Source organism: Variovorax boronicumulans, from assembly GCF_029892485.1.
Lineage (GTDB): Bacteria > Pseudomonadota > Gammaproteobacteria > Burkholderiales > Burkholderiaceae_C > Variovorax > Variovorax boronicumulans_B.
This window is the reverse complement of the sequence record NZ_JARXVG010000011.1, coordinates 113077-167839: the sequence shown is the minus strand read 5'-3', so window position 1 is coordinate 167839 and position 54763 is coordinate 113077. Positions and strand designations below refer to the sequence as shown.

At 67.4% G+C, this 54763-nt stretch carries 58 protein-coding genes and 1 riboswitch (2 of these 59 running past the window's edge); of the genes, 26 read left to right on the top strand and 32 right to left on the bottom strand.

Going from position 1 to position 54763, the window contains the following annotated elements; all coding sequences use genetic code 11:
• Positions 1-1623: the end of an excinuclease ABC subunit UvrA gene (gene uvrA / locus M2282_RS23715; RefSeq protein ID WP_280811292.1), read on the top strand. The gene continues 4191 nt to the left of window position 1, outside the view; 1623 of the gene's 5814 nt are visible here — the last part of the coding sequence; its start codon lies off the left edge, out of view; the stop codon is at positions 1621-1623.
• A 43-nt stretch (positions 1624-1666) separates the two neighbouring features.
• On the opposite strand, the gene M2282_RS23710 is transcribed toward uvrA, so the two are convergent.
• The 7 genes from M2282_RS23710 to gabT form a co-directional block, all read right to left on the bottom strand.
• Positions 1667-3145, bottom strand: a complete 1479-nt coding sequence (locus M2282_RS23710; RefSeq protein WP_280811217.1) for an NAD-dependent succinate-semialdehyde dehydrogenase — start codon at positions 3143-3145, stop codon at positions 1667-1669.
• Between the two features lie 36 nt (positions 3146-3181).
• On the bottom strand, positions 3182-4141 hold the full coding sequence (gene speB / locus M2282_RS23705; protein WP_280811216.1) for an agmatinase: 960 nt from the start codon (positions 4139-4141) through the stop codon (positions 3182-3184).
• A gap of 11 nt (positions 4142-4152) precedes the next feature.
• Complete coding sequence (locus M2282_RS23700; protein WP_280811215.1) at positions 4153-4971, bottom strand: ABC transporter permease; 819 nt, start codon at positions 4969-4971, stop codon at positions 4153-4155.
• A gap of 20 nt (positions 4972-4991) precedes the next feature.
• The gene (locus tag M2282_RS23695; RefSeq protein WP_280811214.1) at positions 4992-6248 is read right to left on the bottom strand and encodes an ABC transporter permease; all 1257 of its coding nucleotides are present in this window, start codon (positions 6246-6248) and stop codon (positions 4992-4994) included.
• A 21-nt stretch (positions 6249-6269) separates the two neighbouring features.
• Positions 6270-7298: an ABC transporter substrate-binding protein gene (locus tag M2282_RS23690; protein ID WP_280811213.1), complete on the bottom strand. Its 1029-nt coding sequence runs from the start codon at positions 7296-7298 to the stop codon at positions 6270-6272.
• 61 nt (positions 7299-7359) lie between these two features.
• Positions 7360-8463: an ABC transporter ATP-binding protein gene (locus M2282_RS23685; RefSeq protein ID WP_280811212.1), complete on the bottom strand. Its 1104-nt coding sequence runs from the start codon at positions 8461-8463 to the stop codon at positions 7360-7362.
• A gap of 27 nt (positions 8464-8490) precedes the next feature.
• Entirely contained in the window at positions 8491-9783 is a 1293-nt protein-coding gene (gene gabT / locus M2282_RS23680; RefSeq protein WP_280811211.1) for a 4-aminobutyrate--2-oxoglutarate transaminase, read from the bottom strand.
• Positions 9784-9947: 164 nt separating this feature from the next.
• Here gabT and M2282_RS23675 point away from each other — a divergent pair, with 164 nt between their 5' ends.
• The 5 genes from M2282_RS23675 to M2282_RS23655 all read left to right on the top strand — a co-directional run bounded on the left by M2282_RS23675 (position 9948) and on the right by M2282_RS23655 (position 15876).
• On the top strand, positions 9948-11360 hold the full coding sequence (locus M2282_RS23675) for a PLP-dependent aminotransferase family protein (protein WP_280811210.1): 1413 nt from the start codon (positions 9948-9950) through the stop codon (positions 11358-11360).
• Between the two features lie 124 nt (positions 11361-11484).
• Positions 11485-12534 carry an ornithine cyclodeaminase gene (locus M2282_RS23670; RefSeq protein ID WP_280811209.1) on the top strand — a complete coding sequence of 350 codons (1050 nt, stop codon included), beginning with the start codon at positions 11485-11487 and terminating at the stop codon, positions 12532-12534.
• Positions 12535-12576: 42 nt separating this feature from the next.
• A complete protein-coding gene (locus tag M2282_RS23665; protein ID WP_280811208.1) occupies positions 12577-13623 on the top strand; it encodes a histone deacetylase family protein in 1047 nt (348 codons plus the stop codon).
• Between the two features lie 95 nt (positions 13624-13718).
• Positions 13719-14687 carry a Bug family tripartite tricarboxylate transporter substrate binding protein gene (locus tag M2282_RS23660; protein WP_280811207.1) on the top strand — a complete coding sequence of 323 codons (969 nt, stop codon included), beginning with the start codon at positions 13719-13721 and terminating at the stop codon, positions 14685-14687.
• A 112-nt stretch (positions 14688-14799) separates the two neighbouring features.
• The gene (locus tag M2282_RS23655) at positions 14800-15876 is read left to right on the top strand and encodes a Fic family protein (RefSeq protein WP_280811206.1); all 1077 of its coding nucleotides are present in this window, start codon (positions 14800-14802) and stop codon (positions 15874-15876) included.
• Positions 15877-16003: 127 nt separating this feature from the next.
• Here M2282_RS23655 and M2282_RS23650 read toward each other — a convergent pair whose 3' ends face one another.
• A complete protein-coding gene (locus tag M2282_RS23650; protein WP_280811205.1) occupies positions 16004-16579 on the bottom strand; it encodes a TetR/AcrR family transcriptional regulator in 576 nt (191 codons plus the stop codon).
• Between the two features lie 88 nt (positions 16580-16667).
• On the opposite strand from M2282_RS23650, the gene M2282_RS23645 reads away from it, so the two are divergent.
• Entirely contained in the window at positions 16668-17921 is a 1254-nt protein-coding gene (locus M2282_RS23645; protein ID WP_280811204.1) for an MFS transporter, read from the top strand.
• On the opposite strand, the gene M2282_RS23640 is transcribed toward M2282_RS23645, so the two are convergent.
• Positions 17911-18750, bottom strand: a complete 840-nt coding sequence (locus M2282_RS23640; RefSeq protein WP_280811203.1) for an HAD-IIB family hydrolase — start codon at positions 18748-18750, stop codon at positions 17911-17913. The two genes, M2282_RS23645 and M2282_RS23640, sit on opposite strands and share 11 nt — an antisense overlap.
• 93 nt (positions 18751-18843) lie before the next feature.
• Between M2282_RS23640 and M2282_RS23635 the strand changes: the two genes are divergently transcribed.
• From M2282_RS23635 to M2282_RS23625, 3 genes are read left to right on the top strand one after another with little or no spacing between them, the layout of a single operon-like run.
• The gene (locus M2282_RS23635) at positions 18844-19839 is read left to right on the top strand and encodes an ABC transporter ATP-binding protein (protein ID WP_280811202.1); all 996 of its coding nucleotides are present in this window, start codon (positions 18844-18846) and stop codon (positions 19837-19839) included.
• Positions 19839-20681 (top strand): ABC transporter permease, encoded by an 843-nt coding sequence (locus M2282_RS23630; protein WP_280811201.1) that lies wholly within the window; start codon positions 19839-19841, stop codon positions 20679-20681. Before M2282_RS23635 ends, M2282_RS23630 begins: the two co-directional genes overlap by 1 nt.
• Positions 20682-20686: 5 nt before the next feature.
• Positions 20687-21490, top strand: coding sequence for an ABC transporter permease (locus M2282_RS23625; protein ID WP_280811200.1), 804 nt, complete (start codon positions 20687-20689; stop codon positions 21488-21490).
• A 10-nt stretch (positions 21491-21500) separates the two neighbouring features.
• Here M2282_RS23625 and M2282_RS23620 read toward each other — a convergent pair whose 3' ends face one another.
• From M2282_RS23620 to M2282_RS23585, 8 genes are all read right to left on the bottom strand, one after another.
• Positions 21501-23129, bottom strand: a complete 1629-nt coding sequence (locus M2282_RS23620; RefSeq protein WP_280811199.1) for a peptide chain release factor 3 — start codon at positions 23127-23129, stop codon at positions 21501-21503.
• A gap of 66 nt (positions 23130-23195) precedes the next feature.
• Complete coding sequence (locus M2282_RS23615; RefSeq protein WP_280811198.1) at positions 23196-23798, bottom strand: GNAT family N-acetyltransferase; 603 nt, start codon at positions 23796-23798, stop codon at positions 23196-23198.
• Complete coding sequence (locus M2282_RS23610) at positions 23795-24472, bottom strand: alpha/beta fold hydrolase (protein WP_280811197.1); 678 nt, start codon at positions 24470-24472, stop codon at positions 23795-23797. Before M2282_RS23610 ends, M2282_RS23615 begins: the two co-directional genes overlap by 4 nt.
• Complete coding sequence (locus M2282_RS23605) at positions 24370-24867, bottom strand: hypothetical protein (protein ID WP_280811196.1); 498 nt, start codon at positions 24865-24867, stop codon at positions 24370-24372. Before M2282_RS23605 ends, M2282_RS23610 begins: the two co-directional genes overlap by 103 nt.
• Positions 24864-25289, bottom strand: a complete 426-nt coding sequence (locus tag M2282_RS23600; protein WP_280811195.1) for a hypothetical protein — start codon at positions 25287-25289, stop codon at positions 24864-24866. Before M2282_RS23600 ends, M2282_RS23605 begins: the two co-directional genes overlap by 4 nt.
• Before the next feature lie 28 nt (positions 25290-25317).
• Entirely contained in the window at positions 25318-26235 is a 918-nt protein-coding gene (locus M2282_RS23595; RefSeq protein ID WP_280811194.1) for an alpha/beta fold hydrolase, read from the bottom strand.
• Between the two features lie 19 nt (positions 26236-26254).
• Entirely contained in the window at positions 26255-26755 is a 501-nt protein-coding gene (gene phaP / locus M2282_RS23590) for a TIGR01841 family phasin (RefSeq protein ID WP_280811193.1), read from the bottom strand.
• Positions 26756-26916: 161 nt separating this feature from the next.
• Entirely contained in the window at positions 26917-27552 is a 636-nt protein-coding gene (locus M2282_RS23585; RefSeq protein ID WP_280811192.1) for a hypothetical protein, read from the bottom strand.
• Between the two features lie 117 nt (positions 27553-27669).
• A riboswitch (S-adenosyl-L-homocysteine riboswitch) is annotated at positions 27670-27738 on the top strand.
• Between the two features lie 63 nt (positions 27739-27801).
• Here M2282_RS23585 and ahcY point away from each other — a divergent pair.
• The 4 genes from ahcY (at position 27802) to M2282_RS23565 (ending at position 31588) form a co-directional block, all read left to right on the top strand.
• The gene (ahcY, locus tag M2282_RS23580; RefSeq protein WP_280811191.1) at positions 27802-29241 is read left to right on the top strand and encodes an adenosylhomocysteinase; all 1440 of its coding nucleotides are present in this window, start codon (positions 27802-27804) and stop codon (positions 29239-29241) included.
• 7 nt (positions 29242-29248) lie between these two features.
• Complete coding sequence (locus M2282_RS23575; protein ID WP_280811190.1) at positions 29249-30040, top strand: TlyA family RNA methyltransferase; 792 nt, start codon at positions 29249-29251, stop codon at positions 30038-30040.
• A 10-nt stretch (positions 30041-30050) separates the two neighbouring features.
• Positions 30051-30875 (top strand): methylenetetrahydrofolate reductase [NAD(P)H], encoded by an 825-nt coding sequence (gene metF / locus M2282_RS23570; protein WP_280811189.1) that lies wholly within the window; start codon positions 30051-30053, stop codon positions 30873-30875.
• Between the two features lie 83 nt (positions 30876-30958).
• Positions 30959-31588 carry a septal ring lytic transglycosylase RlpA family protein gene (locus M2282_RS23565; RefSeq protein ID WP_280811291.1) on the top strand — a complete coding sequence of 210 codons (630 nt, stop codon included), beginning with the start codon at positions 30959-30961 and terminating at the stop codon, positions 31586-31588.
• A 9-nt stretch (positions 31589-31597) separates the two neighbouring features.
• Here M2282_RS23565 and M2282_RS23560 read toward each other — a convergent pair whose 3' ends face one another.
• Positions 31598-32548, bottom strand: coding sequence for a 23S rRNA (adenine(2030)-N(6))-methyltransferase RlmJ (locus tag M2282_RS23560; protein WP_280811188.1), 951 nt, complete (start codon positions 32546-32548; stop codon positions 31598-31600).
• 97 nt (positions 32549-32645) lie between these two features.
• Here M2282_RS23560 and M2282_RS23555 point away from each other — a divergent pair, with 97 nt between their 5' ends.
• The 5 genes from M2282_RS23555 (at position 32646) to mdtD (ending at position 36301) form a co-directional block, all read left to right on the top strand.
• On the top strand, positions 32646-33164 hold the full coding sequence (locus tag M2282_RS23555; RefSeq protein WP_280811187.1) for a hypothetical protein: 519 nt from the start codon (positions 32646-32648) through the stop codon (positions 33162-33164).
• A gap of 221 nt (positions 33165-33385) precedes the next feature.
• On the top strand, positions 33386-33817 hold the full coding sequence (rplM, locus tag M2282_RS23550) for a 50S ribosomal protein L13 (RefSeq protein ID WP_013543664.1): 432 nt from the start codon (positions 33386-33388) through the stop codon (positions 33815-33817).
• 12 nt (positions 33818-33829) lie between these two features.
• Positions 33830-34222: a 30S ribosomal protein S9 gene (rpsI, locus tag M2282_RS23545; protein ID WP_007827948.1), complete on the top strand. Its 393-nt coding sequence runs from the start codon at positions 33830-33832 to the stop codon at positions 34220-34222.
• A gap of 186 nt (positions 34223-34408) precedes the next feature.
• Positions 34409-34774: an iron-sulfur cluster insertion protein ErpA gene (gene erpA / locus M2282_RS23540; protein WP_013543663.1), complete on the top strand. Its 366-nt coding sequence runs from the start codon at positions 34409-34411 to the stop codon at positions 34772-34774.
• A 93-nt stretch (positions 34775-34867) separates the two neighbouring features.
• On the top strand, positions 34868-36301 hold the full coding sequence (gene mdtD / locus M2282_RS23535) for a multidrug transporter subunit MdtD (RefSeq protein ID WP_280811186.1): 1434 nt from the start codon (positions 34868-34870) through the stop codon (positions 36299-36301).
• Positions 36302-36316: 15 nt separating this feature from the next.
• Here mdtD and M2282_RS23530 read toward each other — a convergent pair whose 3' ends face one another.
• Together M2282_RS23530 and M2282_RS23525 are read right to left on the bottom strand one after the other, a co-directional pair.
• Positions 36317-37441, bottom strand: coding sequence for an anhydro-N-acetylmuramic acid kinase (locus tag M2282_RS23530; protein ID WP_280811184.1), 1125 nt, complete (start codon positions 37439-37441; stop codon positions 36317-36319).
• Between the two features lie 39 nt (positions 37442-37480).
• Positions 37481-38827 carry a M23 family metallopeptidase gene (locus M2282_RS23525; RefSeq protein WP_280811183.1) on the bottom strand — a complete coding sequence of 449 codons (1347 nt, stop codon included), beginning with the start codon at positions 38825-38827 and terminating at the stop codon, positions 37481-37483.
• 159 nt (positions 38828-38986) lie between these two features.
• On the opposite strand from M2282_RS23525, the gene tyrS reads away from it, so the two are divergent.
• Entirely contained in the window at positions 38987-40219 is a 1233-nt protein-coding gene (gene tyrS, locus M2282_RS23520) for a tyrosine--tRNA ligase (RefSeq protein WP_280811182.1), read from the top strand.
• 10 nt (positions 40220-40229) lie between these two features.
• Here the strand turns inward: tyrS and M2282_RS23515 are convergent, their stop codons facing one another.
• Entirely contained in the window at positions 40230-40850 is a 621-nt protein-coding gene (locus M2282_RS23515) for an OmpA family protein (protein ID WP_432422935.1), read from the bottom strand.
• The gene (locus tag M2282_RS23510; protein ID WP_432422934.1) at positions 40847-41344 is read right to left on the bottom strand and encodes a FecR family protein; all 498 of its coding nucleotides are present in this window, start codon (positions 41342-41344) and stop codon (positions 40847-40849) included. The genes M2282_RS23515 and M2282_RS23510 overlap by 4 nt, the downstream gene beginning before the upstream one ends.
• A 154-nt stretch (positions 41345-41498) precedes the next feature.
• On the opposite strand from M2282_RS23510, the gene M2282_RS23505 reads away from it, so the two are divergent.
• Complete coding sequence (locus tag M2282_RS23505; RefSeq protein ID WP_280811180.1) at positions 41499-42407, top strand: cation diffusion facilitator family transporter; 909 nt, start codon at positions 41499-41501, stop codon at positions 42405-42407.
• Positions 42404-42847 carry a D-aminoacyl-tRNA deacylase gene (gene dtd, locus M2282_RS23500; protein WP_280811179.1) on the top strand — a complete coding sequence of 148 codons (444 nt, stop codon included), beginning with the start codon at positions 42404-42406 and terminating at the stop codon, positions 42845-42847. The genes M2282_RS23505 and dtd overlap by 4 nt, the downstream gene beginning before the upstream one ends.
• 6 nt (positions 42848-42853) lie before the next feature.
• Here dtd and ybeY read toward each other — a convergent pair whose 3' ends face one another.
• Both ybeY and M2282_RS23490 read right to left on the bottom strand, forming a co-directional pair.
• The gene (gene ybeY, locus M2282_RS23495) at positions 42854-43312 is read right to left on the bottom strand and encodes an rRNA maturation RNase YbeY (RefSeq protein ID WP_280811178.1); all 459 of its coding nucleotides are present in this window, start codon (positions 43310-43312) and stop codon (positions 42854-42856) included.
• 1 nt (position 43313) lies between these two features.
• Positions 43314-44255: a PhoH family protein gene (locus M2282_RS23490; protein WP_280811177.1), complete on the bottom strand. Its 942-nt coding sequence runs from the start codon at positions 44253-44255 to the stop codon at positions 43314-43316.
• 169 nt (positions 44256-44424) lie between these two features.
• Here M2282_RS23490 and ruvA point away from each other — a divergent pair, with 169 nt between their 5' ends.
• Together ruvA and M2282_RS23480 are read left to right on the top strand one after the other, a co-directional pair.
• A complete protein-coding gene (gene ruvA / locus M2282_RS23485) occupies positions 44425-44997 on the top strand; it encodes a Holliday junction branch migration protein RuvA (RefSeq protein ID WP_206175708.1) in 573 nt (190 codons plus the stop codon).
• A complete protein-coding gene (locus tag M2282_RS23480; RefSeq protein ID WP_280811176.1) occupies positions 44994-45881 on the top strand; it encodes a hypothetical protein in 888 nt (295 codons plus the stop codon). Before ruvA ends, M2282_RS23480 begins: the two co-directional genes overlap by 4 nt.
• Before the next feature lie 13 nt (positions 45882-45894).
• On the opposite strand, the gene M2282_RS23475 is transcribed toward M2282_RS23480, so the two are convergent.
• Genes M2282_RS23475 through M2282_RS23445 form a run of 7 tightly spaced genes read right to left on the bottom strand, consistent with a single transcriptional unit; the run spans position 45895 to position 52383 of the window.
• A complete protein-coding gene (locus tag M2282_RS23475; protein WP_280811175.1) occupies positions 45895-46530 on the bottom strand; it encodes a YdeI/OmpD-associated family protein in 636 nt (211 codons plus the stop codon).
• Positions 46527-47483, bottom strand: coding sequence for a phosphatidate cytidylyltransferase (locus tag M2282_RS23470; RefSeq protein WP_280811174.1), 957 nt, complete (start codon positions 47481-47483; stop codon positions 46527-46529). Before M2282_RS23470 ends, M2282_RS23475 begins: the two co-directional genes overlap by 4 nt.
• Positions 47480-48145, bottom strand: coding sequence for a lysophospholipid acyltransferase family protein (locus tag M2282_RS23465; RefSeq protein ID WP_280811289.1), 666 nt, complete (start codon positions 48143-48145; stop codon positions 47480-47482). Before M2282_RS23465 ends, M2282_RS23470 begins: the two co-directional genes overlap by 4 nt.
• A 44-nt stretch (positions 48146-48189) precedes the next feature.
• Positions 48190-48630 (bottom strand): hypothetical protein, encoded by a 441-nt coding sequence (locus M2282_RS23460; protein WP_280811173.1) that lies wholly within the window; start codon positions 48628-48630, stop codon positions 48190-48192.
• Positions 48623-49978 carry a phosphatase PAP2/dual specificity phosphatase family protein gene (locus M2282_RS23455; protein ID WP_280811172.1) on the bottom strand — a complete coding sequence of 452 codons (1356 nt, stop codon included), beginning with the start codon at positions 49976-49978 and terminating at the stop codon, positions 48623-48625. The genes M2282_RS23460 and M2282_RS23455 overlap by 8 nt, the downstream gene beginning before the upstream one ends.
• A complete protein-coding gene (locus tag M2282_RS23450; protein WP_280811171.1) occupies positions 49975-51741 on the bottom strand; it encodes a bifunctional alpha/beta hydrolase/class I SAM-dependent methyltransferase in 1767 nt (588 codons plus the stop codon). Before M2282_RS23450 ends, M2282_RS23455 begins: the two co-directional genes overlap by 4 nt.
• Positions 51742-51768: 27 nt before the next feature.
• Positions 51769-52383 (bottom strand): CDP-alcohol phosphatidyltransferase family protein, encoded by a 615-nt coding sequence (locus M2282_RS23445; protein WP_280811170.1) that lies wholly within the window; start codon positions 52381-52383, stop codon positions 51769-51771.
• A gap of 82 nt (positions 52384-52465) precedes the next feature.
• On the opposite strand from M2282_RS23445, the gene ruvB reads away from it, so the two are divergent.
• Entirely contained in the window at positions 52466-53530 is a 1065-nt protein-coding gene (gene ruvB, locus M2282_RS23440) for a Holliday junction branch migration DNA helicase RuvB (RefSeq protein WP_257863962.1), read from the top strand.
• 6 nt (positions 53531-53536) lie between these two features.
• On the top strand, positions 53537-54487 hold the full coding sequence (gene dmeF, locus M2282_RS23435) for a CDF family Co(II)/Ni(II) efflux transporter DmeF (RefSeq protein ID WP_280811169.1): 951 nt from the start codon (positions 53537-53539) through the stop codon (positions 54485-54487).
• Positions 54488-54536: 49 nt separating this feature from the next.
• Here dmeF and M2282_RS23430 read toward each other — a convergent pair whose 3' ends face one another.
• Positions 54537-54763, bottom strand: partial view of a M35 family metallo-endopeptidase gene (locus M2282_RS23430; protein ID WP_280811168.1) — the 3' end only. 1198 nt of this gene lie beyond the right edge of the window; 227 of the gene's 1425 nt are visible here — the last part of the coding sequence; its start codon lies beyond the right edge, outside the window; its stop codon occupies positions 54537-54539.

Genomic DNA, 54763 nt, shown 5'->3' with positions numbered 1-54763 from the left:
GCGCTGGCGCGCATGAGCGTGACCGAGGTGCGCCAGTGGTTCGAAGGGCTGGTGCTCACCGGCCGCGAAGCCGAGATCGCGCGCGACCTGGTGCCCGAGATCAAGAGCCGCCTCGAATTCCTCGAAGAGGTGGGCCTGGGGTATCTCACGCTCGACCGCGGCGCACCCACGCTCTCCGGCGGCGAAGCGCAGCGCATCCGCCTGGCCGCGCAGCTGGGCAGCAACCTGCAGGGCGTGTGCTACGTGCTCGACGAGCCGACCATCGGCCTGCATGCGCGCGACAACCAGATCCTGCTGAACGCGCTGCACAAGCTCGGCGACAAGGGCAACACGCTGGTGGTGGTGGAGCACGACGAAGACACCATCCGCCGCGCCGACCACATCATCGACATCGGTCCGAGTGCGGGCAAGCGCGGCGGGCGGCTGGTGGCTGAAGGCTCGGTGGCGGACATCGAGAAGGCGAGCGATTCGCAGACGGGCCGGTACCTGCGCGATGCCATCCGGCATCCGCTGCAGGCGCGGCGGCTGATTCCCTCGCCCGATCCGAAGGCCGAAGACAGCGGCAACTGGCTCACGGTGCATGGCGCCGACCTGCACAATCTGCAGGACCTGACCGCCACGCTGCCGCTGCACCGCCTCGTGGTGGTCACCGGCGTCAGCGGCTCGGGCAAGTCGACGCTGGCGCGCGACGTGCTGCTGGCCAGCGTGCAGGGCATCGTGATCCAGCGCATGACCAAGGCGGGCCGTGATGCCGATGCCGCGGGCAAACGCGCGGCCTGGTCCGGCTGCAGCAAGGTCGAGGGCTACGAGACCATCGACCGCGTGCTCGAAGTCGACCAGACCCCCATCGGCAAGACGCCGCGCAGCTGCCCGGCCACCTACATCGGCTTCTGGGACACCATCCGCAAGCTCTTTGCCGACACGCTCGAAGCCAAGGCGCGCGGCTACGGCCCGGCGCGCTTCAGCTTCAACACCGGCGAAGGCCGCTGCCCGGGCTGCGAGGGCGCGGGCGTGCGCACCATCGAGATGAGCTTCCTGCCCGATGTGAAGGTGCCTTGCGAGGTCTGCCACGGCGCGCGCTTCAATCCCGAGACGCTGGCCGTGAGCTGGCGCGGCAAGAGCATTGGCGACGTGCTGAAGATGGAGGTGGACGAGGCCGTCGAGTTCTTCGCGAGCATGCCCAACATCGCGCATCCGCTGCAGCTGCTGAAGGACGTGGGGCTGGGCTACCTCACGCTGGGCCAGCCCTCGCCCACGCTCTCTGGCGGCGAGGCGCAGCGCATCAAGCTGGTGACCGAGCTGAGCAAGGTGCGCGACGACATCACCCGCCGCGGCCAGAAGGCGCCGCACACGCTGTACGTGCTCGACGAGCCGACCGTGGGCCTGCACATGGCCGACGTAGAGAAGCTGATCCACGTGCTGCACCGGCTGGTGAACGGCGGCCACAGCGTGGTGGTGATCGAGCACGACCTGGACGTGATCGCCGAAGCCGACTGGATCATCGACCTCGGGCCCGAAGGCGGCAACGCCGGTGGGCGCATCGTGGCCGCGGCGCCGCCGGAAGAGGTGGTGCGGCTGGGCACGCACACCGGCGTGGCGCTCAGGCCGGTGCTGGCGAGATAGCGGGCGGGGCGGGGACCTGTCCCCGCCCTTTTTCCTTCGCTGCCTACTTCTGGATGTCGCCCAGGCAGAGGTACTTGATCTCCACGTAGTCGTCCATGCCGTGGTGCGAGCCTTCGCGCCCCAGGCCTGACTGCTTCACGCCGCCGAAGGGCACGTGCTCGGTGGCGATCACGCCCGCGTTGATGCCGACCATGCCGTATTCCAGCGCTTCCGCCACGCGGAAGATCCGGCCCACGTCGCGCGTGTAGAAGTAGCTCGCCAGGCCGAACTCGGTGTTGTTCGCCGCGTCGATGCCGTCCTGTTCGGTCTTGAAGCGGAACACCGGCGCGAACGGTCCGAAGGTTTCTTCGCGTGCGCACAGCATGTCGGCGGTGGCTTCGGCGACCACGGTTGGCTCGAAGAACTGGCCCTGCATCTTGTGGCCGCCCGCCAGCACCCTGCCGCCCTTGGCGATGGCGTCGGCGACATGGCGCTGCACCTTGTCGATGGCCGCTTCCTCGATCAGCGGGCCCTGCACCACGCCCTCGTCGAAGCCGTTGCCGACCTTGAGCGCCTTGACCTTGGCCGCGAATTTCTCGACGAAGGCGTCGTAGATGCCATCCTGCACATACAGCCGGTTCGCGCACACGCAGGTCTGGCCGGCGTTGCGGTACTTGCTCGCCATGGCGCCTTCGACGGCCGAGTCCACGTCGGCATCGTCGAACACCAGGAAAGGCGCGTTGCCGCCCAGTTCCAGCGACAGCTTCTTGACCGTCGGCGCGCACTGGCTCATGAGGATGCGGCCCACTTCGGTGGAGCCGGTGAAGCTCAGGTGGCGAACGACGTCGCTCTCGCACAGTTCCTTGCCGATCGCGATGCTGTTCTGGCTGTCGGCCGTGAGCACGTTCAGCACGCCCGCCGGAATGCCGGCGCGCACCGCCAGTTCCGCCGCGGCCAGCGCGGTCAGCGGCGTGAGCTCGGCCGGCTTGATGATCACCGTGCAGCCCGCGGCCAGCGCCGGCGCCACCTTGCGGGTGATCATCGCGAGCGGAAAATTCCACGGCGTGATCGCCGCGCAGACGCCGATGGCCTGTTTCATCACCAGCAGGCGGCGGTTGTTGTCGAACTGCGGCAGCACCTCGCCGTTCACGCGCTTGGCCTCTTCGGCAAACCATTCGACGAAGCTCGCGCCGTAGACGACCTCGCCCTTGGCCTCCGCAAAGGGCTTGCCCTGCTCGGCGGTCATCAGGCGGCCCAGGTCCTCGGTGTTGGCGATCAGCAGGTCGAACCACTTGCGCAGCACGATGCTGCGCTCCTTGCCGGTCTTGCCGCGCCAGGCGGCCAGCGCCTTGTTGGCGGCGGCAATGGCCTCGGCGGCATCGGCGCGCGCAAGGTTGGCCACGTCGGCCAGCTTCTTGCCGGTGGCCGGGTCGTTCACGTCGAAGCGGCTGGCGCCCGCGATCCATTCGCCGGCAATCAGCGCATCGGTCTTGAGCAGGCTGGGGTCGTTCAGGAGGGCGAGGGGAGAAGTCTTGGTGTCCATGGTGTCGTGTTGTCTCTGAAGGAACGGATGGCAGGGTCAGCGAAAAGGTACACCGGGAAGCACGCACAGCATCTCGTAGAGCAGATTGGCCCCGAGCAGCGCAGTGTTTCCGCTCGTGTCGTACGGCGGACTGACCTCCACCAGGTCGGCGCCCACCACGTTCAGGCCGCGGCAGCCGCGCACGATCTCCAGCGCCTGCGGCACGGTGAGCCCGCCGATCTCGGGCGTGCCGGTGCCGCCGGCGAACGAGGGATCGATGCCGTCGATGTCGAAGCTGATGTAGACCGGATGCGTGGGCCCGATGCGCTCGCGCACCTGTGCCATCAGCGGCGCGAGCGACTGGTACCAGACCTCGTGCGCCTGCACCACGGTAAAGCCCTGTGCGCGCGGCCAGTCGAAATCGTCCGCCGCATAGCCGGTGCCGCGCAGGCCGATCTGCCAGACCTTGTCGCAGGCCAGCAAGCCTTCCTCGACCGCGCGCCGGAACGGCGTGCCGTGCGCGATGCGCTCGCCGAACATGTCGTCGTTCACGTCCGCATGCGCATCGACATGCACCAGCGCGACCGGGCCGTGCTTTCGCGCCACCGCGCGCAGGATCGGCAGCGCGATGGTGTGGTCGCCGCCCAGCGTCAGCGGTGCGCAGCCGGCGGCCAGCACCGTGTCGTAGAAGGCCGAGACGATGGCCATCGATTTCTCGAGCGAATAGGTGTTGATGGGCACGTCGCCCAGGTCGGCCACGTTCAGCTTGTCGAAGGGCGCCGCGCCGGTGGCCATGTTGTAGGGGCGCAGCAATGCCGATTCGGCGCGGATCTGGCGCGGTCCGAAGCGCGCGCCCGGCCGGTTGGAGGTGCCGATGTCCAGCGGCACGCCGATGAATGCCGCATCCAGCCCCTCGGGGGAGGTGGCTGTGGGCAGCCGCATCATCGTGCCGGGGCCGGCGAAGCGCGGCATCGTGTTGCCGCCGAGCGGCTGGTTCGGGGTGGTGTTGGTCGGCATCGCAGAGAGCTTCAGCGCCGCCGGCCGCGCAGCCATTCGAGCGCCAGCAGCAGCGTGGTGGTGAAGATGATCAGCAGCGTCGCCACGGCGGCGATGGTGGGTGAGATGTTCTCGCGGATGCCGGTGAACATCTGGCGCGGCAGCGTGACCTGGTCGGGCCCCGCGAGGAACAGCGTGACCACCACCTCGTCGAACGAAGTGGCAAAGGCGAACAGCGCCCCCGAGATCACGCCCGGCGCGATCACCGGCAGCGTGATGCGCATGAAGGTCCTGAACGGTGTTTCGCCCAGGCTCAGCGATGCGCGCACCAGGTTCTGGTTGAAGCCCGCCAGCGTGGCGAGCACCGTGGTCAGCACGAAGGGCGCGCCCAGCGCCGCATGCACCACGATCAGCCCGAAGTAGGTGTCGGCGAGGCCAATGGGCGCGAAGTAGAGGTACGTGGCAACGCCCACCACCACGATGGGCACCACCATCGGCGAGATCAGCACGCTCATCAAGAGGCCCTTGAAGGCGAAGCTGGTGCGCGACAGGCCCACCGCCGCCAGCGTGCCCAGCACGGTGGCCAGCACCGTGGCGGCCGGCGCAACGATGAAGCTGTTGCGCGCCGCCCGCGCCCACTCGGGCGACTCGAAGAGGTTGCGATACCAGCGCAGCGACCAGCCGGGGATCGGGTAGGCCAGGAACGAGCTGTCGGAGAACGACAGCGGAATCACCACCAGGATGGGCGCCAGCAGAAAGGCCAGCACCGCGATGCAGCCCGCGCGCACCGCCCACCAGCCGAGCTTGTCGGCGAAGGTGGCGTAGGCCGGAAAGTGAGGGAGCTTGAACATGCGTGTGTCTTTCGTGCGGTTCAGCCGAGGCTCAGCTCGGCCTTGCCGATGCGGCGGTACACGGCATACAGCAGCAGCGTGGCGACCAGCAGCACGGTGCCCAGCGCGCAGGCCATGCCCCAGTTGATTTCCACGTTGGTGTAGCGCGCGATGTAGTAGCTCAGCATCTGGTCGTCCGCGCCGCCCAGGAGCGCCGGCGTCACGTAGTAGCCGATGGCCAGGATGAACACCAGCAGCGCACCCGCGCCGATGCCCGGATAGGTCTGCGGCACATACACGCGGAAGAACGCCGCCAGCGGCGAACTGCCCAGCGAGACGGCTGCGCGCAGGTAGGTGGGCGGCACGCTCTTCATCACGCTGTAGAGCGGCAGGATCATGAAGGGCAGCAGGATGTGCACCATCGCGATGATCACGCCGGTGCGGTTGAACAGCAGCGCCAGCGGATGGTCGACGAGGCCGATGCCCATGAGGCCGCGGTTGACCAGCCCCTCGGATTGCAGCAGCACGATCCACGCCGCCACGCGCACCAGGATGGAGGTCCAGAACGGCACCAGCACCAGGATCATCAGCACGTTGGCCTTGCGCGCCGGCAGCGTCGACAGCCACCAGGCCAGCGGATAGGCCAGCAGCAGGCAGAAGAAGGTGACCACGGCGCTGATCTGGAAGGTGCGCAGCAGGATGCCGGAGAACGCGCGCTGGTCGGGGGGCATGCGCTCCACCTCGCCGGCCACGTCGCGCCGCAGGTCGACGGAGGCGAGCAGGTAGTCGGGCGTCCAGCGCGAGCCGTTCTTGGCAATCGCCTGCCAGAACGGCGCTTCGCCCCAGCGTGGATCGATCTCCAGCATGCGCGCCTTGACCTCTTCGGGCGTGCCGGCGATCGGCAGCGCGCGGAAGGTGCCCATCACCAGCGAACGGGCGCCCGCGATCTCGGTGTTGAGGCGGCGCGCCAGGGCGCCCGCGTCGGAGCTGTCCGGCAGCTGGCCGAGGTCGGCCGCGATGGCGGCATAGGCCGCCGGCGCGGGCGCCTCCTTGCGGTTCCAGCCGTCGAGCGCGCGCACGGTGCGCGGCAGCGCGTTGGCCACCTCGGGGTTCTCGACCGCGCGCTGCAGCAGCGCCACGATGGGCACCAGCAGCGTGAGCAGCAAAAACACCAGCAGCGGCACCGTGAGCGCGAAGGCGCGCCACTTGCGACGGGCGTCGGCGCGCGCCAGCGCACGGCGCAGCTCGCCGGGCGGTGCCTCCGCCGAACCGAGGGAAACAGACGTTGCCGCGTGCATGGCCTCTTTCGCGCCCGCTCGTTACTGCGTGGCCCAGGATGCGAAGCGCTTCTCCAGCGCCTCGCCCTGGTCGGCCCAGAAGCCGACGTTGAACTGCAGGGCCTCCTTGGCATTGGCCGCCGAGGTCGGCAGGTCGGCCAGCACCTTGGGACTGAGCGCAGCCAGCGCCTTGGTGTTGGTGGGGCCGTAGGCGATGTTCTGCGCGTAGACCGACTGGTTGGCCGGCTGCATCGCGAACTGGATGTACTTGAGCGAGGCTTCCTTGTTCGGCGCGCCCTTCGGGATCACGAGGTAGTCGAGGTCGTAGATGCCGCCGGGCCAGTAGATCTTGAGGTCGCGGCCTTCGCGGTTGGCCGCGTCGATGCGGCCGTTGTACACGGTGGTCAGCACCACGTCGCCGGCCACCAGGAACTGCGGCGGTTGCGCACCGGCTTCCCACCACTGGATGTTGGGCTTGAGTTCGGTGAGCTTCTTGAAGGCGCGATCGGCGCCGTCCTTGGTGGCGAGCACCTTGTAGACATCGGCCGGCTTCACGCCGTCGGCCATGAGCGCGAACTCCAGGTTGTAGCGCGCGCCCTTGCGCATGCCGCGCTTGCCGGGGATCTTCTTCACGTCCCAGAAATCGGCCCAGCTGCTGGGCGCGGTCTTGAGCTTCTCGCCGTTGTAGGCCATGACGGTGGACCACACGAACAGGCCGACGCCGCAGTCGGTGACGGCGGCGGGGAGGAAGTCGGCCTTGTTGCCGATCTTCGAATAGTCGAGCTTCTCGAACAGGCCCTCGTCGCAGCCGCGCGCCGCATCGGGCGACTCGACCTCGACCACGTCCCAGGTGACCTTCTTGGTCTCGACCATGGCCTTGATCTTGGCCTGCTCGCCGTTGTATTCGACCGGGATGATCTTGGTGCCGGCCTTCTCGTAGGGCTCGTAGTAGGCCTTCTTCTGGGCATTGGCGTTGGCGCCGCCGAAGTTGACCACGGTGAGCTGCTGCTGGGCGAGGGCCGGCAGCGCGAAGCTGGCGGCGACGGTGCAGGCGAGGAGGGTCTTTTTCATGGGGAATTCTTTCTGGGTGATGAAAGGAAAGCGGGGAACGGAGAGAACAACGGGGCCGGGTTCAGGGGGCATAGATGCGCACATGCGCCATCGGAAATTCGAGCACCACCGCTTCGCCGGCCTGCGGCGCGGCGGCGCCATCGAGGCCGTCCAGCGGCAGCTTCACGGTGGCTTCGGCCTGGCCGTCGCCAACGCCGCACAGCAGCCGCAGGTGGTCGCCGAAGTAGATGACGCGCGACACCCGGGCGGCCAGCATGTTGGCGCCGGGTGCGTCCTGTGCGGCCGGGCTGCGGTGCAGCACCACCCGCTCGGGGCGGATGCAGGCCTCGACGGCCGCACCCGCTGCCGCGCCACCGACGTTGAGCCCCTGCAGCACGCGGCCGTCGGGCAGCGTCATCCCGGCGTGCTCGCCGCCACGGGCCAGCTGGCCCTTGAGCACGGTGTTGTCGCCGACGAAGCCGGCCACGAAGCGGTTGGCCGGCTTTTCGTACAGGCCGTCCACCGTGTCCAGCTGCTGGATCACGCCTTCGTTGAACACCGCGACGCGGTCGCTCATGGTGAGCGCCTCGCCCTGGTCGTGCGTCACGTAGACGAAGGTCACGCCCAGCTGGCGGTGCAGGTCCTTGAGCTCGATCTGCATGTGCTCGCGCAGCTGCTTGTCGAGCGCGCCGAGCGGCTCGTCCATCAGCACGAGCTGAGGCTCGAACACCAGCGCGCGCGCCAGCGCCACGCGCTGCTGCTGGCCGCCCGAGAGCTGGCCGGGCAGGCGGTCGGTCATGCCGCGCAGCTGGACCATGTCGAGCGCGCGCTGCACCCGAGTTTGCTGTTCGGCCTTGGGCACCTTGCGCACCGTGAGCGGGTAGGCCACGTTCTGGCCGACGCTCAGATGCGGAAACAGCGCGTAGTTCTGGAACACCATGCCGAAGTTGCGCTTGTGCGGCGGCACGCCGGTGATCTGCTTGCCGTCGAGCAAGATGTCGCCCGAGGTCGGCGACTCGAAGCCCGCCAGCATCATCAGCGTGGTGGTCTTGCCTGAGCCCGAAGGCCCGAGCAGGCTCAGGAACTCGCCGCGGTGAATGTCCAGGTCGAGCTGGCGCACCACCAGGTGTTCGCCGTCGTAGGTCTTCTGGACGCGCTGGAAGCGCACCAAGGGTTCTGCGGTCATGAAGGATTTCAGGAAAGGATCGTTCGATCAGCGCAGCGCGGCGAAGCTGTCCGCGAGAAGCGCCAGGCCTTCGTCCACAAGCAAGTCGGATGCCGTCAGCGGCACCAGCACGCGAATTACATTGCCGTAGGTGCCGCAAGACAGCAGGATTAACCCGCGCCGCGCCGCCTCCGCGACCACCTTCCGGGTCAGTGCGGCATCGGGCCGCGCGGTGTCGCCTTCTTCGAACAGCTCGATGGCCACCATGGCGCCCAGCCCCCGCACATCGCCGATGGCCGGCACGTCGGCCGCGATGCGGCGCAGGCCGGCGGTGAGCCGCTCGCCCATGGCACGGCTGCGGGCCAGCAGCTGTTCTTCGTCGAACACCTTGAGCACCGCGAGCGCCGCGGCGCAGCCGATGGGGCTACCGGCGTAGGTGCCGCCCAGGCCGCCGGGCGCGGGCGCGTCCATCACCTCGGCGCGGCCGACCACGCCCGAGATCGGGAAGCCGCCCGCCATCGACTTGGCGGTGGTGATCAGGTCCGGCGCCACGGGCCACTGCTCGCTGGCGAACCAGGTGCCGGTGCGGCCCGCGCCGGTCTGCACCTCGTCGGCAATGATCAGGATGCCGTGGCGGTCGGCCAGCGCGCGCAGGCCCTCGACGAAGTCGTTGGGCGCCACGTAGAAGCCGCCCTCGCCCTGCACCGGCTCCAGGATGAAGGCGGCCACGCGTTCGGGCTCGATGTCGTTCTTGAACAGCAGCTCGACCGAATGCAGCGCATCGTCCACGCTCACGCCGTGCAGCGCATTCGGGTACAGCGCATGGAACACCTCGCCCGGAAAGGGGCCGAAGCCGATCTTGTAGGGGGCCACCTTGCCGGTCAGGCCCAGCGTCATCATCGTGCGGCCGTGGTAGCCGCCGTTGAAGGCGATGATGCCGGGGCGCCGGGTGTGGGCGCGGGCGATCTTGACCGCGTTCTCGACCGCCTCGGCGCCGGTGCTCAGGAAGATCGACTTCTTCGCGAAGTTGCCCGGCGCCAGCGCGTTCAGGCGCTCGGCCAGCTCCACATAGGGCTCGTAGGCCACCACCTGGAAGCAGGTGTGGGAGTAGAGGTCGACCTGCGCCTTGACCGCGGCGCTGATCTCCGGGTGGCAATGGCCGGTGTTGAGCACCGCGATGCCGCCGGCGAAATCGATGTAGCGGCGGCCCTCCACGTCCCACAGCTCGGCGTTGGCGGCCCGGCTGACGAAGATTTCGTGGGCCTGCCCGACCCCGCGGGCGACGGCCGCGGTGCGGCGTGCCATGAGGGCGGCATTGCTGAGGTGGGATTCGCGTTTCATGGGGGCCTGTGCATCGCAGAAGAAGGAATGCCGGCACTCTAGGTCGCGCGAATCGATCCGGCCATGTACACCGGAAGTGATCGCCGGGGAGACTGTACTGGTCTTGTATCCTGTACATACTTTCCTCAATATGGTGCGGGCCGCACGGCCGCAGACACCCCCCGATGCTCATTCTTCGCCCCGAACAGCCGACGCCGCTGGTGAGCCAGATCGTGGAAGGGCTGCGCGGACTGATCGGCGCCCAGAAGCTCAAGGCCGACACCAAGCTGCCGTCGATCCGCGCCTTTGCCGCGGCGCATGGCGTGAGTGTCTTCACGGTGGTCGAGGCCTACGACCGGCTGGTGGCGCAGGGCCTTCTGGTGTCGCGCGCCAATGCGGGTTTCTTCGTCAAGCGGCGCAGCGAAGAAAGCGCCGCCGGTGCGGCCAGCGCGCCGCGGCCGGACCCCCGCTTCGATGCCCGCTGGTACCTGCAGCAGATCTTCGAGAACCGCAACCTTCCGCTCAAGCCCGGCTGTGGCTGGCTGCCGCACGACTGGCTGTTCGAGGACGGCATGCGCCGCAGCCTGCGCCACCTGGCCTCCGAGGGCGCCGACATCGGCGGCTACGGCCTGCCCTTCGGCCACATGGCGCTGCGCATGGCGACGGCCGAGGCGCTGTCGGAGCAGCAGATCGTGGTGGAGGCCGGCCAGGTCCTGCTGACCCAGGGATCGAGCCAGGCGCTGGACCTGGTCGCGCGCCGCCTGCTCAAGCCGGGCGATTCGGTGCTGGTGGACGACCCGGGCTATCCGAACCTGATGTTCATGCTGCGCTTCCTGGGCGTGGAGATCATCGGCGTGCCGCGCATCCCCACGGGCTACGACATGCCCGCGCTCGAGGCGCTGCTCGCGGTGCACCGGCCCAAGGCCTTCTTCACCCAGCCCCGGCTGCAGAGCCCGACCTGCTCGATGGCCTCGCTGCCGCAGCTGGTGCAACTGCTCCAGCTCGCGCAGGCGCACGGTTTCACGCTGGTCGAGAACGACATCTATGCCGAGATGGATGCGTCGATGCGGCCCTCGCTGGCAAGCCTGGGCCAACTGCGCCGCGTGGTCTACGTGGGCAGCTACTCCAAGACCATCTCGCCGAACATCCGCGTGGGCTATGTCGTGGCGCAGCAGGAACTGCTCGAAGAACTCGCGCAGCTCAAGATGATTTCGGGGCTCACCTCGTCCGACATCACCGAGCGCCTGGCCTTCAGCACCGTGACCGATGGCCGCTGGCGCAAGCATCTCAAGGCCCTGCGCGACCGCCTGGCGCAGGCACAGGGCGGCGTTGCGAGAAAGCTGAACGGGCTGGGCTTCGAGCTCTTCCATGAAGCCGCGGCCGGCATGTATTTGTGGGCCCGGCACCCGGACATTGCCGACAGCGCCGAGCTCTCCAAGCGCGCCGCGACGGAGGGCATCATGCTCGGCCCGGGCCAGCTGTTCCTGGTCAACCCGCGGCCCACCGGCTGGCTGCGCTTCAACGTGGCCTTCAGCGAAGACGAGCGCCTCTGGCGCTTTCTGGAGCGCAGCATCGAGGAAGCGCGCAGGTACGACTGACAGGGCGCGCAAGCAGGCGCACAATGGCCTGAACCCTTGGCGCAGGCGCATCCTGAATCAGCCATGGTGGAGCAAACATGCGAGGGGATGAAGCGCCGTGCCGGGCTACGCAAGGAGCCGTGCCATGACCCGCTTCATCGATGTTCACAGCCTGGTTCGCCTGGTGGATGAAACCGGCATTCCGCAATTCCTCGAGGCGCTGGCCGACGCGCTGCGCGACGACTTCCTGCGCTGGCGCGAGTTCGACAAGAAGGCGCGCGTCGCGAGCCATTCGCACCTCGGCGTGATCGAGCTGATGCCGGTGGCCGACGACGGCGCCTACGCCTTCAAGTACGTCAACGGCCATCCGCACAACACCTCGGTGGGGCTGCCGACCGTCATGGCCTTCGGCGTGCTGGCAGAGGTCGACACGGGCTATCCGGTGCTGCTGTCCGAACTCACGCTCACCACCGCGCTGCGCACGGCCGCCACCTCGGCGATGGCGGCCAAGGCCCTGGCGCGGCCCGATTCGCGCAGCCTCGCCTTGATCGGCAACGGCTCGCAGAGCGAGTTCCAGGCGCTGGCCTTCCACGCGCTGCTGGGCATCGAGGAAGTGCGCGTGTTCGACACCGATCCGCACGCCACCGACAAGCTGGTGCGGCATCTCTCGGCCTGCACGCCGCTGGAGATCGTGCGCGCCCGCTCGGTCGCCGAGGCGGTGCGCGGTGCGGACATCGTCACCACCGTCACCGCCCACCAGGGCCACGCGACCGTGCTCACGCCCGAGATGATCGAGCCGGGCATGCACATCAACGCGGTCGGCGGCGATTCGCCCGGCAAGACCGAGCTGCACCCCGACGTGCTGCGCCGCGCGCGCGTGTTCGTGGAGTACGAGGCGCAGACCCGCGTCGAGGGCGAGATCCAGCAACTGTCGGCCGATTTCCCGGTGTACGAACTGTGGAAGGTGCTGCTCGGCGAAGTGTCCGGGCGCGAGACCGCCGGGCAGGTCACGCTGTTCGATTCGGTCGGCTTCGCACTGGAGGACTACACCGCGCTGCGCTATATCCACCAGCTCGCCATCGAGCGCGGCATCGGCCAGAAGATCGCGCTGGTGCCGGAGCTCGACGACCCGAAGGACCTGTTCGGGCTCACCGCGTCCGGCAGGCGCCGGGCGGTGCTGCGGCGTGCGGCATGATCGGCGGCATCCGCAACGCCGACCCTGTTTTTCCTCTTCTTCATGCTCACCATCTACAACGACCAGCACGCACTGCACCAGGGCAAAGTCGAAATGTTCCGTGGCGAGCTGGTGCCTTGCTTCGAGGTGCCGGCCCGCGTCGACCATGTGAAGCATGAGCTGGAGCGCCGCGGCCTCGGCCCGCTGCAGGCGCCCGATGCGCTCGACGATGCGCTGCTCGCGAAGGTGCATGCGCCGCGCTACCTGGACTTCATCGCCGGCGCTTGGGACGAGTGGGTGGCGCTCGATCCGGCCAATGCATCGCGCGACGCGCTCCCTTCGTACTGGCCCACCCGCGGCATGCGCTCCGATGTGCTGCCGCAGAGCTTTCCGGCGCGCCTGGGGCTGTTCTCCTTCGATGCGGGCACGCCGCTCACGGCCGGCAGCTGGGCCGCCGCGCGGCAGGGCGCCGCATGCGCGTGGACTGCGACGCAGCGCGTGCTCGGCGGCCAGCGCGCGGCCTTCGCGCTCACGCGTCCGCCAGGCCACCATGCGGGAGCGGATTTCTTCGGCGGCTACTGCTTCATCAACAACGCCGCGGTGGCTGCCCAGGCGCTGCGCGACGTGGGCGTCGAGCGCGTTGCGGTGCTCGACGTGGACTACCACCACGGCAATGGCACGCAGGCCATCTTCTACGAGCGCAGCGATGTGCACTTCGCCAGCCTGCACGGCGATCCGTTCACCGATTACCCCTACTACCTGGGCCACGCCGACGAGCGCGGCGCCGGACAAGGCGAGGGCTTCAATCACAACCTGCCGCTGCCGCGTGGCACCGACTTCACCGCATGGCGTGCGGCGCTCAAGGCAGCGCTCGACGGCATCGCGAAGGTGAAGGCCGGCGCCCTCGTGGTCTCGCTCGGCGTCGACACCTTCGAGGGCGACCCCATCTCCGGCTTCAAGCTGAAAAGCGACGACTACCTGCGCATGGGAGAAGACCTCGCGCGCGCAGGGTTACCCACGGTGTTCGTGTTCGAAGGCGGCTATGCGGTGGCCGAAGTGGGCGTCAACACGGTGAACGTGCTCGAAGGTTTCAGCCAGACAGCCGGCTGAGGAACGTCGGCGACAGCAGTCGGGTGAGCCCCGATTGCCGCATCGGACGGGGCAAGGCCCAATCCGCGGTTGTTCAAGTTTTCAGGAGCCCCGCCATGTCCCGCCGTTCCCTTCTCTGTGCCGCCACGCTCGCCGCGTGCGGCTTCGCTTCTCCGCTGGCGGCGCTTGCCCAGGCCTTTCCGAACAAGCCGATCAAGCTGGTCATCGCATTCCCCGCGGGCGGCCCGACCGACATCACGATGCGCCAGCTCGCCGACAACGCGAGCAAGATCCTCGGCCAGCCCGTGATCATCGACAACAAGCCCGGCGCCGGCGGCACCCTGCCCGCGCAGGCGCTGCAGACCGCGCAGCCCGACGGCTACACCGTCGCGCAGATTCCGCTGGGCGTGTTCCGCCTTGGCTACACCACCAAGATCAACTGGGACCCGCTCAAGGACATCACCTATGTGCTGAACGTCACCGGCTATGCCTTCGGCATCGTGGTGCCGGCCAACAGCCCGTTCAAGACCTGGGCCGACTTCGTCGCCTACGCCAAGGCCAACCCCGGCAAGCTCACCTACGGCTCCACCGGCAACCTGACGAGCCCGCACCTCACCACCGAAATCATTGCGCAGAAGGCCGGCATCGAGCTGCAGCACGTGCCCTACAAGGGCAGCGCCGACCTGATGCTCGCGGTGGTCAGCGGCCAGCTGATGGCCGCCGCCGACAGCACCGGCTTCGCGCCGCAGGTCGAGGCCGGCAAGCTGCGCGTGCTGAACACCTGGGGCGAGAAGCGCCTGGCCAAGTTCCCCGATGCGCCGACGCTCAAGGAGCTGGGCTACGACCTGGTGCAGAACTCACCCTTCGGCATCGGTGCGCCGAAGGGCACGTCGCCCGAGGTGGTGAAGAAGCTGCACGACGCGTTCAAGCAGGCGATGGAAGAGCCGAGCTACGTGGCCTCGCTCGGGCGCTACGACATGCTGCCGAACTACATGAGCTCGGCGACGTACACCAAGTTCGCGCAGGACACGGTGGTGAAGGAGAAGGTGGTGATCGAGAAGCTGGGGTTGGCGAAGGGCTCTTGATCCGTCAATAGCGCACGGTCAATGTTTAAAAAATGCAATTTTTTAAACATGTTCAGTGAGGCATGTATAAAAATCGGCGTTTTCTATACATGTCCGCCTTCGGCGGCGCTAAATGAAGTTCGACCGAAACCGGCCATTCAATGACCTTCCTCTGCTGCCGCCCGCTTTCGAACTCGAAAGCAAGGTGGTGCTCAAGCAGGCGATCGGTGCCAACCGCGTGCTGGCCAATTTGCGGGGGCTGGCCGCGCAGATTCCGAACCAGGCGGTGCTGATCAGTAGCGTCGTGCTGCAGGAGGCGCGGTTGTCTTCGGAAATCGAGAACATCGTCACGACCAATGACGAGCTCTACCGGGCCGATGCCGATGCCGATGGCAACACCGATGTGCAGACCAAGGAGGTCTTGCGCTACCGCGAGGCGCTCTATCACGGCTTCGATGCGCTGAAGACGCGCCCACTGGCGACCAACCTGTTCATTGAAATCGCCCAGCGCATCAAGCAGATCGAATTCGATGTGCGGGCCGTCCCCGGCACCGCCTTGAAGAACGGACGCGGCGAGGTGGTCTACACGCCACCGGTCGGCGAGGCCGTCATTCGCAACAAGCTGGCGAATCTCGAGAAATTCATCCACGCCGAAGACGATCTGGACCCGCTGCTGAAGATGGCGGTGATGCACTACCAGTTCGAGGCGATCCACCCTTTTCCTGATGGAAATGGGCGCACGGGCCGCATCCTGAATCTGCTCTTCCTGGTCGACAAGGGGCTGCTGGACATTCCCGTGCTGTTCTTGTCGCGCTACATCATCGCGAACAAGGCGGACTACTACGACGGGCTGCGTCGCGTGACGGAATCGCAGGACTGGGAAAACTGGCTGCTGTTCATGCTGCGTGCTGTCGAAAGCACTGCTCAGCAGACCTTCGATCAAGTCAACCGGATCCGCGACCTGATGGAACAGGTTCGTGAACGCGTGCAGCGCGAGGCGCCTGGCGTCTACAGCAAGGACTTGATCGAGGTGATCTTCCGGCACCCGTACACCAAGATCCAGTTCCTGGTGGACGCTGGGATTGCCAAGCGGCAAACGGCCTCAGGCTACCTTCAGGCGCTGGCCAAGCTCGGCGTCTTGCGTGAAAGCAAGCGCGGACGCGAAAAGTACTACATCAACGATGCACTTTTTGCCGAGCTGGTGAAGTGACTGCCATGTCGATGTCATCGACATGACCGCACAACATGTCGATTTGGACTGGTTTTTTAAACATGTCCGGATGATGTGTCGAGTCGATCGACATGTCCAACGGGCTTTGTCGAGCTATTAAGGCGCATTAATTAGCCTTGTCGGCGATGGCAAACAACTCCCCCACCAACCGCTCCGCCAACTCCGGCTTCACCGGCTCGGCCCCGAACACCAGCCGGAACACGATCGGCGCAATCAGGTGATCGATCACCTGCTGCGCCTCTGGCGCATGCTCGCCGCGGGCGTGTGCCTGCTCGACCATCGTCAGCGCCTCCTTGCGTCGGTTGCGCAGGCAGTCGGTGTCCGCACCGTCGTTGGCCAGCGCGGCCGCGGCTTTCAGCAACGACTTGCTGCATGGCTGTGCGAGGTGGGTGATGAGTTCCTGCGCCCACGACGTCAGGTCCTGGCGCAGCGAGCCTGTATTGGGGAGCGGCCGGTTGGGGTCCAGCCGGTGCGTTGCCGTCTCGGCCAGCAGACCCGACAGGTCGCCCCAGCGCCGGTAGATGCTGGAGGCGCTGACGCCTGCGCGTTCGGCCACGGCCGGCACGGTGACGCGTTCGCGCCCCTCTTCGGCCACCAGTTGTTCGAGGGCGGTGCGCACCAACGCTTGCACTTGGGCGCTGCGGCCGCCGGGACGCTTGTTGGGAAGGACAACATCGTTCATGCGAGGACTTTAACGCAAAGTTATTTGCTTTAGTGAATCTACAGGTCTAGAATCACAAAAGCTAAAGAAGTTGCGTTAAGGATCAAATATGCCTTCCTCCTGCCCTGAACTCGCCGTTGCCACCGCCGACATCGCCACCCGTTCCAAGCCTTGGCGCCTGCCGGCGGCGGTCGGTTTTCCATTGCTGGCCGCGGTGCTCTTCGCCTTTTTCTTCGCGGCCGCCGCACCCACGCCGCTGTTCGTGGTGTTCCAGCACGCCTGGGATTTTTCGGCGTCGATGCTCACGGTGGCGTTCGCGGTCTATGCGATTGCGTTGCTGATCTCGCTGCTGGTGGCCGGCTCGTTGTCGGACCACATCGGCCGCCGCCCGGTGGTGCTGGGGGCGCTGGTGCTGCAGGCGGTGGCGATGGGGCTTTTCGTGCTGGCAGAGGACATCGCCGGGCTGATCGGCGCGCGTGTCGTGCAGGGCGTGGCCACGGGCATCGCGAGCGGCGCGCTGAGCGCGGCGGTGGTCGAGTCGGCGCCGGCATCGCGCAAGCGCCTGGGCGCGATGATCACCAGCGTGTCGCCCCTTGCGGGGCTCGCCGTGGGCGCATTGCTGACCGGCATGGCGGTGAAGTTCACCGCCCAGCCCGTGATGCTGGTGTTCGGCGTGCTGGCTGTGGTGTTCGCAGTCGGCGCCGCCGTGATGCTGTGGATACCGGAGACCGTCACGCCGCGCCCCGGTGCGCTGGCCTCGCTGGTGCCGCGGGTGTCGATTCCCGCGCGGGCCCGGGCCGATTTCGTGCGCGGCCTGCCGGTGTTCATCGCGGTGTGGGCGTTGGGCGGCCTGTACCTTTCGCTGGCACCGTCTTTGATGCTGCATGTGTTCCACATCGACAACGGCGTGGTCAACGGCCTCACGGTGGCGGTGCTCTCAGGCTTCGGTGCGCTCGCGCCGACGCTGCTCGGCCGTGTCTCCGCACCCCGGACCGTCGTCTTCGGCACGGCGAGCATCGCGGTCGGCCTCGTGTTGCTGCTGGCGTCGCTGGCAACGAAGTCGCTCGCGCTGTTCTTCGTCGGCACCGCGGTCGCAGGCCTGGGTTTCGGCGGCGCGTTCTCGGCGCTGGTGCAGACGCTGGCACCGCTCGCCGACTCGCACGAGCGCGGCGAGCTGTTCGCCGCCATCTTCGTGGTCTGCTATCTTGCGTTCAGCCTGCCGGCGATGCTGGCAGGCTTCCTGGTGAAGCCGCTCGGCCTGCTGAACACGGTGGAAGGCTATGCCACCGTGCTGCTGCTGATTGCCGCCTTCGGCATCTGGCGCCAGTGGACAGTGTTGCGCCGCCTGCCGGTCAGCGAGTAGGAGTGCGCACCGAGAGCATCGCGCGCGCCGCCTCGGCGAAACCCACGCCGCGCTCGCCCGCTGTCACATAGCGCGGCAGGTGCTCCAGCTGCGGCACGAAGCGCGCCACGTTCGCCACGCCGATGCTGCTCGCGAAGGTGCGGAACATCAGCTGGTCGTTGGTGGAATCGCCCACGTAGGCCCAGCGGTCGAGCTCGTCGTCCAGCGTGCGGCTCCACAGCTCGCGCACGATCCAGCGCGCGCCCTCGAGCTTGTCGTTGTCGCCGTACCAGCCGTTGATGTGGATGCTGCTCACCGTGGCGTGCATGCCCTCGCTGCGCATCAGCGCGACGACGTGCGCGATGGTCTCCTCGCTCAGCTGCACGAACTCGCTGTGGTCGATGGCGATGTCGGTCTCGCGCCCCGCCGAATCCGTGGCGCGTTGCGCACCCGGAATCTCGCGCTCGATGCGCGCCAGCACCGCCTGCATGCGCGCGAAGTTGGCGGCGCGCGTGGGCGCATCCTGCTGGTAGCGCTTTTCGACCTGGCCGTCGGCCGTCGGCAGCAGCGCCACCGCGCCGTTCTCCGCCACGATCGCATCGACCGGCCAGCTGTTGACGAAGGGCAGGCTCCAGCCCACCGGCCGGCCCGTGATCGCCACGATGGCGAAGCCGGCCGCCTTCAGGTCGCCGAGCGCCTGCAGCGCATCGGCCGTGATCGCGCCGTCGGTGGTGAGCGTGTCGTCGATGTCCGTGAACACGCCGGTGAGCGCGCTGCGCACCGGTGCCGCCCAGCGGTCGAGCGGCAGCAAATGGGTGGGCGAGGCGGGCAGGGGCGGCGAAAGCGTCATTGGCGATGAGTCTCTGGAGAGCCTGGGATCGTACCGGCGCTTTCGTGTAGCATCCCGCCCCCGTCGCGCCCTCCCCGCCGGCGCGCGCCTTCCATGCCCCACATCCTCGTCGACCAACTCCTCAAGACCTACCGGATTTCCGAGCGCGACCCCGGCGTGATGGGTGCGCTGCGCGGCCTCGTGCAGCGCCGGCACCGCACGGTACAGGCGCTGTCCGGTGTGTCCTTCGAACTGCAGCGGGGCGAACTGCTCGGCTTCATCGGGCCGAACGGCGCGGGCAAGTCGACCACCATCAAGATCCTCGCGGGCATCCTGCGGCCCGACGGCGGGCGCGTGGAGATCGACGGCCGCGACCCCTTCGCCGACCGCGAGCGGCATGTGGGGCGCATCGGCGTGGTCTTCGGCCAGCGCACGCAGCTGTGGTGGGACCTGCCCGTGGGCGACGGCTTCGACCTGCTGCGCGACATCTACCGCGTCGACCCGCAGCGCTATCGCAAGACGCGCGACGAGCTGGTCGCGCTGCTACATCTGGAGCGCGTGCTCGACCAGCCGGTGCGCCAGCTCTCGCTGGGCCAGCGCATGCGCGCCGAAATCGCGGCGGCGCTGCTGCACGAGCCCGACATCCTCTTCCTCGACGAGCCGACCATCGGCCTCGACGCACCCTCCAAGCTCGCGGTGCGCGACTTCGTGCGCCGCGCCAACCGCGAGCGCGGCACCACGGTGCTGCTGACCACGCACGACATGCACGACATCGAGGCGCTGGCCCAGCGCGTGATCGTCATCGGCCACGGCCGCGTGCTGGCCGACAGCCCGGTCGAGGCACTGCGCGCGCAGGTGATGGCCGAGCGCCGGCTGATCGTCGATTTCGCGCAGGACGCCGCCTTGCCCACGCAGGTGCCAGGCGCCACCGTGCATGCGCGCACCGGACAGACCCTGGTGCTCGACTTCGATCCGGCGGTGACCACCGCGCCGGCCCTGATCGCGCGCATTGCGGCCGAACATGCGGTGGAAGACATCCGCCTCGAAGGCATGGCGATCGAGGCCGTGATCGCGCGCTTCTACGCCATGCACGGCGCGGCCGAGGCGTGATGCAGCTGCGAACCCTCGCGCGCCCCTACGTCGCGGCCTTTGCCTCGCGCTTTTTGCAGATGCTGCAGTACCGCACCGCCGCACTCGCCGGCTTCGCCACGCAGTGCTGGTGGGGCGGCATCAAGGTGATGGTGTTCGCGGCCTTCTATGGCGGGACGGCCATCGCGGGCGCGAGTTCGACGATGTCGCTCGCACAGGCCATCACCTACACCTGGCTCGCCCAGGGGCTGCTCGTGCTGATGCCCTGGCTGGGCGACCCCGAAGTGGCGCAGGCCGTGCGCACCGGCGCCGTCGCCTACGACCGGCTGCGCCCCGTGGACGCCTACGGGCTGTGGTTCGCGCGCAGCGCCGGATGGATCGCCGCGCGCGTGCTGCCGCGCATGGCGTTGATGGCGGCGTTCGCGGCGGTCGCGCTGCCGTTGATGGGGCTGGGCGAATGGGCCTGGCAGTTGCCTGCGAGTGGGGCCGCGGGGCTCGCATTTCTCTTGTCCACGATGCTGGCGCTGCTTCTGTCGGCATCGATGGTGATGCTGCTCAACGTGGCCGCCACCGCTGCGCTCAACGAGCGCGGCATCAGCGCGGTGGCGACGCCCGTGGTCATCGTGCTTTCGGGCAACCTGCTGCCGCTCGGGCTGTTGCCGGACGCCTGGCAGACGGCGCTGCTGATCCAGCCATTGGCCGGGCTGATGGACATTCCGGCGCGGCTGTACTTCGGGCAGCTGGGCGGCTGGCATGCCGTGACCGCGCTGGGGCTGCAGTGCTTCTGGATCGTCGTGCTGGTCGCGGCGGGACGCCTTGCGATGGGCCGCACGATGCGTAGCCTTCAGATCCAGGGGGGCTGACCGAGATGGGGTCGCTTCCTCTTTTCTTCCGACTCGTGCGCGCATCCATCGGCGGCCAGGCGCGCTATCCCGCCTCGGCGCTGATGCTGACCGTCGGCCAGTTCCTCGGGACCGGCATCGAGATCGTCGCGGTCTGGGCCCTGTTCCACCGCTTCGGCGACGTGCAGGGCTGGCGCATCGGCGAGGTGGCGTTGTTCTACGGCCTGGTCAACTGCATGTTCGCGCTGGCCGATGCCTTGGGCCGGGGCTTCGACGTGCTCGGCACCGAGTTCCTGCGCACCGGCGCCTTCGACCGGCTGCTGCTGCGTCCGCGTCCGCTGGCGCTGCAGCTGATGGGCAACGACTTCCGCATCAGCCGAATGGGGCGCCTGCTGCAGGGCCTGGCGGTGATGGTCTTCGCCACGCAGCAGGCGGGCATCGTGTGGACGCCCGCCGCGGTGGCCATCGCGCTGTTCGCATTGGCCGGCGGCGTTGCGCTGTTTCTCGGCATCCTGGTGCTGCAGGGCACGCTATCGTTCTGGACCGTCGAGAGCCTGGAGATCGCCAACGTGCTCACCTACGGCGGCGTGCAGGCGGCGCAATACCCGCTGGCGCTGTATGCGCGATGGTTCCGCCGGGTGCTGACCTTCGTGGTGCCGCTGGCCTGCGTGGCCTATTACCCGGCGCTGGCGATCCTGGGCAAAGCCGACCCGCTGGGGGCGCCCGGTTGGGTGGGCATCGTGTCGCCGCTCGCGGGCTTCGTGTTCCTCGCGGCGGCGTTTGGCGCGTGGCGCTTCGGGCTGCGCCACTACGCCTCGACAGGCAGCTAGCCCGTCCTGATCAGCCCGCGCTCTGCAGCGCCAGCCCCGCGTGCTCCCGCAGCGGATGGAAGTGGATCTTCGGAAACCGCTCCTGCGCCAGCCGCACGTCATACGGCGAGGTACACAGGAAGGCCAGCGTATCGGCCGCGTCCTTGGCCATGCGCACCGGATACGCGTTGACGAACTCGCGCAGCTCGGCCGGCGTGTCGGCGGTGATCCAGCGCGCGCCCGTGTACTGGCAGCCTTCGAGCCGCACGTCGGCGTCGTACTCGGCCTTCAAGCGGTGTTGCACCACTTCGAACTGCAGTTGCCCCACGGCACCCAAGAGCATCGGCCCACCGACTTCAGGGCGGAACACCTGGATCGCACCCTCTTCGCCGAGCTGGGCCAGGCCCTGCTGCAGCTGCTTGGTGCGCAGCGGATTCTTCAAGATGACCGTCATGAACAGCTCGGGCGCGAAGAAGGGCAGCCCGGTGAACTGCAGGCTCGCGCCGTCGGTGATGGTGTCGCCCAACTGCACGCCGCCGTGGGTGGTGAAGCCCACGATGTCGCCCGCATAGGCTTCCTCGACGGCTTCGCGGCGCTGGCTCATGAAGGTCACCACGCTGGTGGGGCGCAGCTCCTTCGAGGTGCGCTGCACCTTGAGCTTCATGCCCGGCGTGTACTTGCCCGAGGCCATGCGCACGAAGGCGATGCGGTCGCGGTGGTTGGCGTCCATGTTGGCCTGCACCTTGAAGACCACGCCCGCGAAATCCTTGTCCTCGGGCTGGATCTCCTTGACCACCGGCTGGCGGTTGACCATCGTGGTGCTGGTGCGCGACTGCGGCGAGGGCGCGAGGTCGACCAGCGCGTCGAGCACTTCCATCACGCCGAAGTTGTTCACGCCGGAGCCGAAGAACACGGGCGTCTGCTTGCCGGCCAGGAAGGCCTCGCGGTCCCAGGTGGGGGAGGCGCCGGTGGCCAGCTCCATGCTGTCCATGGCGGATTCGAAATCGGCGCCGAAGCGCTTGGTGAGCACGTCGCGTTCCGTGAGGGCGATGGTCTCGAAGTCGTGCGGCAGCCGTTCGCTGCCCGACTCGAACACCGTCATCGTCTGCGTGCGCAGGTTCATGATGCCGCGGAAGCTCTTGCCCTGGCCGACCGGCCAGGTCATCGGAACGCAGGGCATGCCGAGTTCGCGCTCCACCTCGTCCAGGATGTCCAGCGGCTCGCGCACTTCCCGGTCCATCTTGTTGACGAAGGTGATGATGGGCGTGTCGCGCTGGCGGCAGACCTCGATGAGCCGGCGCGTCTGCGCTTCCACGCCGTTGGCCGCGTCGATCACCATCAACGCCGAGTCGACGGCGGTGAGCACGCGGTAGGTGTCTTCCGAGAAGTCCTTGTGGCCGGGCGTGTCGAGCAGGTTGATCACGTGGTCGCGGTACAGCATCTGCATGACCGACGAGGCCACCGAGATGCCGCGCTGCTTCTCGATTTCCATCCAGTCGGAGGTGGCATGGCGCGAGGCCTTGCGCGCCTTCACCGAGCCGGCAATCTGGATCGCGCCGGAGAAAAGCAGCAGCTTTTCGGTCAGCGTGGTCTTGCCGGCGTCAGGGTGGGAAATGATCGCGAAGGTGCGGCGGCGGCGGGTTTCTGAGACAAAAGACAAGATGGGCAATCTGCGGGGGAATGGCCCGATTTTAGAAGGCCGCCCCGCCAAGGCGCATCCGGGGGCCTAAAACGCCTCCGCCACTCCATACGCCCGCATCTGCGCCTCGAACTGCGCCACGTCGTTGCTCAGCACCACGAGGTCGTGGGACTGGCCTTGCCGGTCCTTCACATGCTTGCTCAAGAGCGCCTCGGGCCGGAAGCCCAGGGCCTGGAACACGGCGATGGCGCCGCGCTGGTCGACCGTCATCTGCGCCACGATTTTTTCCTGCCCGCGTTCGACCGCCAGCGCGCAGCCTTCCTGCGCGAGCTGCTGTCCCAGCCCGCTGCCACGCAGCGCGGGCGCCACCAGCACGCGCAGCTCGGCCACGTGGCCCGACCAGGAATGCGGGTCGCGGATCACCGCCGCGCAGCCGAGCACCGCGCCCTCGCGCAGCGCGAGCACGCTGTCGATGTCGCCGCGCTCGATGGCGCGGACCCAGGCGCCCATCACCTTGGGCTCGGTGATGTCGCGCGGCAGGAAGAGCAGGTCGTGCGCCGGCAGCGCCTGCGCGAAAGCCAGCACCGCGGCCGCGTCGTAAGCGGTCATCAGGCGCAACTCGATGTTGCCGTCGCCGTTCGCCACGGTGCGCGGATAGGCGCGGGAAGAAGATGCAACGGTGATGGTCATGTCGAGCGCACTCCAAGCCAGTCGTCGAGTTTGGGCCAGAGCCGGCGCACCGCGTTGGCGCCCGCGGCCAGGCTCACATGGCCGCCCTTGAGCACCACTTCTTCCTTGTCGGCCGAGCCGATGCCGGCGATGAGCGGCTGGCCCGCTTCGTACGGAACGATGTGGTCGTGCTGCGCGAGCGCATGCAGCACCGGCACCCTGATGTTCTTGAGCAGCACCTTGCGGCCGCCCAGGACCAGTTCACCCCTGAAGAGCTTGTTGTCCCACATCAGATCCTTCACGGTCTGGCGGAAGTACTCGCCGGCCAGCGGCAGCATCTCGGCGCCCCAGCGGTCGAACATGCGGTACGACTTGACGAACTCGTCGTTGGCCATGTTGTCCCAGAGCTGCACCACGCCCGCGCTGCGGCCCGCGGGGCGCAGCATGTCGAACGAGGCGAACAGCATCTCGGGCGGCACGTTGCCCACGGTGTCGATGAGCCGGTCGACGTCGAAGTAGCGGCGATCCGACCACGCATGGAAGAGCTTCATGCGGCTGAAATCGACAGGCGTGGTGAAGAGCGCGAGGTTCTTCACCGGCCCGTCGGGGTGCAGCGCCGCATACAGCGTGGAGAGCACGCCGCCCATGCAGTAGCCGAGGAGCGTGACGTCTTCCTCTCCGGAGCGCTCCTGCACGCGCCGCAGCGAATCGGGATGAAGTCGAGCACGTAATCCTCGATGCGCAGCTGCTTTTCCTGGGGACGCGGCGCGTTCCAGTCCACCATGTAGACGTCGTAGCCCTTCAGCAGCAGGTGCTCGACCATGCTCTGGCCCGGCGCGAGGTCCAGGATGTAGCCGCGGTTCGTGGTCGCCATGACGATCAGGAGCGGCACGCGGTAGATCTCGTCGACCAGCGGGCGGTAGTGGTACAGGCTCAGCGTGCCGCGGCGGTGGATTTCGTCCCTGGCCGTCTGTCCCATGGCGGGCGCGGCCGAGGTCAGGAACTCGAGGCCCTTGAGGTTGCGCTGGATCGCGCGCTCGATCTCCGCGCCGATGTCGGGCAGGGCCAGTGCATCGGCGATGGCATTCATCGTGCGCGCTTTCCGGCGGTGCGCTTCGGGGCGGCAGGAGCCGGAGCGGCTGCCTCAGCCTGCGGGGGCTTCTTCGTGCGGCGCGGCTGGGGCGGCGCAGGGGCGGCTGAAGATGCAGCTGGAGTGCGTCCGCTTTCCATGGCGCGGCTGATGTTCGCCAGGTGATCGTCGATGCTTTGCAGTTGCTCGCCCAGTGCCTGGATGTCGGCGCGCGTGGGCAGGTTCAGCATCGTGAGGTAGCGCGCCATCAGGTCGCCCAACCCCTTCTGCGCGGTGAGCGATGCGTTCATGCCGCCGTGCATGCCCTGGCGGAACGGGTCCGAGGCCATGGTCTCGTTGGCGAATTCGTTGGTGCTCTTTTCCCATTGGGCCGTGAGCTCGCGCCACATGGCCATCGGGTCGAGGGGAGAGAACTTGTTCATGGACTGAAGCCCCGTCGTCAATGGTCGATCAATGGTCGCGAAGCTGCCCGGTGTGCGCGGCGATGGCATCGATGATCTGCGGCCACATCGAGATCGGCAGCGCATGGCCCATGCGCGGAATGCGCAGCAGCTGCGCGCCGGCGATCGCATCGGCCACGTCCACGCCACAGGCTACCGGCACCAGCGGATCGGCATCGCCGTGGATCACCAGCGTGGGCACGCGCACATCGCGCAGCGCGGGCTTGCGGTTGCCTGAAGCGAGGATCGCCGCCAGCTGGCGCGCCACGCCGCCCGGGTTGAGCCCGCGCAGGAAGGTGAGCTGCGCGCGTTCGGTATCGCGTGCCTCGTCGAGCGGAAAGTCGGGGCCGCGCAGCACGCGCCAGACCTTCCTGTAGTGCGGCAGGTAGGCGTCGAAGGTCAGCGGCGTCGGCGAGAACAGCACCGCCATCGCCTCGGGCGTGGGCGGCGGGAGCGCCGGGTTGCCGGTGGTCGACATGATGCTGGTGAAGGAGCGCATGCGCTCAGGATGATGGATGGCCATCTCTTGCCCGATGGCACCGCCCATCGAGGCGCCCACGATGTGCGCGCGGTCGATGTCGAGCGCGTCGAGCAGGCCGATGCAATCGTTGGCCATGTCGCACAAGGTGTAGGGCACCGCGAGCGGCTTGCCCGCCATGGCCTGCAGCATCAACGCCTGGATGTCGGGGACGCCCAGGTGCGACAGGTGCGTCGAATGGCCGATGTCGCGGTTGTCGAAGCGGATCACGCGGTGCCCGCCGGCTTCGGCCAGGCGGGCGCAGAACGCGTTGTCCCAGGCCACCATCTGGGCGCCGAGGCCCATGATCAGGATGAGCGGCGGCGCGGCGGGATCGCCGAAGCTGTCCCACGCGATTTCAACGCCGTTGACGGGCCTGCGCCGCTCGATGGGATGTGGGACGGTGGTCATTGCGCGCGTTCTTTTCCGCCTACTTGCGCTGCAGCATCTTGGTCACTTCGTCCACGTTGGACTGGATGCGCTGGCGCACCACGTCGAAGGCATCGGCCTGCGACTTGGCCGCGAGATTGGCCAGCTCCTTGATGTCGTCGATGGCGCGCTGGAACGATTGGCGGCCGAGCTCGTCGAGCTTGGCGAGGTTGGCCTTGGCGTCATTGCCGGGCATTTCCTTGGCGGCCGTCTGCCATTCGGCAATGGCGCTCTTGATCATTTCGGTCTGCCGCTGCACCACGGTCTGCAGGCCCTGGTAGGACTTTTCGTTGGCCTGCATCAACGCCTGCAGGTCCTTGCGGCCGCTCTCGAGCAGCTTGCCCGCGCCGCCGGTCAGGTTGAGTTCCTGCAAGCGGTCGGTCATGCCCTTGAGGTTCTTCATCGGGTTGAGCATGTCGGCGGCGCTGGGGCCCGCCGCCTTGGTGCTGCCGCTACTGCTGGCAGTGGTCTTCTTGGCGGCGGCTTTCTTGGCAGTGGCCATGGTGCGGTATCTCCTGTGTCGGGTGAACGGGTGAATGGCAAACGAGGACCGGCCGGACGGCAAAAGTCCCTCGCCACGATACGCCGCACCGGCACGGCCAAGGAACCCGCGGCGACAAAAATGCCTGCGGGATTTCCCTTGGGTGACTTGCCTTACATCGCCTACATCGGCGGCGCGAAGCCGTCGCGCCCGGCCGTCACGCGCAGCGCCGTGGGCGTGCCGTTCTTTTCCTGTGCATTGACCAGCACCTTGGCGCCCGGCACCAGCAACGACTCGGTGCCGGGACGGAAGGTCACGACCGGCACGTCGGGCGGCACGATGACGGTCTTCTCGCCGCCCTTGTAGGTCAGGCGCAGCTGCTGCCCGCCGCGCACCGACTTCGGCGCCGCGGCCAGGTCGGCGACGGTGGCATTGGTCATGGTGCTCTGCGGCATCAGGTCCCACGGGCGGTGGCCTTCGCCGGTGCCGCGCGCGGCTTCGGGGAACACCACGACTTCGAGCGCCTTCTGCGTGCCGTCGGCCTGCGGCATGGCCGCGGTGCCGATGAAGCTGCCCTGCTTGATGTCGGCGAGCTTGATGCGGTAGACCTCCGACAGCTGCATGTCGGCCGGTCGTGCAAGGCTGACGACCTCGCCGCCGCGGTCCTGCACGACAAGGGTGCTGGCATCGACGCGCACGATGGTGCCGCGGATGCGGACTTGTTCGGATGCGGCCTGCGCAGAGGCGATGACCGGCGCGGCCATGGCGGCAAGAAGGGCGGCCGAGGCCAGCAGGGTCGAGGGGATTCTGGAGAGCATGAAGAAGGTCTTGGTGTTGGAGTGCGGATCAATGTACGCCTCGAAAATGAAACGTGCTTCCCGCCATGCGGGATACCCCAGCGGTTTGCTCGCCCGGACACCCCGTCTACAATCCGCCGTTCCGAGGAGCGTTGCAGCGCCGTCAGGCGTGAGGCTCGGACCACATCGCAACCACGCTCACCCGCTGTTCTCGCGGTGAGTTTTTTCCCCGTACGCAGTGGCATCTTTCAAACCAGTTTTGGAGTTCTCATGAGCGCTGTTCTCAAGCCCACGCCCGTTTCCACCGCCGACCAGGCAATCGCCGACCTGTCCCTTGCCGCCTGGGGCCGCAAGGAAATCCGCATCGCGGAAACCGAAATGCCCGGCCTGATGGCCATTCGCGAAGAGTTCTCGAAGGCGCAGCCGCTCAAGGGCGCGCGCATCACGGGCTCGCTGCACATGACCATCCAGACGGCCGTGCTGATCGAGACGCTGCAAGCCCTGGGCGCGACCGTGCGCTGGGCCTCGTGCAACATCTTCTCGACGCAGGACCACGCCGCCGCCGCCATTGCCGCTTCGGGCACGCCGGTGTTCGCGATCAAGGGCGAGTCGCTCAAGGACTACTGGGACTACACCCACGCCATCTTCGACTTCGGTCCCAAGGGTTCGAAGGGCGAAGGCCCGAACATGATCCTGGACGACGGCGGCGACGCCACGCTGCTGATGCACCTGGGCCAGCGCGCCGAGAAGGACCAGAGCGTCCTGGCCAATCCGGGCAGCGAGGAAGAACGCATCCTCTTCGCCGCGATCAAGGCCAAGCTGGCCGTCGATTCGACCTGGTACACCCGCAAGTCCGCCGAGATCATCGGCGTGACCGAAGAAACCACCACCGGCGTGCACCGCCTGAACGAGATGAGCGCCAAGGGCACGCTGCTGTTCCGCGCCATCAACGTGAACGACTCGGTCACCAAGAGCAAGTTCGACAACCTGTACGGCTGCCGCGAATCGCTGGTGGACGGCATCAAGCGCGCGACCGACGTGATGATCGCCGGCAAGGTGGCCTGCGTGGCCGGCTACGGTGACGTGGGCAAGGGCTCGGCCCAGGCACTGCGCGCCCTCAGCGCCCAGGTGTGGGTGACCGAAATCGACCCGATCAATGCCCTGCAGGCCGCGATGGAAGGCTACAAGGTCGTGACGATGGAATACGCCGCCGACAAGGCCGACATCTTCGTGACGACCACCGGCAACAAGGACGTCATCACGCACGACACCATGGCCAAGATGAAGGACCAGGCCATCGTCTGCAACATCGGCCACTTCGACAACGAGATCGACGTCGCTTCGATCGAGAAGTACGAGTGGGAAGAAATCAAGCCGCAGGTCGACCACATCACCTTCCCGGACGGCAAGAAGATCATCCTGCTGGCCAAGGGCCGCCTGGTGAACCTGGGCTGCGGCACGGGCCACCCGAGCTTCGTGATGTCCTCGTCGTTCGCGAACCAGACCATCGCGCAGATCGAGCTCTTCACCAAGCCCGACGCCTACCAGGCCGGCAAGGTCTACGTGCTGCCCAAGCACCTCGACGAAAAGGTCGCGCGCCTGCACCTGAAGAAGGTCGGCGCCATGCTGACCGAGCTGACCGACGCCCAGGCCGCCTACATCGGCGTGAGCAAGAACGGCCCGTACAAGCCGGACACGTACCGCTACTAAAGCGTCCATGCGCGCCGATCAACTGTTGGTGGAACGCGGCCTCGCCGCGTCGCGTTCGCAGGCCGTGCGGCTGATCGCCGGCGGCATGCGCTGGCGCGATGCGGGCACGAGCGACGCATGGCGCTCGGTCGTCAAGAACAAGGACGAAGTGCCCGAGTCCGCCGAGCTCGAACTCGACGATGCGGCCGAGGCGCGCTATGTCTCGCGCGGCGGGCTCAAGCTCGAAGGCGCACTGGCGGTGAGCGGTGTGGACCCCGCCGGCAAGCTGTGCCTCGATGTTGGCCAGTCGACCGGCGGCTTCACCGATTGCCTGCTGCAACGCGGCGCGACGAAGGTCGTGGGCGTCGATGTCGGCCATGGCCAACTGCATGCGAAGTTGCGCGAGGACGAGCGCGTGGTCGCCATCGAAGGTGTCAATGCGCGGGCGCTGTCGCCCGACAATCTGCAGGAAGAAGGCGACGCGCCTTTCGACCTGCGCTTCGATCTGATCGTCGGCGACCTGTCCTTCATCTCGCTGACGCTGGTGCTGCCGGCGGTCGTCGAGTTCCTGGCCGACGACGGCCAGCTGCTGATGCTGGTCAAGCCGCAGTTCGAACTGCAGCCGGGCCAGGTCGGCAAGGGCGGCATCGTGCGCGACGCGGCGATGTACGAGATCGTCGAGAAGCGCCTGCGCGATGCGTGCGCGGCGCTCGAGTTGCACGTGCTGCGATGGTTCGACAGCCCGATCGCCGGGGGCGACGGCAACCGCGAGTTTTTCATTCACGCCGTTCGCGCTGCCAAGGCCGGCGACGGTTCCTAAGGAGACGCAGGTGCGCCTTCCGCTGAGTTTCGAATTCTTCCCGACCAAGACGCCCGAAGGCGCGGTCAAGCTGCGTGCGGTGCGCCAGCAGCTGTATGTGCGCAAGCCCCAGTTCTGCTCGGTCACCTACGGGGCCGGTGGTTCCACGCACCAGGGTACCTTCGGTGCGGTGCAGGAGATCCTGAACGAGGGCGTCGATGCCGCCAGTCATTTCTCGTGCATCGGCGCCACGCGCGCCACGGTGCGCGAGCAATTGGCTGAACTGAAGGCGATGGGCGTCAAGCGCCTCGTGGCCTTGCGCGGCGACCTGCCGAGCGGCTACGGCATCGGCGGGGAGTTCCACTACGCAAGCGATCTGGTGGCCTTCATCCGCGAGGAAACGGGCAACGACTTCCACATCGAGGTGGCCTGCTACCCCGAAGTGCATCCGCAGGCACGCTCGCCCGAGGCCGACCTGCAGGCTTTTGCCGCCAAGGTGAAGGCTGGGGCCGATTCGGCCATCACGCAGTATTTCTTCAGCCCCGAGGCCTACTTCCGTTTCGTCGACGACGTGCGCAAGCTCGGCATCGACACGCCGATCGTGCCGGGCATCATGCCCATCACGAGCTCGACGCAGCTGATGCGCTTTTCGGACGCCTGTGGGGCCGAGATCCCGCGCTGGATCCGCCTGCGCCTGCAGGGCTTCGGCGACGACACCGCATCGATCAAGGCCTTCGGCCTGGACGTGGTGACCGACCTCTGCGCGCGGCTGCGCGACGGCGGCGCGCCCGCGATCCACTTCTACACGATGAACCAGTCGGCGGCGACGCTGGCTGTGCTGGAGCGCCTCGATTGAGAGGGCGCACGGCAGGGTCGGCGCTGCGCGCGGGGCTTCGCCTCGCGCTCCTCGCAGCCACCTGCGTGCTCGCGGGCTGCGCCATGCCGCCCGCGACCGAAGGCGGCGGTGCCGATCCGGGTGCGGCTGCGGGCTCGCGCCTGCAGCCGCTGACGCCGGGGCTCGCCGTTCCGGCGGGCACTTCGGCGCGGTCGAGCGTGCCATCGGTGCGCTATGACCTCGCGGTGTCCGGCACCGGCGAACTGACGCCGGACGACGGCGTGCCCGGCGACGACGGCCCGCGCGAGATCTTCGAGCGCGGCGGGGCGTCGTGGTACGGCATCCAGTTCCACCAGCGCAAGACGGCGAGCGGCGAGCGCTTCGACATGTCGGCCCTGACGGCCGCCCACAAGACCCTGCCGTTCGGAACGCGCGTCTGCGTGCGCAGCCTGGTCAACGGCAGCGAGGTGCTGGTGCGCATCAACGACCGCGGACCCTATGCGCAAGGCCGCGTGATCGACCTGAGCCGGGCCGCGGCCGACCGCATCGGCCTGATCGGGCTCGGGATCAAGCAGGTGGCGCTGTCGGTCGTCGGCCCCGGGGGCATGCGCTGCGCCGGTGTCGACGTGGAGCCGGGCGAGGCCGCGGCGCCGGTGACGCCGGGCGCCGATCGCGCCAAGGCTGCGGTGCCGCAGCGGCGCAAGGTGATCGTGCCGCCGCGCCGTCGCCGCTGAAGGGCCTGGTCAGCCGCCGCTGTCGAGCGAGAAGGTGGCGTGCCGGTCCTGAGCCAGCTTCTCGGCCAGTTGCGGCAGCGCGGCCGCGAGCAGCGGCTTCAAGGTGTAAGGCGGGTTGATCAGGAACATGCCGCTGGCCGGAAGGCCCGGCCGCTTGGTCTCGCCGGCTGGCGTGGCCGTCAGCTTGCTCGACTTAACCGTCAGCGTGGCATGCAGCCAGGGCTTGCCGGCCTTGGTCGCCATGGTCTTGAGCCGGCGCGGCAGGTCATGCGCCTCGGGCCGCGGAATGATCGGATACCAGATGGCGTAGGTGCCCGTGGCAAAGCGCTTGAGCGCCTCGGCCGCGAAGTCGAGCACGCGGCCGTAGTCGCTCTTGATCTCGTAGCTGGGGTCCATCAGCACCAGCGCGCGGCGGGACGGCGGCGGCAGGAACTTGGTGGCGCTGCCGAAGCCGTCTTCGCGCAGCACGGCGATCTGGCGGCCGGCTTCGAGCTGGGCGATGTTGGCGTCGAGCGTGCGGGCGTCAGTCGGGTGCAGTTCGAACAGCTTGAGCTTGTCGTGGTCGCGCAGCAGGTGCTGCACGATGAACGGCGAGCCGGGGTAGACGCGGGCGCCGCCCTTGGGGTTGAAGTCGGCGATCACGCCGAGGTAGCGCGCGATCGCATCGGCCAAGGGGGCTTCGGTTTCGGGCGCCACCTTCTTGGCGGCCGACTTTGCAGCGGGCGCGGGTGCAGCGGTTTCTTTTTTGGGCGCGAGCAGCCGCAGGATGCCGTCTGCCGCTTCGCCGCTGGTGTCGGCGTAGTCGCCATCGAGCCGGTACAGGCCGGCGCCGGCGTGGGTGTCTACGACCGTGAGGGCTGCCTCTTTTTCAAGCAGATGGTCGAGCGTGGCAATCAGCACCGTGTGCTTGAGCACGTCGGCGTGGTTGCCGGCATGGAAGGCGTGGCGGTAACTGAACATGAGGGATTCCGGGATAGGTGGCAGATGCGCAACAGCCTCTCCAGCGAGGCTGCGGTAACATCAAATTACAAAACGAGGGGAAAACAGAATGAGTCCGTTGAACTGGCGATTTTGGGGCCTCGCGGCCACGATGGGAATTTTGTCGATCCTGGGAGGCTGCGCGGCAGTCAGCCAGGGGCTCGATCAGCCGATGCGCGTCGACGTCATGTCGCAGAAGGGGGAGATCATCCCCGATGCGCGATGCAGGGCCGTCAACGACAAGGCCAAGGTGAAGATGCGCTCGGGCCGTGTCATCGGCGTGCGTCGTTCGCGGGCCGACCTCGTGATCCAGTGTTCTGTCGACGGGCAAGGCGTGGCTACCGGCCAGGCGATCTCGCGTCCCAACATCGGTTTCCTGGGCAATTTCGTCCTGGCTGGTGGCGTGATCGGCGCGGCGGTCGACGACAGCGCCGGCACCGCCTACACGTACCCGACCTGGATCCAGATGGTCATCGGCGAAGACCGCCTGTACGACCGAAGCGGCCACCGCGACGAAAGCCTGGACACCGGCACGCTGGTTCGCAAGATCGACACCGGGGTTGCCGTGGCCAGCCCGGTGGCCGCGCCGGCGCGCTGAACCGCAGCGGCAGGCCCGCGCGAAGCCCGGCGACGGTGGAAATTGGCCAGATCGTCCAATTCTTCATATAATCGCGGGCTTCGCAGCGTTTTTGTGGCCCCGCGGCGAAGGCATCCGACCCGTCTTGCGGGGCGAATGAAACCCCACCTAAGAGATTCCCATCAGAGGAACGCCGACCGTGGAAAAGGGCTCGCCAAACCCTCTTTTCAAGAGAAAAACTCATGACCAAAACGTTCAGCGCCAAGCCCGCTGACGTGACGCACGAGTGGTTTGTGATTGACGCGACCGACAAGGTCCTCGGACGAGTAGCCAGCGAAGTTGCTCTCCGTTTGCGCGGCAAACACAAGGCCATTTACACGCCTCACGTCGATACCGGTGACTTCATCGTCATCATCAACGCCGCGCAACTGCGCGTCACCGGCGCCAAGTCGATCGACAAGGTGTACTACCGTCACTCGGGCTACCCGGGCGGCATCAGTGCCACCAACTTCCGCGACATGCAATCCAAGTTCCCGGGCCGTGCCCTGGAAAAGGCCGTCAAGGGCATGCTGCCCAAGGGTCCGCTTGGCTACGCGATGATCAAGAAACTCAAGGTCTACGGTGGCGCAGAGCACCCGCATACCGCCCAACAGCCCAAAGTGCTGGAACTGTAAGGAGCCTTGAGAATGATTGGTGAATGGAACAATGGCACCGGCCGTCGCAAATCCAGCGTCGCCCGCGTGTTTCTGAAAAAAGGCACCGGCAAGATCACGGTCAACGGCAAGGACATCCAAGAGTTCTTCGGCCGCGAAACCTCGATCATGATTGCCAAGCAGCCCCTGGCGCTGACCAACAACCTCGAAGCTTTCGATGTGATGGTCAACGTGAACGGTGGCGGCGAATCGGGTCAAGCCGGCGCAACGCGCCACGGCATCACCCGTGCCCTTATCGACTACGACGCAACGCTCAAGCCCGTGCTGAGCCAAGCCGGCTTCGTGACGCGCGATGCGCGTGAAGTCGAGCGTAAGAAGGTCGGTCTGCACTCCGCCCGTCGTCGCAAGCAGTTCAGCAAGCGCTGATCCTGTTCCTTGCGAACCCAAAGCCGCCTTCGGGCGGCTTTTTCGTTGCCAGTACTTGGCGGATGCGGCATCCGACCCCACTTGCGTTGGGGTGCACGCCACAGTCAGCCTGCCTGAAATGCGGCATTGCAGTAGCATTCGTTCCCTTGGCCGCAATGTTCGGCCACCCCCAAGGAGTTATCTCTCATGAGCGCCGTAGCCGAAAACATCCAGACCCAGATGCCCGAACCGATCGTCTTCACCGACAGCGCGGCAGCCAAGGTGGCCGACCTGATCGCCGAAGAAGGCAATCCCGAGCTGAAGCTGCGCGTGTTCGTGCAGGGCGGCGGTTGCTCCGGCTTCCAGTACGGTTTCACCTTCGATGAAATCACCAACGAAGACGACACCACCATGACCAAGAATGGTGTGTCGCTGCTGATCGATGCCATGAGCTACCAGTACCTGGTCGGTGCCGAGATCGACTACAAGGAAGACCTCCAGGGCGCCCAGTTCGTGATCAAGAACCCGAACGCCACCAGCACCTGCGGCTGCGGATCGAGCTTCTCGGCGTGATACCCGGATGCCTCTGACAAGGCCCCTTCGACAAAGCCGCCTCAGGGCGGCTTTTTGCTGCCCGTCAATTTTCGCTCTCCTTCCTCTTCTTTCATGACGTCCGAAGCCGCCACCGCCGTCGATCCTTCCCGCAAGAGCCTGCTGTGGCTCGTGGCCGTCGGCTTCTTCATGCAGACGCTGGACGCCACCATCATCAACACCGCGCTGCCGGCCATGGCCGCGAGCCTGAAGGTGAGCCCGCTGCGCATGCAGTCGGTGGTGGTGGCCTATGCGCTCACGATGGCGATGCTGATCCCGGCCTCGGGCTGGATCGCAGACCGCTTCGGCACGCGGCGCATCTTTTTCTCGGCGATCGTGCTGTTCGCCGCCGGTTCGGTGCTTTGCGCGCTGTCGCAGGGGCTGGGCCAACTGGTGGCCGCGCGGGTGGTGCAGGGGCTGGGCGGCGCGCTGCTGCTGCCTGTGGGACGGCTGGCGCTGCTGCGCACGGTGCCGCGCGGCGAATTCCTGCAGGCGATGAGCTTCGTCGCGATCCCGGGGCTCATAGGCCCCTTGCTGGGCCCCACGCTGGGCGGCTGGCTGGTGCAGTACGCCTCCTGGCATTGGATCTTCCTGATCAACGTGCCGGTGGGGCTGGCGGGCTGCATCGCCACGCTCAAGTACATGCCGGACCTGCGTGGCGCCATCCAGAAACGCTTCGACAGCGTGGGCTACGCGATGCTGGCCTTCGGCATGGTGGCGATCTCGCTGGCGCTCGATGGCGTGTCCGAACTCGGCCTGCGCCAAGGCAGCGTGATGGTGGTGCTGATCTTCGGCTTTGCCAGCGTGGTGGCCTACTGGCTGCGCGCCGCGCGCACGCCGGAGCCCCTTTTCGCGCCTTCGCTGTTCAGCGTGCCGACGCTCAGCATCGGATTGATCGGCAACCTGTTCTCGCGCCTTGGCAGCAGCTGCATGCCTTTTCTCGTGCCCTTGCTGCTGCAGGTGTCGATGGGCTATTCGCCGGTGCAGGCGGGCCTGATGATGCTGCCGATCGCCCTGGCAGGCATGGCCATGAAGCGCTTTGCCACGCCGCTGATCACCCGCCACGGCTACCGCAAGGTGCTGGTGGTCAACACGGTGCTGGTGGGCTGCACGATGGCGAGCTTCGGCCTGACGGCGCCCGGGCAGCCCATGGCCCTGCATGTGCTGCAGCTGCTGGCCTTCGGTGCGGTCAATTCCCTGCAGTTCACCGCGATGAACACGATCACGCTCAAGGACCTGGACGGCAGCATGGCCAGCAGCGGCAACAGCCTGCTGTCGATGGTGCAGATGCTGGCAATGAGCCTGGGCGTGGCCGCCGCGGGTGCCGTACTGGCGGGCTACAACGGGATCTTCGGCGCCGAGACGGCAGTCCAGACGCTCGACGCCTTTCAGGCCACTTTTGCGAGCATGGGCCTGATCACGGTGGCATCTGCGCTGATCTTCTGGCATCTTCCTGCGGAGGTCCGGGCGGCCCAGCCCGCCCACCCGGAGGTCTCCGGCCAGGGTTGAGGCTCGGAAGGGCCTTCAGGCCGGGTAGATGGCGCCCAGCACGCGTGCGCCACGCGCCCCGGTCACGCTGGCCAGGTTGCCCGCCTCGCGCCGGACCGTACTGCGCGCAAGCCAGGCGAACGCCGCGGCCTCGACCTGCTGCGGCGGAAGGCTTTGGTCGGTCGATGCCACCACCTGCACGCCGGGAAGCAGCGCGCGAAGGCGTGCGAGCAGATGGTCGTTCAGCGCGCCACCGCCGCAGACGATCAGCAGCTTGCTGTCTTTTCCGTAGTTGACGAGATCTGCGGCACAGGCGCTGGCCGTCAACTCCGTCAGCGTGGCCTGCACGTCGGCCGGTGCCATGGCCGTGGTGCCGAGGTGCGAGGCCAGCCAGGTCGGATTGAACAGATCGCGGCCCGTGCTTTTCGGCGGCGCCTTGGCGAAATAAGCTTCGGCCTGCAATTGCGCGAGCAGCTGGGGCAGCACCTGGCCGCTGGCCGCCCATTGGCCGCCGCGGTCGAAGGGCTGGCCCTGGTAGGTCTGGCACCAGTGGTCCATCAATGCGTTGCCGGGCCCGCAGTCGAAGCCGAGCACGATGGCGCCGTCGGGCGCATTGGTGGCCGGAAGCAGGCTCAGGTTCGAAATGCCGCCGATGTTCAGCACCGCGACGGTTTCGTCGGCGCGCGCGAACAGGGCGCGGTGGAACGCCGGCACCAGCGGCGCGCCCTGGCCGCCGGCGGCGAGATCGCGGCTTCGGAAGTCGCCGACCACGTCGATGCCGGTCAGCTCGGCCAGCAGCGAGGGGTTGTTGATCTGCAGGGTGTAGCCGACGTCGTCGAACTCCAGCGGCCGGTGGCGCACCGTCTGTCCGTGCGCACCGATGGCGGTGACCGCTCCGGCGGCGATGCCGCTGTCGGCCAGCAATTGATGCACCACGCCGGCATAGGCGCGGGCGAGTCCGTTGCCGGCCAGGGCCGCGCGATGCAGTTCGTTGTCGCCGGGGGTGTTGAGCGCCATGAGCTCCGCGCGCAGGGCCACGGGAAACTCGGCGGTGGCGTAGGCCTTCACCGCGATGCGCCCGCTGGAGAAATCGGCAAGCACGCCGTCGACGCCGTCGAGCGAGGTGCCCGACATCAGGCCGATGAAAAGTTCGGCAGCCATCTCCGGATCAGGTCAAGAGAGGGCTGCGGCTGCGGGCATTCAGTCCGCGCTGGCCTGGATGACGGAGAAGGCTGCCGCCAGCTCGGCGCGGGCGCCGATGGCCATCCGCTCGAAGGCCGGGCGCAGGGCCGCGGTGATGGGGGCGCCGCCTTCCTGCGCAATGGAAGCCGGGTCCTGGTAGACGCCGCCCACGCGGAATTCGAAGTGCAGGTGCGGACCGGTGGCCCAGCCCGTGGAGCCCACGGCGCCGATCGCCTGGCCCTGGCTCACGCTCTGGCCGGCCTTGACGTCGATGCGGCTCAGGTGCGCATAGGCCGTCTGCTGGTTGTTGCGGTGATTGATGATGACGATGTTGCCGTAGCCGCTCTGCGTGCCCGCGAAATCGACCGTGCCGTCGCCGACCGTGCGCACCGAGGTGCCGGTGGGCGCTGCGTAGTCGATGCCGTTGTGCTGGCGCCAGCTGTTCAGGATCGGATGCATGCGCATCGCGAAACCGCTGGACACGCGAGAGAACTCGACCGGCGTCGCCAGGTAGGCCTTGCGCAGGCTGTCGCCGTTCGGGCGGTAGTAGCTGCCCTTCTGGCCCGCGCCCGGGGGCTGGAACCAGACGGCCTGGTGGATCTTGCCGTTGTTCTCGAACTCGGCCGAGAGCACGCGGCCGCTGCGCAGCGCCTGGCCGTCGGCTTCGAAGGTCTCGTAGACCACGGCGAAGCGGTCGCCCTTGCGCAGCGCGCGCACGTCGACGTCGCCTGCAAAGATGTCGGCCAGCTGGCTCGCCACGGCGTCGGGAATGCGTGCGTCGTCGGTGGCGGCGAACAGCGAGGTGCGGATGGTGCCGCTGGCCAGGCGGGTGCCCGGCGTCAGCGAATCGCGTTCGGTGAGGGCGACGAAGCCGACCGGGGTGCGCTCGATGACGAAGCGCTTGAAGCCGCCGTCGCCGTCGGGAATCCAGCGGGCGCTGAGCTTCTGGAGCTGGTTTTCCTGCGTGGCCTCGGCCGTGATGGTGCGGCCGGCGCGGGCGAACAGCGCATTGCGGGCTTCGCCGCTGCCGCGCACGAAGGCCGTGGCCGCGGGATCGGAAATGCCCAGTCGCTTCAACAGGGCTTCGGCCGTGTCGCTCGAACGGGTGATGTCGGTGCGAAACAGCGTGAAGCTGAAGTTCTCGAGCGACGCGCTCTGGTCTGCAAAAGAGACGGGCGCGGTGGCTTCGAGGATCTGGTGGACCGGAAGGTCGGAAGCGTCAGGGCCCAGCGAGGCCACCGCGAGGGTGCCGGCGCTCAGCAGGGCCGCCGCGATGACGGCGGTGATCTGCTTGGGGTAGGTTCGGAACGTATAGGCCACGCGAGAAGCGAGAAGCTCCTCGGCGGCAAGAATGCCGTTGATCAATCTTTGAATTCCAGCTCAGGTTCTGCAAATCCGTACTGCAAGGCCCAGTGCGTTCAGGGCGGCAGGAGACGGTGCGGAAAAAAGCGCCGCTTAGAATCCGGCGCTTGAAAAGTCGGGCCAGTATAGCTTCGGCCATCCAAAAGTCAGCCAAAAAAGCCCATGAACGCCGAATCTGTTACATCCACCAGCCTCTCAAATAGTGTAGGACGTGCGCTCGAAATATCCCTCCGTGGGGCTGACGAGCTGCTGCCGCAGGACGAGTGGGTGCGCAAGCTCCAGCGCTCCGAGGCGACCGGAACGCCGCTGCGCATCAAGCTGGGGCTCGATCCGACCGCCCCGGATATCCATATCGGCCACACCGTGGTGCTCAACAAGATGCGCCAGCTCCAGGACCTGGGGCACCGGGTGATCTTCCTGATCGGCGACTTCACCAGCACGATCGGCGACCCTTCGGGCCGCAACAACACCCGACCGCCGCTCACCCGGGAGCAGATCGAGGCCAACGCCCAGACTTACTACAAGCAGGCCAGCCTGGTGCTGGACCCCGAGAAGACCGAGATTCGCTACAACTCCGAATGGAGCGACCCCCTGGGTGCCCGCGGAATGATCCAGCTGGCCGCCAAGTACACGGTCGCCCGGATGATGGAGCGGGACGACTTCAGCAAGCGCTTCAAGGCCGGCCAGTCGATTTCGGTGCACGAATTCCTCTACCCGCTGATGCAGGGCTACGACTCTGTGGCGCTCAAGAGCGACCTCGAACTGGGTGGCACCGACCAGAAGTTCAATTTGCTCGTCGGCCGCCATCTCCAGCAGGAGTATGGCCAGGAACCGCAGTGCATACTTACTATGCCGCTGCTGGAAGGGCTCGACGGCGTCGAGAAGATGTCCAAGAGCAAGAACAACTACATCGGCATCAGCGAGGACGCCAACACCATGTTTGCCAAGGTGCTGTCGATTTCCGACGACCTGATGTGGCGCTGGTACACGCTCTTGAGCTTCCAGTCGCTGGAGCAGATCGAGGTCCTGAAGGCCGAAATCGCCGGCGGCCGCAATCCGAAGGACGCGAAGGTCGCGCTGGCCAAGGAGATCACTACGCGTTTCCACAGCGCGGCGGCTGCCGAGACCGCGGAGCGGGACTTCATCAACCGCAGCAAGGGCGGCGTGCCGGACGAGATTCCCGAGGTATCGCTGGGCGGCGCGCCGCTGGGCATCGGCCAACTGCTCAAGCAGGCCAACCTGGCGTCTTCAGCCGGGGATGGCAATCGCCTGATCGACGGCGGCGGCGTGCGCGTCGATTCGGTCGTGATCAGCGACAAGGGGCTGAAGCTGCCCGCGGGCAGCTACGTGGTGCAGGTCGGCAAGCGCAAATTCGCGCGCGTGACGCTGAGCTGAACTGCCGCGTTCAGCGGACTTCGATGGTGACGCGCCGGTTGCGTGGCTCGTCCACCTCGTCGGCGGTCGGCACGGCCAGGTCGCGCTCGCCGCGGCCCACGGCCTCGACGCGGTTGGCCGGAAATTGCCGCTCGACGAACAACTGGACCACTTCCTGCGCCCGGCGGCGCGACAACTGGTCATTCGATTCGCCGGTGCCCTTGGTGTCGGTATGGCCGGTCACCACGATGTCGCCGCCGCTGCGCGCCAACGCCGCGGCCAGCGCCTCGGTCATGATCTGCTGCGACGCCGGGGTCAGCGTGGTACCGCCGACCTCGAAAAACACCGTGTAGCGCTGTGGCGGGGGCGGGCGCAGGTCGAACAGGGGCTTGTTTTCCGCCTGGACCTTGGCTGCATCGGCCTGATCGACCACCGGCGCCCCGCTGGCGCCTACCGCTGCCGTTGCACGCTGGTAAGGTTTCGAAAGGACTTCTTCCCCATCCTTGACGCGCACCACGACGGCTGAAGGCTTCCCGTCGGCCTGCGGCAGCAATACCACCCGGGTGCCCGGCGTCGAGCAGGCCGCGAGGAACGCGGTGATCAGTGCGGATGCGAGAAGGAGCGGGCGGCGCGACAAGGTCGTCGTCATCATGGCTTTCCGTCGGTTTGAACGATGAAGTCGGTGCCGCGAATGCCGATGGTGGCTGTTTGCGTCTCGACCCGCACGGCGTCGGGGTTCGTCTTGCCGATGAGGCCGGTGATCATGCGCATCGAGCCGCGCAACAGCGAAATCAGGAGGCCGCCGTCGCGGGTGGTGGAATCGAAGTGGAATTCCTTCAGGTCCATGCGCGACGAAGGACCGACGATCAGGGTCGTGTCATCGCGCAGGACCACTGCGGCCGAGGAGTCGGGGCCGGTCACGATGCGGTCCACGGAACTCAGCGCATCGCCTGCGGCGGCGGTGCGCGAGGTGCCTGCGGCGCTGAGCAGTTGCACGTTGCCGCGCACCGACTTCACGAAACCGGCCTGCAACTCGGCAACCGGAGCGGCTGGCGCGGCTGCGGGCGGCGTCTGGACTTGGGCCTGGGCCATCATGGTGGCGCCCAGCAGGGTGAGGCCACCCAGAATGTTCAAGAAGTTTTTCATTGTTCCGAGTTGTCGGCGAACACTGTTTCGCAATAGTCACAAATATTAGGCCGAAGGCGTTACACATGGACACTGCTCAGATAATTCAGCGCCATCTTGCGGCCTTTTGCCGCTTTTTCCGTCGTCTTTTGCCTATAAGCCTTCTACCCCGCCCATGACGCTCACTCCCAAGGCGCTCCTGCGCATTTCCGTGGCCGTTGCCCTTGTCACCATCGTGCTCAAGGGGCTCGCAGGGTACATGACGAATTCGATGGGCCTGATCTCCGACGCCATGGAGTCGTTCGTCAATCTTGCCAGTGCCATGTTTGCGTTGGCAATGGTGACCATCGCCGAGCGTCCGGCCGACGACGACCATCCCTACGGCCATCACAAGGCCGAGTACTTCTCCTCCGGCTTCGAGGGCATCCTGATCGTCGGCGCCGCGGTGGCGATCCTGTGGGTGTCGGTGCAGAGGCTGCTGTCGCCCGAGCCGCTGGAGCAACTGGGCTGGGGCCTGGCGCTGTCGGTGTTCAGCTCGGGCCTCAATGCGGCGCTGGCGGTGGTGCTGTTCCGTGCGGCGCGCCTGCATCGCTCCATCGCGCTGGAGGCCGACGGCCGCCACCTGATGACCGACGTGTGGACCTCCGCCGCCGTCGTGGTCGGCATCGTCGCGGTGCATTTCAGCGGCTGGCTCTGGCTCGATCCGCTGCTGGCCATTGGCGTGGCGCTCAACATCGTGCGCGAGGGCGTCAAGCTGGTGTGGCGCTCGTCGCAGGGCCTCATGGACGAAGCCCTCGACCCCGAGACGCTCGCCACCGTGCAGGCCACGCTCGATGCCTTCGCCGCGCGCCTGCCCGCAGGCACGGGGCTTCGCTTCGACGACATGGTCACGCGACGCGCCGGCCAGCGCCGCTTTGCCGACCTGCACATGCATGTGCCCGGCGAATGGACCCTGCAGCACGCCGCCGCCATGCGCGACGAACTGGAGCTGGCCCTGATGGACGCCGTGCCCGGCCTGCGCGTCACCATCCAACTGCTGCCACTGACCATGGAAGCGCGCGCCACACAGACCGAACAGCCATGAAAGCCATCCTCCAGCGCGTTGCGAACGCACGCGTCGACATTGCAGGCCAGACCGTCGGCACCATCGATGCCGGCCTGTTGATCCTCTTGTGCGCGGAACGCGGCGACGTCGATGCGCTCGCCGACCGCATGCTTGCCAAGATCCTGAAGCTGCGCATCTTCTCGGACGACGCTGGCAAGATGAACCGCAGCGTGCAGGACATCGGTGGCGGGCTGCTGGTGGTGAGCCAGTTCACGCTGGCGGCCGATGTGAGCGGCGGCAACCGCCCCAGCTTCACGCAGGCCGCTTCGCCCGACGAGGGCCGGCGGCTCTACGAGTACTTCGTGGCACAGGCGCGCGCCGCGCATCCGGTGGTGGCGACCGGCGAGTTCGGCGCCGACATGCAGGTGCACCTGCTCAACGACGGGCCGGTCACGATCCCTCTGCAGATGTCGGCGTAGCGGCAGCTACGTGCCGTACGGATTGCGTATGCCCAGCTCGGCGAGGATCTGGATTTCGTACGCCTCCATCTCGTCGGCGTCGGCTTCGCTGGTCTCGTGGTCCCAGCCCTGCGCATGCAGCGTGCCGTGCACCAGCAGGTGCGCGTAGTGCGCGGCCAGCGTCTTGCTCTGTTCCGTCGCCTCGCGCGCGACCACCGGGGCGCACAGCACCAGGTCGGCCATCGCGACCGGGCTCTGCGCATAGTCGAAGGTCAGCACGTTGGTCGCGTAGTCCTTGCCGCGGAACTCGCGGTTCAGGCGCTGGCCCTCGTCGGCATCGACGATGCGCACCGTGATCTCGCCGTCGATGTCCAGCGCATGGCGGATGCAGCGTGCGACGCTGTGGCGCGGGAGCGCGATGCGGTGCCGCTCCACGCCCTTGAAGCGCCCGAACTGCAGCGAGAGAGAAAGTGCCGGCAGCGCCATCTCAGTGCGTGCCGCTGCGTTTGCGCTGCCCGTCGTAGGCATCGACGATCTTCGCCACCAGCGGATGCCGCACCACGTCGGCGCTCGTGAAGTGCGTGATCGCGATGCCGCTCACGCGCCTGAGCACGCGCTCGGCGTCGATCAGGCCGCTGAGCTGCTGCTTGGGCAGGTCGATCTGGCTCACGTCGCCCGTCACCACCGCCTTCGCGCCGAAGCCGATGCGCGTGAGGAACATCTTCATCTGCTCGACCGAGGTGTTCTGCGCCTCGTCGAGGATCACGAACGCGTTGTTCAGCGTGCGACCGCGCATGAAGGCCAGCGGCGCGATCTCCAGCGCATTGCGCTCGAAGGCCTTCTGCACCTTCTCGTAGCCCATGAGGTCATAGAGCGCGTCGTACAGCGGGCGCAGGTACGGATCGACCTTCTGCGTCAGGTCGCCCGGCAGAAAGCCGAGCCGCTCGCCCGCTTCCACGGCCGGCCGCGTGAGCACGATGCGCTGCACCGCCGCGCGCTCCAGCGCGTCGACCGCGCAGGCCACCGCGAGGTAGGTCTTGCCAGTGCCGGCCGGGCCGATGCCGAAGGTGATGTCGTGCTTGGCGATGTTGTCCAGGTACAGCGCCTGTGTCGGCGTGCGCGCGCGCAGGTCGGCGCGGCGGGTGACGAGCATGGCCGCGTCCTCGTCGCTCATCGAGCCGTCGCCGGCCAGCGTGAGCTGCACCACGGCGGGGTCGATCGGGCGCTGGGCGATTTCGTAGAGCGCCTGCAGCACGTCCATCGCACGCTGCGCCGGGGCCTTGGGGCCATCGACCTTGAACTGCTCGTGGCGGTGCGCGATCTTCACGCCCAGCGCTTCCTCGATGCGGCGCAGGTGCGCGTCCAGAGGGCCGCACAGGTGTCCGAGGCGCGAGTTGTTCGGTGGGGTAAAGGTGTGTCGCAGAATCACGCGGTATCCATTTCCATCTATTTGGCAGCCCTATGCAAGACCAGCCATGCTCGAAAAAACGCAAACCAAAGCGGGGAACACCGCGGAACCGGCTTCGCCGGGCCGCCGATGTTGCCCCCTTGAGGGGGGAGGCGGCTACACGAAGTGAGCAAGCAACGGGGGTGGGCCAATGATAGGCAAACTCACCGGCGTACTTGCCGAGCGCAACCCACCGCAAGTGGTGGTGGACTGCAACGGCGTCGGTTACGAGGTCGATGTGCCGATGAGCACGTTCTACAACCTGCCCGGCACCGGGGAGCGCGTTTCGCTGCTCACGCACTTCGTGGTGCGCGAGGACGCGCAGATTCTCTACGGTTTCGGCACCGCCGAGGAGCGTGCGGCTTTCCGCCAGCTCATCAAGATCACAGGCGTGGGCCCGCGCACTGCGCTCGGGCTGCTCTCGGGCATGAGCGTGGGCGAGTTGTCGCAGGCAATCACGACACAGGAACTCGGCCGGCTCGTGAAGATCCCCGGCATCGGCAAGAAGACCGCCGAGCGGCTGCTGCTGGAACTCAAGGGCAAGCTGGGCGCCGACATCGGACTGCCCGCGCATGCGGCGTCCGACGCGCAGGCCGACATCCTGCAGGCGCTGGTCGCGCTGGGGTACAGCGACAAGGAAGCCGCGCTCGCGCTCAAGGCGCTGCCCAAGGATGCGACGGTGAGCGAAGGGATCAAGCTGGCTCTGAAGGCCCTGGCCAAGTGAGCCTGCGCGGCGCGTGGTCGCGTGTGGAGGCGTTGCGGCACGAGTCGGTTCACAGCGACTTGCTGCTCATGCGCGCGGCCCTGATCGGCTGCGTGCCGATTCTCCTGGCCTACGGATGCGCGGGCGTCGTCTACGGCAACCTGCCGATGATGACGCCGGCCGGCTTCATCGACATGCCGGGCGCGTGCGCATGGCTCACCGCCGCGATGGCGTTCGCACTGGCGATCCTTGCGATCGACTGGCTGGTCCGCGGCGAACTGACACCGCCGCAGCCGCAGGCCGTCGTGGTCACCAGGCGCTGGAGCCGTGGCAGCTACACCCAGACCGTCATGCCGCCGCATGTCTTCCCCGAGCCTCGCTCGTCATGGCTGCGCATCGGCTGCCTGGGCGTCGCGGCCGTGGCCTGTGCGTCTGCGCTGGTGGGCCGCGCCACGCTCGCGCTGGGTTGGCCGGCCTTCGCGCGGCCGGGCGGCATCGCGCCGCAGGCCGAGTGGCCGCTTTATCCGCTGCAGTGGATCTGGCCCTGGCTGCTGCCGCTGGCCCGGCGGCCCGTCGTGCTCGGCCTCATCGGCGCGGGGGCGGTGCTGCTGGTGGCGGCCTACCTGCTGGAGTGGCGCAAGGTGCGCGGCGCATGGTTCCCGTTCCTGACCGTGCTGCCGATTCTGCTGGCAGTGGGCTTCCTGGGCGATGCGGCTTTCGACTTCGCTGCCGCGCGAAGCCTGGGCGGGCTGGTCGACCCGGAGCTGGCGAGCGAGCTGGCGCAGCAGCCGGGCCGCTACAACGTCTTCAATTTCCTGAGCCTCTGGGGCGCCATCGGCTTCGGCACGGTCGGCCTGATCCTGGGGTTCTGGCTCGGCCGCTCACGGGCGATGGACGAAGACTAGGACCGCCTTCGCCTCAAGGGTGGATCTTCTCGCCCTTGGCGAGCATCTCGACGAACTGCGCAATGCGCCTGGCGCGCGTCTCGGGCTTCTTCGCGCCCTGCGTACGGAACAGCACCGCATAGCGATTGCGCGCGTCCAGCGTGGCGAAGAACTTCGCGGCCTTCTTGTTCGCATCGAGCGCGGCCTGCAGGTCGGGCGGTGCGGTCGCCACGCTCGCGGCGTCGTAGGCCGCATCCCAGCGCCCGTCGGCCTTCGCGCGTTCCACCTCGGCCAGTCCGGCCGGCTGCATGCGCTCTTCGTCGATCAGTTTCAGCGCCTTGTCGCGATTGATCTTCGACCAGGTGCTGCGCGCGGTGCGTGGTGTGAAGCGCTGCAGGAAATACTGTTCGCCGTTGCTCTTGTCACTCTTGCGCCGCCCGTCGATCCAGCCGAAGCACAGCGCGATCTCGAGCGCCTCGGGGTGGTCGATGGAGGCGATGCCGCTGGCCTTCTTCGCGATGCGCAGCCACACGCCTGCATGGGTGGCATGGTGGCTTTTGTACCAGCGCTTCAATGCTGCGGCGTTGGCGCATTCCATCGGCGTGTCGTCGACGATGCGCTCCGCTTTCGCGGCAGGTTTGGCAGTTTTCTTGGCAGCCGCCGTGCTCACGGCACCCACCAATAGCGCACTGCGTGAAAGTAGATCGGCGCTGCGAAGATCACCGAGTCCAGCCGGTCGAGCATGCCGCCGTGGCCCTCGATCATCGAGCCCCAATCCTTCACGCCGCGGTCGCGCTTGATGGCCGACATCACCAGGCCGCCGAAGAAGCCCATGAAGCAGATCATGAAAGCCATCAGCGCCGCCTGCCAAGGGTTGAACGGCGTCGCCCAGTAGAGCGCCGCGCCCAGCGCGGTGGCGCTCGCCACGCCGCCGATCAGGCCTTCCCAGGTCTTGGAGGGCGAGAGCTCGGGCGCGACCTTGCGCTTGCCGAAGAGCTTGCCCCACACGTACTGCAGCACGTCGCTGCCCTGCACCACGATCACCAGGAACGCGATCAGCAGCAGGTTGCGGCCCTCGAAGCCCGGTATCTGCAGCGTGAGCAGCGCGGGCACGTGGCTGATGCAGAACACGCACACCATCAGGCCCCACTGGATCTTCGAGGTGCGCTCCAGGAAGCGCTGCGTGTCGCCGCCCACGGCAGCGAGGATCGGCAGGATCAGGAAGGCGTAGACCGGGATGAAGATCGAATAGAGCCCGTACCACTCGATCCAGATCAGGAAGTACTGCCCCGGCAGCGCGACGAAGAACGCGAGCGCGATCGCCGCATGGTCACCGCGCCGCGTGTAGGCCAGGCTGATGAACTCGCGCAGCGCATAGAACGAGATCAGGTAGAACAGCACGATCACGCCGCCCTTGCCGAAGGCGAAGGCCAGGCCGATCACCGCCACCATCACCCACCACGCGTTGACGCGCGAGTTGAGGTTGTCGATCACCGAATGCGGCTGGCCGTGCGCCACGCGCCACTTGAGCAGCGCGCCGATGGCCGAGGCCAGCACCAGCACGCCGAAGACGCCGCCGAAGAGCTTGAGCGTGGTCCACGCGAAGGGAGACAGTTCGATCATGATGCGGCGCCTTCGGCCTTGTCGTTGCGGTCGTATTCGGGGCGCAGGTCGAGCATCGCCGAGCGTGCGCGGGCGATGAATGTGTTCTTGTCTTCACCCTCTGCCAGCACGATCGGCGTGCCGAAGCGCACCGTGCAGGCCAGCGGAATCGGCACCAGCGTGCCCTTGGGCAGCACGCGCTTGAGGTTCTCGATCCACACCGGCACCAGCCGCACGCTGGGGCAGGCGCGCGCCAGATGGAAGAGGCCACTCTTGAGCGGCAGCAGGATCTCGTCGCCGGTGTTGCGCGTGCCTTCGGGGAACATGATGAGCGAGTCGCCGCCTTCCAGCGCCTCTTTCATCTGCTCGACCGGGTTGTCGCCCTGGCCCGAGCCGTCGCGGCGGATCATGAGCGCGTTGAACACGTCGGCGCCAATGAACTGGCGCACCTTCGAGGCCATCCAGTAGTCCTGCCCCGCCACCGGCCGGGTGAGGGCGCGCAGGTCGGGCGGCAGCGTCGCCCACAGCAGCACGAAGTCGCCGTGGCTCGTGTGGTTGGCGAAGTAGAGCGTTTGCTCGGCCTTGGGCGTGGTGCCGCTCCAGATGGCGCGCACGCCGGTCAGCAGGCCCGCCGCGCCGATGATGAGCTTGCCCGCGACGATGGCGAGCGCGCGGCGCAGCACCGTGCTCTCCGGCTTGGGCTTGTCGTTGTTCTTGTTGTCGTCGGTCAAGAGAAATCCTGTGTCATCAAGGCAAGAAGGAACATGGCGCTCTGGCAGGCGACCACGATGGCATGGCGCTGCATGAGCTGGCGGGTGCCCTGCACGCGGTCGTCGAGCGGGCGGGGCGTGTGCGATGCGGGCGCGCTGCGAAGGCCCAGGCGGTCCAGCGCGCGGTCGAGTGCATCGAGCGAGGCGATGGTGCCGCGCGCCAGCTCGTCGAACAGCGTCTGGTCCAGCCGCAGCCGGAAGGCGAAATAGCGCTCGAGCACGCCGAGGATCATGACCGCGCCGAAGCCCATGATGGGCGTGGTCGGGAGCGAACGCAGCGTGAGCGCGAGCACCAGCGCCGCGATGCACGTCAGCGCAAAACCCCAGATCGCCAGCACCGTGAAGGCGCGCAGCAGGCCGGCGAGCGCGGCGCAGGTGGCGCGGTCGTTGTCAGTCATGGGGCGGCACCTTGCGTACGACGTCCAGGCTCTTCAAGGGCGCGAGCGAAACCCGCCATGCGGGGCGCAGCACGATCTGCGGCCGTGCGCGGCGCACCGTGTCTTCGGATTGCGCCAGGTCGCCGGCCGAGCCGTAGCGGCCCAGCCAGGCGATCGCCGCCGCTGCGCTGCGCGAAAAGCCGAGCGCGCAGCAGACCCACACCGGCGCGCCGTCCGCGTCGCGTCGCTGGCCTTCGATGACTACGGCCGCGCGCTGCAGCCGCACTGTCGGCGGCACCGTCAGGTCGAGCAGCGGCACGCAGCGCGCATGCGGCACACCGACCGGTATCTGCAGTTCGGCGCACAGGCTCACGAGGCGCGGCTTGCCGGCCGCGAGCCATTCGGCGTGCGTGGGTCGTCGGCCGAGCCGCAAGCCGGGCACCACCTCGACCGAGGCGGGCAGCTTGCGCGTCCAGAGCCAGGCGTTGATCGTGGCGCCGAACCGGTAGGGCGCGAGCATCCAGCGCGCAGCCCAGCCCATGCGCCCACGTCCGTCCATCTGGAAGCCGCGTGCGCCGAAGCCGATGTAGTTGAGCGCCACGAAGGCGAGCGACGCGGCCGGCCATGCGAGCCACAGCCACACGCCGCCGCCGTACAAGGCAGCGGCGAGAAACAGCACCGCACCCACCGCATAGAACCCCGCGAGCTTCCAGCGCTGTGCATCGCGCGTGACCTGCCAGGCGCGCCGCATCGACACCACCCGCTCCAGCGGCCACAGCCACACGCACACCAGACCGAGCAGTGCGCCGGTCGGAATGTCGATGAAGTGGTGCTGCCACGTCGTGAGCACCGAGGCGCAGATCGCGAACGCCCACACATGCAGCACCAGCCGTGCCCACAGCGGGCGAATGAATTGCCGGTACCAGTCCCACAGGATCACGGCCAGCGCGATGTGCAGCGAGGGCGCCTGGTTGAACGGCTGGTCGAAGCCGCGCAGCGCGTTGAAGAGGAATGCCGGCGCGCCATCGACCGGCGGCTGCCCGAAACTGAAGTGCAGCGGCCAGACGATGAAGCAGGTGCAGGCTATCAAGGTCGCTGTGACCAGCCGCAGCGCATGCCGGTCCAGCGTGTGCTTGCTGCGCGCCAGGAACAGCGACAGCGCGTAGAACACGTTGATCGTCCAGTACGGAAAGATCGTCCACGGCCAGAACGGGATCTGCCGTTCCCAGTCGAAGGCCATCGAAGGCACGTTCGCGCGCATGGTGGCCCACCAGTTGGCGAAGCCGTAGGTCGCATAGAACAGCGGCCCGAGGAACACGAGCCATGCGGCTGCGCGCTTCCAGGGGCGCTGTTCGAACCAGGCTTTCATCGGCCTGTGCGCACCGCCAAAGAGACCGTGAAGATCCCCCACTCATCGACCCGCTGGTCGATCTTGCGGAAGCCCGCTTCTTCCACCAGCTGGTCCATCTCGACCTGCGTGCGGCGGCGCATCACCCAGGCTTCGCCCTGGCGGTGGCTGGTGAGTGCGCGCGCGATCATCTCCAGCTGCGGATGCCACGGCTGCCCGGTGTAGACGAGGTAGCCTCGGTCTTCCACCGCATCGCCTACGCCCGCGAGCGAGCGCTGCACCATCTCGTTGTCGGGAAAGAGTTCGTACAGGCCCGACACCACCGCCAGCGTGGGCCGCGGCGTCACCGTGGCCAGGCTGATGCGGTCGAAGGCATCGGCCTGCACGAACTGCGCGGTGTCCTGCAGGCCCTTCTCGGCGATGAGCGCGCGGCCGTCGCGCACGTTGATGTCGCTGTAGTCGCGCAGCAGGATCGAGCTGGCCTTGACCGGGCTCGCGAGCACCGCGTCGAGCACATAGCGGCCATGGCCGGCGGCGATGTCCATCACCCGCACCTCGCGGTGCATTTCGGCCAGCCGCTCCATTGCGATGCGCAGCAGCTCCTCGACGTGGATCTTGCGCTGGCGAATGCCGCGCCAGCCGATCGAGTTGAGGTAGGTGTTGTCGATGTTGCGGCCCAGCGGCCCCTTGCCTTCGGGGTGGTTGCGGTAGACGTAGTCGAGCGTGCTGCCCGAATCGAAACCGGTCTTGTGGCCGAGCGCGATACCGCTGGAGAGCTTGCCGCCGATGCGCAGGCCCGCGCGCGTCATGGCCCAGTAGGCGCCGCGCGGCGACAGAGGAGAGAGCGGCTCGGCCAGCGCGCGCGACTCGTCGGCCGTGTCGCCGCTCAGGTGCGCGGCGGTGCGGTCGACCGGCACGGCCGGCGCATCGAAGCGCTGCAGGATGAATTCGCGGATTTGCGCCACGGCCGGCGCGCGGTCCTTCTCGCCCAGGGTGTCATGGAAGAAGCCCGGCAGTTCGGTCTTGGTCTTGACCGCGCTGCCCAGCCGCTCGAAGAACTGGTGCTGCGGCTTGTGGTGCACCACCCAGTCGGCGCCCGAAATGAGCAGTTGCACCGGCAGCGTGATCGCGTTGGCATCGGCCACCACGCGGTCGGCCGCTTCGTACAGGCCCAGCAGGATGTTGACCGCGATCGGCCGCGAGATCAGCGGATCGCTCTCGTAGCTCGCGATGCGCTCGGGGTCGTGCGTGAGGAGCTTCGCCTTCACGTAGCTGTTGACGAAGAACAGGCCGCGCAGCTTGTGCATCAGCCCGAGCCCGGCGCGCGCGAAGGGCACGTAGAGCTTCACCTTGAAGGCGGGCGAGGCCAGCGTGAGGCCGCGCACCTTGGGGGCGTAGTCGTGCGCCCAGGTGGCGATGAGCACCGCGCCCACGCTCTGCGCGACCACGTGGATGTCCTGCTCGGCCACGCCGTGCGCCGAGCCGATGTGGTGGACGAAGGTCTGCACGTCGCGCACCGAGGTGCCGAAGCTCGGGCTGTAGCCGCGCTGCCCGGGCGAGCGGCCGTGGCCGCGCGCGTCCCAGGCGAAGAAGTCGAAGTCGGGCAGGTTCAGCTCGTCGACCAAGTGCGCCATGCGCGCACCGTGCTCATGGCCGCGGTGGAACAGCACGATGGCGCCGCGGCGCACGGCGCCCGTGGCCGGCCAGTGGCGGTAGAAAAGCGATTCGCCGTCGTGCGTCTGGAAGTGAAGCTCTTCGGCAATGCGTGGAGTGATGTCTGTCATTGAATCCCTGTCGATCTTTGTATGTGTTCAGTGGCCGGCAGCATCGGCTTCTGCCAATGCGCGGCGAATGCGGTTGACGGTGGTCCAGGCCACGAGCGCCGCCAGCAGCGGCATCAGCCACGCCGTCCAGCCCGGCAGCGGCCAGCCCAGCGCCACGTACAGGCCGAGCGCGCCGAACACGAAGGCTCGGTCGCTCTTGCCCAGCGGCCCGTCGTAGCGGCGCGAGGCGCCCACCGTGGGACCCAGTGCGCCGGCGAATTCGCTCAGCCCGGCCAGCACGATCACCGTGCCGACCCAGAACGGGCTGAAGGGCGCCACCAGCGCAAAGGGCAGGTAGAGCGCGGCGTCGGAGACCACGTCGGTCAGTTCGTTGAGGAAGGCGCCCAGCTTGCTCTGCTGGTGGTGCTCGCGCGCCAGCATGCCGTCGATGGCGTTGAAGGCCATGCGCAGGAACATCCATGCCGGAATGAGCCCGAAGGCCGCGAGCGAGGGGGCCGCGAAGAAAAGCCAAAGCCCGAGCACGACCGAGACGACGCACGCCGCCAGCGTGACCTGGTTGGCCGTGACGCCCATGGCATGCAGGCGGACCACCAGCGGCCGCAGCAGCGCCTGGAAACGCGGCTTCAATTCGTAGATCGACACGTGCTGCCTTCCCTCGTTCGTTATATGGCCGAAGCATTCTGCCAGCGAAGGCAGGTACTAAACTCCCTTGAAAACCTACCAAATGACGATCCAGACCGACGATTTCGCACCCGCCCCCCAACGCGTGGTGTCTGCCGCCCCCGCTTCGCCTAACGAGGAGGCCATCGAACGGGCCCTTCGCCCCAAGCTGCTCGACGAATACGTCGGCCAGGCCAAGGTGCGCGAGCAGCTCGAAATCTTCATCGGCGCGGCGCGCAAGCGCAAGGAAGCGCTCGACCACGTGCTGCTGTTCGGCCCGCCCGGCCTCGGCAAGACCACGCTGTCGCACATCATCGCGGCCGAGCTGGGCGTCAACCTGCGCCAGACCTCGGGCCCGGTGCTCGAGAAGCCCAAGGACCTCGCGGCGCTGCTGACCAACCTCGAGCCCAACGATGTGCTCTTCATCGACGAGATCCATCGCCTGAGCCCTGTCGTCGAGGAAATCCTCTACCCCGCGCTGGAGGACTACCAGATCGACATCATGATCGGCGAGGGCCCCGCGGCGCGCAGCATCAAGCTCGACCTGCAGCCCTTCACCCTGGTGGGCGCCACCACCCGCGCCGGCATGCTGACCAACCCGCTGCGCGACCGCTTCGGCATCGTGGCGCGGCTGGAGTTTTACACGCCCGAAGAGCTCGCGCTGATCGTGACCCGCAGCGCCCGCCTGCTCAAGGTGGAAACCGACGCCACCGGCGGCTTCGAGATCGCCCGCCGCTCGCGCGGCACGCCGCGTATCGCCAACCGCCTGCTGCGCCGCGTGCGCGACTACGCCGAGGTCAAGGGCGATGGCCGCATCACCGAGGAAATCGCGCACAAGGCGCTCGCCATGCTCGACGTCGATCCGCAGGGCTTCGACCTGATGGACAGGAAGCTGCTCGAAGCCGTGATCCACCGCTTCGACGGCGGCCCGGTGGGCCTTGACAACGTCGCGGCCAGCATCGGCGAGGAGCGCGACACCATCGAGGACGTGATCGAGCCCTACCTCATTCAGCAGGGCTACCTGCAGCGCACGCCGCGCGGGCGCATCGCCACGCTGGCGGCCTACCGCCACCTGGGCGTGACGCCGCCCTCCAGCCGTTCCGACGGACAGGATCTTTTCGGAGTCTGAAGACCCATGCACACCCATGACCTGAGCGCCTGGCAGCACGACCACCAGTTCGGCGCCGGCAATGCCGCCGCCGAGCGCAGCACGCGCCTCGTGATGTGGATCACCGCCGCGATGATGGTGATCGAGATCGGCGCCGGCTGGTGGTTCAACTCGATGGCGCTGCTGGCCGACGGCTGGCACATGAGCTCGCATGCGCTGGCCATCGGCCTCAGCGCCTTTGCCTATGCGGCCGCGCGCCGCTATGCACGCGACCCGCGCTTCGCATTCGGCACCTGGAAGATCGAAGTGCTCGGCGGCTTCGCGAGCGCGCTGCTGCTGCTCGGCGTGGCGGCGCTGATGGTGGTGGGCTCGCTGGAGCGGCTGTGGTCGCCTTCGGCGATCCACTACCCCGAGGCGATTTCGGTGGCGGTGCTGGGGCTGGTGGTCAACCTGGTCTGCGCGCGGCTGCTGGGCGGCACGCACCACGACCATGGGCATCACCACCACGGGCATGATCACGGTCATTCGCATGAACACGGCCATGACCTGAATCTGCGCTCCGCCTACATGCACGTTTTGGCCGACGCCGCCACCTCGGTGCTCGCCATCGCGGCATTGCTCGGCGGCTGGTTCTACGGCTGGGCGTGGCTCGACCCGGCCATGGGAATCGTCGGCGCGGTGCTGGTCGCCAGCTGGGCCCGGGGCCTGCTGAAGGAAACCGGCAAGGTGCTGCTCGACCGCGAGATGGACCACCCGGTCACCGAAGAGATCCGCGAAGGGGTGGAGACCACGCTGGCCGGTTCGGAAACCCGCGTGGCCGACCTGCACGTCTGGCGCGTGGGGCGCGATGCCTATGCCTGTGCGCTCACGGTGGTGACTCATTCACCGACGCTCACCGCCGACGAGGTGCGCGCCTGCTTCTCGATGCACGAGGAGATTCGCCACTCGACGGTGGAAATCCAGCGCTGCGCGGATTAGGTTTTCACCGCCTCCCGCTGCGCAAAGAGGGCGATGAGGCTTCGCGCCTTCAGTGCTTGACACCGGGAATCGGCACCGGCATGCAGTCGGGTATGTCTTTCATGGGCGGCGCCATGTTGATGCCTGCGTAGTTGCCGTCGAGGGTCGACCACGTGGGCGGATAGACATTCGATGAGACGTGCAACTTCGCTCCATCGAAAAGAACGCGGACTGCGCGCGCCGCTTCCAGGGCCCGGCGTTGTGCCAACTGCTTCGCATCGGGAGTGGTCTCGCGTG

Excerpts from the sequence above, each read along its gene's own strand:
- M2282_RS23710 (WP_280811217.1), bottom strand. The coding sequence starts at position 3,145 with ATGGACACCAAGACTTCTCCCCTCGCCCTCCTGAACGACCCCAGCCTG.
- speB (WP_280811216.1), bottom strand. The coding sequence starts at position 4,141 with ATGCCGACCAACACCACCCCGAACCAGCCGCTCGGCGGCAACACGATG.
- M2282_RS23700 (WP_280811215.1), bottom strand. The coding sequence starts at position 4,971 with ATGTTCAAGCTCCCTCACTTTCCGGCCTACGCCACCTTCGCCGACAAG.
- M2282_RS23695 (WP_280811214.1), bottom strand. The coding sequence starts at position 6,248 with ATGCACGCGGCAACGTCTGTTTCCCTCGGTTCGGCGGAGGCACCGCCC.
- M2282_RS23690 (WP_280811213.1), bottom strand. The coding sequence starts at position 7,298 with ATGAAAAAGACCCTCCTCGCCTGCACCGTCGCCGCCAGCTTCGCGCTG.
- M2282_RS23685 (WP_280811212.1), bottom strand. The coding sequence starts at position 8,463 with ATGACCGCAGAACCCTTGGTGCGCTTCCAGCGCGTCCAGAAGACCTAC.
- gabT (WP_280811211.1), bottom strand. The coding sequence starts at position 9,783 with ATGAAACGCGAATCCCACCTCAGCAATGCCGCCCTCATGGCACGCCGC.
- M2282_RS23675 (WP_280811210.1), top strand. The coding sequence starts at position 9,948 with ATGCTCATTCTTCGCCCCGAACAGCCGACGCCGCTGGTGAGCCAGATC.
- M2282_RS23670 (WP_280811209.1), top strand. The coding sequence starts at position 11,485 with ATGACCCGCTTCATCGATGTTCACAGCCTGGTTCGCCTGGTGGATGAA.
- M2282_RS23665 (WP_280811208.1), top strand. The coding sequence starts at position 12,577 with ATGCTCACCATCTACAACGACCAGCACGCACTGCACCAGGGCAAAGTC.
- M2282_RS23660 (WP_280811207.1), top strand. The coding sequence starts at position 13,719 with ATGTCCCGCCGTTCCCTTCTCTGTGCCGCCACGCTCGCCGCGTGCGGC.
- M2282_RS23655 (WP_280811206.1), top strand. The coding sequence starts at position 14,800 with ATGAAGTTCGACCGAAACCGGCCATTCAATGACCTTCCTCTGCTGCCG.
- M2282_RS23650 (WP_280811205.1), bottom strand. The coding sequence starts at position 16,579 with ATGAACGATGTTGTCCTTCCCAACAAGCGTCCCGGCGGCCGCAGCGCC.
- M2282_RS23645 (WP_280811204.1), top strand. The coding sequence starts at position 16,668 with ATGCCTTCCTCCTGCCCTGAACTCGCCGTTGCCACCGCCGACATCGCC.
- M2282_RS23640 (WP_280811203.1), bottom strand. The coding sequence starts at position 18,750 with ATGACGCTTTCGCCGCCCCTGCCCGCCTCGCCCACCCATTTGCTGCCG.
- M2282_RS23635 (WP_280811202.1), top strand. The coding sequence starts at position 18,844 with ATGCCCCACATCCTCGTCGACCAACTCCTCAAGACCTACCGGATTTCC.
- M2282_RS23630 (WP_280811201.1), top strand. The coding sequence starts at position 19,839 with ATGCAGCTGCGAACCCTCGCGCGCCCCTACGTCGCGGCCTTTGCCTCG.
- M2282_RS23625 (WP_280811200.1), top strand. The coding sequence starts at position 20,687 with ATGGGGTCGCTTCCTCTTTTCTTCCGACTCGTGCGCGCATCCATCGGC.
- M2282_RS23615 (WP_280811198.1), bottom strand. The coding sequence starts at position 23,798 with ATGACCATCACCGTTGCATCTTCTTCCCGCGCCTATCCGCGCACCGTG.
- M2282_RS23605 (WP_280811196.1), bottom strand. The coding sequence starts at position 24,867 with ATGAATGCCATCGCCGATGCACTGGCCCTGCCCGACATCGGCGCGGAG.
- M2282_RS23600 (WP_280811195.1), bottom strand. The coding sequence starts at position 25,289 with ATGAACAAGTTCTCTCCCCTCGACCCGATGGCCATGTGGCGCGAGCTC.
- M2282_RS23595 (WP_280811194.1), bottom strand. The coding sequence starts at position 26,235 with ATGACCACCGTCCCACATCCCATCGAGCGGCGCAGGCCCGTCAACGGC.
- phaP (WP_280811193.1), bottom strand. The coding sequence starts at position 26,755 with ATGGCCACTGCCAAGAAAGCCGCCGCCAAGAAGACCACTGCCAGCAGT.
- M2282_RS23585 (WP_280811192.1), bottom strand. The coding sequence starts at position 27,552 with ATGCTCTCCAGAATCCCCTCGACCCTGCTGGCCTCGGCCGCCCTTCTT.
- ahcY (WP_280811191.1), top strand. The coding sequence starts at position 27,802 with ATGAGCGCTGTTCTCAAGCCCACGCCCGTTTCCACCGCCGACCAGGCA.
- M2282_RS23575 (WP_280811190.1), top strand. The coding sequence starts at position 29,249 with ATGCGCGCCGATCAACTGTTGGTGGAACGCGGCCTCGCCGCGTCGCGT.
- M2282_RS23565 (WP_280811291.1), top strand. The coding sequence starts at position 30,959 with ATGCCGCCCGCGACCGAAGGCGGCGGTGCCGATCCGGGTGCGGCTGCG.
- M2282_RS23560 (WP_280811188.1), bottom strand. The coding sequence starts at position 32,548 with ATGTTCAGTTACCGCCACGCCTTCCATGCCGGCAACCACGCCGACGTG.
- rplM (WP_013543664.1), top strand. The coding sequence starts at position 33,386 with ATGACCAAAACGTTCAGCGCCAAGCCCGCTGACGTGACGCACGAGTGG.
- rpsI (WP_007827948.1), top strand. The coding sequence starts at position 33,830 with ATGATTGGTGAATGGAACAATGGCACCGGCCGTCGCAAATCCAGCGTC.
- erpA (WP_013543663.1), top strand. The coding sequence starts at position 34,409 with ATGAGCGCCGTAGCCGAAAACATCCAGACCCAGATGCCCGAACCGATC.
- mdtD (WP_280811186.1), top strand. The coding sequence starts at position 34,868 with ATGACGTCCGAAGCCGCCACCGCCGTCGATCCTTCCCGCAAGAGCCTG.
- M2282_RS23530 (WP_280811184.1), bottom strand. The coding sequence starts at position 37,441 with ATGGCTGCCGAACTTTTCATCGGCCTGATGTCGGGCACCTCGCTCGAC.
- tyrS (WP_280811182.1), top strand. The coding sequence starts at position 38,987 with ATGAACGCCGAATCTGTTACATCCACCAGCCTCTCAAATAGTGTAGGA.
- M2282_RS23515 (WP_432422935.1), bottom strand. The coding sequence starts at position 40,850 with ATGATGACGACGACCTTGTCGCGCCGCCCGCTCCTTCTCGCATCCGCA.
- M2282_RS23510 (WP_432422934.1), bottom strand. The coding sequence starts at position 41,344 with ATGAAAAACTTCTTGAACATTCTGGGTGGCCTCACCCTGCTGGGCGCC.
- M2282_RS23505 (WP_280811180.1), top strand. The coding sequence starts at position 41,499 with ATGACGCTCACTCCCAAGGCGCTCCTGCGCATTTCCGTGGCCGTTGCC.
- dtd (WP_280811179.1), top strand. The coding sequence starts at position 42,404 with ATGAAAGCCATCCTCCAGCGCGTTGCGAACGCACGCGTCGACATTGCA.
- ybeY (WP_280811178.1), bottom strand. The coding sequence starts at position 43,312 with ATGGCGCTGCCGGCACTTTCTCTCTCGCTGCAGTTCGGGCGCTTCAAG.
- ruvA (WP_206175708.1), top strand. The coding sequence starts at position 44,425 with ATGATAGGCAAACTCACCGGCGTACTTGCCGAGCGCAACCCACCGCAA.
- M2282_RS23470 (WP_280811174.1), bottom strand. The coding sequence starts at position 47,483 with ATGATCGAACTGTCTCCCTTCGCGTGGACCACGCTCAAGCTCTTCGGC.
- M2282_RS23460 (WP_280811173.1), bottom strand. The coding sequence starts at position 48,630 with ATGACTGACAACGACCGCGCCACCTGCGCCGCGCTCGCCGGCCTGCTG.
- M2282_RS23455 (WP_280811172.1), bottom strand. The coding sequence starts at position 49,978 with ATGAAAGCCTGGTTCGAACAGCGCCCCTGGAAGCGCGCAGCCGCATGG.
- M2282_RS23450 (WP_280811171.1), bottom strand. The coding sequence starts at position 51,741 with ATGACAGACATCACTCCACGCATTGCCGAAGAGCTTCACTTCCAGACG.
- ruvB (WP_257863962.1), top strand. The coding sequence starts at position 52,466 with ATGACGATCCAGACCGACGATTTCGCACCCGCCCCCCAACGCGTGGTG.
- dmeF (WP_280811169.1), top strand. The coding sequence starts at position 53,537 with ATGCACACCCATGACCTGAGCGCCTGGCAGCACGACCACCAGTTCGGC.